General features: G+C 70.8%; 39 protein-coding genes and 2 pseudogenes (1 of these 41 running past the window's edge). 24 read left to right on the plus strand and 17 right to left on the minus strand.

Annotated features, from left to right (window positions below; translation table 11 throughout):
- From ACFYWI_RS32625 to ACFYWI_RS32640, 4 genes are all read right to left on the minus strand, one after another.
- Positions 1 to 492, minus strand: the 5' portion of a protein-coding gene (locus ACFYWI_RS32625) for a B3/4 domain-containing protein (protein WP_389239376.1). The gene continues 201 nt to the left of window position 1, outside the view; the window shows 492 of its 693 coding nt (coding positions 1-492); it begins with the start codon at positions 490 to 492; the stop codon falls past the left edge of the window.
- Positions 493 to 731: 239 nt separating this feature from the next.
- Complete coding sequence (locus tag ACFYWI_RS32630) at positions 732 to 1,811, minus strand: threonine aldolase family protein (RefSeq protein WP_389239377.1); 1,080 nt, start codon at positions 1,809 to 1,811, stop codon at positions 732 to 734.
- On the minus strand, positions 1,790 to 2,545 hold the full coding sequence (locus ACFYWI_RS32635; protein ID WP_389239410.1) for an SDR family NAD(P)-dependent oxidoreductase: 756 nt from the start codon (positions 2,543 to 2,545) through the stop codon (positions 1,790 to 1,792). The genes ACFYWI_RS32630 and ACFYWI_RS32635 overlap by 22 nt, the downstream gene beginning before the upstream one ends.
- A 26-nt stretch (positions 2,546 to 2,571) precedes the next feature.
- The gene (locus ACFYWI_RS32640; protein ID WP_389239378.1) at positions 2,572 to 3,969 is read right to left on the minus strand and encodes a DUF6421 family protein; all 1,398 of its coding nucleotides are present in this window, start codon (positions 3,967 to 3,969) and stop codon (positions 2,572 to 2,574) included.
- A 358-nt stretch (positions 3,970 to 4,327) separates the two neighbouring features.
- Here ACFYWI_RS32640 and ACFYWI_RS32645 point away from each other — a divergent pair, with 358 nt between their 5' ends.
- Positions 4,328 to 5,011, plus strand: a complete 684-nt coding sequence (locus tag ACFYWI_RS32645; RefSeq protein ID WP_389239379.1) for a glycerophosphodiester phosphodiesterase — start codon at positions 4,328 to 4,330, stop codon at positions 5,009 to 5,011.
- A 64-nt stretch (positions 5,012 to 5,075) separates the two neighbouring features.
- Here the strand turns inward: ACFYWI_RS32645 and ACFYWI_RS32650 are convergent, their stop codons facing one another.
- Positions 5,076 to 5,624, minus strand: coding sequence for a GNAT family N-acetyltransferase (locus tag ACFYWI_RS32650; protein ID WP_389239380.1), 549 nt, complete (start codon positions 5,622 to 5,624; stop codon positions 5,076 to 5,078).
- A 196-nt stretch (positions 5,625 to 5,820) separates the two neighbouring features.
- Between ACFYWI_RS32650 and ACFYWI_RS32655 the strand changes: the two genes are divergently transcribed.
- The 5 genes from ACFYWI_RS32655 (at position 5,821) to ACFYWI_RS32675 (ending at position 9,698) form a co-directional block, all read left to right on the plus strand.
- The gene (locus tag ACFYWI_RS32655) at positions 5,821 to 6,381 is read left to right on the plus strand and encodes a DUF5134 domain-containing protein (protein WP_389239381.1); all 561 of its coding nucleotides are present in this window, start codon (positions 5,821 to 5,823) and stop codon (positions 6,379 to 6,381) included.
- A gap of 106 nt (positions 6,382 to 6,487) precedes the next feature.
- On the plus strand, positions 6,488 to 7,423 hold the full coding sequence (locus tag ACFYWI_RS32660; RefSeq protein ID WP_389239382.1) for a M56 family metallopeptidase: 936 nt from the start codon (positions 6,488 to 6,490) through the stop codon (positions 7,421 to 7,423).
- Positions 7,424 to 7,456: 33 nt separating this feature from the next.
- On the plus strand, positions 7,457 to 8,155 hold the full coding sequence (locus ACFYWI_RS32665; protein WP_389239383.1) for a phosphatase PAP2 family protein: 699 nt from the start codon (positions 7,457 to 7,459) through the stop codon (positions 8,153 to 8,155).
- Positions 8,156 to 8,174: 19 nt separating this feature from the next.
- On the plus strand, positions 8,175 to 8,912 hold the full coding sequence (locus ACFYWI_RS32670; protein WP_389239384.1) for an HAD family hydrolase: 738 nt from the start codon (positions 8,175 to 8,177) through the stop codon (positions 8,910 to 8,912).
- A 141-nt stretch (positions 8,913 to 9,053) separates the two neighbouring features.
- Positions 9,054 to 9,698, plus strand: a complete 645-nt coding sequence (locus ACFYWI_RS32675; protein WP_389239385.1) for a TetR/AcrR family transcriptional regulator — start codon at positions 9,054 to 9,056, stop codon at positions 9,696 to 9,698.
- Here ACFYWI_RS32675 and ACFYWI_RS32680 read toward each other — a convergent pair.
- A complete protein-coding gene (locus tag ACFYWI_RS32680; protein ID WP_389239411.1) occupies positions 9,683 to 11,185 on the minus strand; it encodes an LVIVD repeat-containing protein in 1,503 nt (500 codons plus the stop codon). The genes ACFYWI_RS32675 and ACFYWI_RS32680 overlap by 16 nt on opposite strands.
- 185 nt (positions 11,186 to 11,370) lie before the next feature.
- Between ACFYWI_RS32680 and ACFYWI_RS32685 the strand changes: the two genes are divergently transcribed.
- The 3 genes from ACFYWI_RS32685 to ACFYWI_RS32695 all read left to right on the plus strand — a co-directional run bounded on the left by ACFYWI_RS32685 (position 11,371) and on the right by ACFYWI_RS32695 (position 15,007).
- Positions 11,371 to 12,027 carry a DUF305 domain-containing protein gene (locus ACFYWI_RS32685; protein WP_389239412.1) on the plus strand — a complete coding sequence of 219 codons (657 nt, stop codon included), beginning with the start codon at positions 11,371 to 11,373 and terminating at the stop codon, positions 12,025 to 12,027.
- A gap of 185 nt (positions 12,028 to 12,212) precedes the next feature.
- Complete coding sequence (locus ACFYWI_RS32690; protein WP_389239386.1) at positions 12,213 to 13,589, plus strand: FAD-dependent oxidoreductase; 1,377 nt, start codon at positions 12,213 to 12,215, stop codon at positions 13,587 to 13,589.
- A 332-nt stretch (positions 13,590 to 13,921) separates the two neighbouring features.
- Positions 13,922 to 15,007, plus strand: coding sequence for a WD40/YVTN/BNR-like repeat-containing protein (locus ACFYWI_RS32695; protein ID WP_389239387.1), 1,086 nt, complete (start codon positions 13,922 to 13,924; stop codon positions 15,005 to 15,007).
- Positions 15,008 to 15,123: 116 nt separating this feature from the next.
- Here ACFYWI_RS32695 and ACFYWI_RS32700 read toward each other — a convergent pair whose 3' ends face one another.
- The 3 genes from ACFYWI_RS32700 to ACFYWI_RS32710 all read right to left on the minus strand — a co-directional run bounded on the left by ACFYWI_RS32700 (position 15,124) and on the right by ACFYWI_RS32710 (position 16,923).
- Complete coding sequence (locus ACFYWI_RS32700) at positions 15,124 to 15,336, minus strand: hypothetical protein (protein WP_389239388.1); 213 nt, start codon at positions 15,334 to 15,336, stop codon at positions 15,124 to 15,126.
- A gap of 26 nt (positions 15,337 to 15,362) precedes the next feature.
- Entirely contained in the window at positions 15,363 to 15,593 is a 231-nt protein-coding gene (locus ACFYWI_RS32705; RefSeq protein ID WP_389239413.1) for a hypothetical protein, read from the minus strand.
- 94 nt (positions 15,594 to 15,687) lie between these two features.
- Positions 15,688 to 16,923: a helix-turn-helix domain-containing protein gene (locus ACFYWI_RS32710; RefSeq protein WP_389239389.1), complete on the minus strand. Its 1,236-nt coding sequence runs from the start codon at positions 16,921 to 16,923 to the stop codon at positions 15,688 to 15,690.
- Between the two features lie 131 nt (positions 16,924 to 17,054).
- On the opposite strand from ACFYWI_RS32710, the pseudogene ACFYWI_RS32715 reads away from it, so the two are divergent.
- From ACFYWI_RS32715 to ACFYWI_RS32730, 4 genes and pseudogenes are all read left to right on the plus strand, one after another.
- Positions 17,055 to 17,238: pseudogene (locus ACFYWI_RS32715) on the plus strand (exo-alpha-sialidase); the annotation flags it as partial.
- Positions 17,239 to 17,271: 33 nt separating this feature from the next.
- The gene (locus ACFYWI_RS32720; RefSeq protein WP_389239390.1) at positions 17,272 to 17,949 is read left to right on the plus strand and encodes a uracil-DNA glycosylase; all 678 of its coding nucleotides are present in this window, start codon (positions 17,272 to 17,274) and stop codon (positions 17,947 to 17,949) included.
- Positions 17,946 to 18,929, plus strand: a complete 984-nt coding sequence (locus ACFYWI_RS32725) for an N-acetylglucosamine kinase (protein WP_389239391.1) — start codon at positions 17,946 to 17,948, stop codon at positions 18,927 to 18,929. Before ACFYWI_RS32720 ends, ACFYWI_RS32725 begins: the two co-directional genes overlap by 4 nt.
- Before the next feature lie 95 nt (positions 18,930 to 19,024).
- Complete coding sequence (locus tag ACFYWI_RS32730) at positions 19,025 to 19,945, plus strand: sirohydrochlorin chelatase (protein ID WP_389239392.1); 921 nt, start codon at positions 19,025 to 19,027, stop codon at positions 19,943 to 19,945.
- Positions 19,946 to 20,068: 123 nt separating this feature from the next.
- Here ACFYWI_RS32730 and ACFYWI_RS32735 read toward each other — a convergent pair whose 3' ends face one another.
- The 3 genes from ACFYWI_RS32735 to ACFYWI_RS32745 all read right to left on the minus strand — a co-directional run bounded on the left by ACFYWI_RS32735 (position 20,069) and on the right by ACFYWI_RS32745 (position 24,093).
- Positions 20,069 to 21,118: a lactonase family protein gene (locus ACFYWI_RS32735; protein WP_389239393.1), complete on the minus strand. Its 1,050-nt coding sequence runs from the start codon at positions 21,116 to 21,118 to the stop codon at positions 20,069 to 20,071.
- A gap of 81 nt (positions 21,119 to 21,199) precedes the next feature.
- Positions 21,200 to 22,462 (minus strand): nitric oxide synthase oxygenase, encoded by a 1,263-nt coding sequence (locus ACFYWI_RS32740; protein WP_389239394.1) that lies wholly within the window; start codon positions 22,460 to 22,462, stop codon positions 21,200 to 21,202.
- A gap of 128 nt (positions 22,463 to 22,590) precedes the next feature.
- Positions 22,591 to 24,093 (minus strand): FUSC family protein, encoded by a 1,503-nt coding sequence (locus ACFYWI_RS32745; protein WP_389239414.1) that lies wholly within the window; start codon positions 24,091 to 24,093, stop codon positions 22,591 to 22,593.
- Positions 24,094 to 24,598: 505 nt separating this feature from the next.
- Between ACFYWI_RS32745 and ACFYWI_RS32750 the strand changes: the two genes are divergently transcribed.
- Positions 24,599 to 25,081 carry an Lrp/AsnC family transcriptional regulator gene (locus ACFYWI_RS32750; protein ID WP_389239395.1) on the plus strand — a complete coding sequence of 161 codons (483 nt, stop codon included), beginning with the start codon at positions 24,599 to 24,601 and terminating at the stop codon, positions 25,079 to 25,081.
- A gap of 25 nt (positions 25,082 to 25,106) precedes the next feature.
- Positions 25,107 to 25,802: an HAD family hydrolase gene (locus ACFYWI_RS32755; protein WP_389239396.1), complete on the plus strand. Its 696-nt coding sequence runs from the start codon at positions 25,107 to 25,109 to the stop codon at positions 25,800 to 25,802.
- Between the two features lie 55 nt (positions 25,803 to 25,857).
- Here ACFYWI_RS32755 and ACFYWI_RS32760 read toward each other — a convergent pair whose 3' ends face one another.
- The 4 genes from ACFYWI_RS32760 to ACFYWI_RS32775 form a co-directional block, all read right to left on the minus strand.
- Positions 25,858 to 26,556 (minus strand): class F sortase, encoded by a 699-nt coding sequence (locus tag ACFYWI_RS32760; RefSeq protein WP_389239397.1) that lies wholly within the window; start codon positions 26,554 to 26,556, stop codon positions 25,858 to 25,860.
- Positions 26,557 to 26,683: 127 nt separating this feature from the next.
- The gene (locus tag ACFYWI_RS32765) at positions 26,684 to 27,781 is read right to left on the minus strand and encodes a hypothetical protein (protein WP_389239398.1); all 1,098 of its coding nucleotides are present in this window, start codon (positions 27,779 to 27,781) and stop codon (positions 26,684 to 26,686) included.
- Positions 27,782 to 28,077: 296 nt separating this feature from the next.
- A complete protein-coding gene (locus ACFYWI_RS32770) occupies positions 28,078 to 29,301 on the minus strand; it encodes a helix-turn-helix domain-containing protein (RefSeq protein WP_389239399.1) in 1,224 nt (407 codons plus the stop codon).
- Positions 29,298 to 29,450, minus strand: coding sequence for a hypothetical protein (locus ACFYWI_RS32775; RefSeq protein ID WP_389239400.1), 153 nt, complete (start codon positions 29,448 to 29,450; stop codon positions 29,298 to 29,300). The genes ACFYWI_RS32770 and ACFYWI_RS32775 overlap by 4 nt, the downstream gene beginning before the upstream one ends.
- Before the next feature lie 184 nt (positions 29,451 to 29,634).
- Here ACFYWI_RS32775 and ACFYWI_RS32780 point away from each other — a divergent pair, with 184 nt between their 5' ends.
- The 9 genes from ACFYWI_RS32780 (at position 29,635) to ACFYWI_RS32820 (ending at position 40,941) form a co-directional block, all read left to right on the plus strand.
- Positions 29,635 to 30,618: a DUF3068 domain-containing protein gene (locus ACFYWI_RS32780; protein WP_389239401.1), complete on the plus strand. Its 984-nt coding sequence runs from the start codon at positions 29,635 to 29,637 to the stop codon at positions 30,616 to 30,618.
- A 168-nt stretch (positions 30,619 to 30,786) separates the two neighbouring features.
- On the plus strand, positions 30,787 to 31,953 hold the full coding sequence (locus tag ACFYWI_RS32785) for a glycosyltransferase family 4 protein (protein ID WP_389239402.1): 1,167 nt from the start codon (positions 30,787 to 30,789) through the stop codon (positions 31,951 to 31,953).
- A complete protein-coding gene (locus tag ACFYWI_RS32790; protein WP_389239403.1) occupies positions 31,950 to 32,669 on the plus strand; it encodes a class I SAM-dependent methyltransferase in 720 nt (239 codons plus the stop codon). Before ACFYWI_RS32785 ends, ACFYWI_RS32790 begins: the two co-directional genes overlap by 4 nt.
- Complete coding sequence (locus tag ACFYWI_RS32795; RefSeq protein ID WP_389239404.1) at positions 32,666 to 37,021, plus strand: alpha-(1->3)-arabinofuranosyltransferase; 4,356 nt, start codon at positions 32,666 to 32,668, stop codon at positions 37,019 to 37,021. The genes ACFYWI_RS32790 and ACFYWI_RS32795 overlap by 4 nt, the downstream gene beginning before the upstream one ends.
- Positions 37,018 to 38,328 (plus strand): condensation protein, encoded by a 1,311-nt coding sequence (locus ACFYWI_RS32800; RefSeq protein ID WP_389239405.1) that lies wholly within the window; start codon positions 37,018 to 37,020, stop codon positions 38,326 to 38,328. Before ACFYWI_RS32795 ends, ACFYWI_RS32800 begins: the two co-directional genes overlap by 4 nt.
- Positions 38,325 to 39,044, plus strand: coding sequence for a class I SAM-dependent methyltransferase (locus ACFYWI_RS32805; protein ID WP_389239406.1), 720 nt, complete (start codon positions 38,325 to 38,327; stop codon positions 39,042 to 39,044). Before ACFYWI_RS32800 ends, ACFYWI_RS32805 begins: the two co-directional genes overlap by 4 nt.
- 4 nt (positions 39,045 to 39,048) lie before the next feature.
- A complete protein-coding gene (locus ACFYWI_RS32810; protein WP_389239407.1) occupies positions 39,049 to 39,930 on the plus strand; it encodes a hypothetical protein in 882 nt (293 codons plus the stop codon).
- A 31-nt stretch (positions 39,931 to 39,961) separates the two neighbouring features.
- The gene (locus ACFYWI_RS32815) at positions 39,962 to 40,171 is read left to right on the plus strand and encodes a Trm112 family protein (RefSeq protein WP_389239408.1); all 210 of its coding nucleotides are present in this window, start codon (positions 39,962 to 39,964) and stop codon (positions 40,169 to 40,171) included.
- The gene (locus ACFYWI_RS32820) at positions 40,168 to 40,941 is read left to right on the plus strand and encodes an FkbM family methyltransferase (RefSeq protein WP_389239409.1); all 774 of its coding nucleotides are present in this window, start codon (positions 40,168 to 40,170) and stop codon (positions 40,939 to 40,941) included. The genes ACFYWI_RS32815 and ACFYWI_RS32820 overlap by 4 nt, the downstream gene beginning before the upstream one ends.
- 13 nt (positions 40,942 to 40,954) lie before the next feature.
- Here ACFYWI_RS32820 and ACFYWI_RS32825 read toward each other — a convergent pair.
- A pseudogene (locus ACFYWI_RS32825) lies at positions 40,955 to 41,227 on the minus strand (RNA helicase); the annotation flags it as partial.

Consider the following 41,227-nt stretch of genomic DNA (forward strand, 5'->3'; position numbering starts at 1 on the left):
GTCGTCGCACCAGACGACTTCGCCGGCCTCGGGGTGGTCGATGCCCTGCTCGCCGCCGGCCACGGTGGCGAAGGGCTCCTGACCTGTTGCCCGTACCAGCCGCATGCCGCCCACGATGTGGTCGGTGTCCTCGCCGCCGACCGGGATCAGATGGGCGACGCTGATCGAGTTGTAGAGGTCGACCAGCACATTGATGCGCGGCAGCCCGCCGTCGGCGAGTGCGCGCCTGGCCAGCGCCTCCGCGGAATTGCGGGTACGGGACGGCTTGGCGCCGAAGGCCGCGTACGCCGCCCGCCAGGCCGCCATGTGCGGGTCCTCGTGCGGGGCGCGCCCGGCGAGACGCTCGGCGAGCCGGCGTGCGGCGTCGTCCAGGAGCGCCGAACTGTCGTCGTTGCTGGGCCCGTTGACCAGTCCGCGTGCCTCGACGGCACAGTGGACGAAGCCTGGCGCGATGGCCTTGACCTGGTCGGAGACGGTGAGCGAGAGCGTCATGGACAGGGATACCTCACAGTTCGGGGGGAAGGCGGAGCCGTAGCCGCTCCTGGTCCGGAGCACGCCGAGGCGCCGGCGGCACCACAGAGTGCGGTACACCAAAGACTACCGGACAGTCCATCCTGTTGGACTCCTCCGGATCGGACTCACACCGTCCCGCTCCGCGCCCGCCGATCCCGAGAAAGCGGCCGGTCGGAAGTCACTCACCTTCCGCCGGCCGCATACATGCGCACATCGCCCTATCGGGCCGTCTCTTCCTTCAGCGCCTGGACGAAGGCGTCGACATCGTCCTCGGTGGTGTCGAACGAGCACATCCAGCGCACGTCGCCGGCCGCTTCGTCCCAGAAGTAGAACCGGAACCGCTTCTGCAGGCGCTCGCTCACCTCGTGCGGAAGACGCGCGAAGACGGCGTTGGCCTGGACCGGGTAGAGGATCTCCACGCCGTCGACCGTACGCACCCCGTCGGCCAGACGCTGGGCCATGGTGTTGGCGTGCCGGGCATTGCGCAGCCACAGATCCTTGGCCAGCAGTGCCTCCAACTGCACTGATACGAAGCGCATCTTGGAGGCGAGCTGCATCGACAGCTTGCGCAGGTGCTTCATATGGCTGACCGCGTCCGGGTTGAGAACCACGACGGCCTCGCCGAAGAGCATGCCGTTCTTGGTGCCGCCGAAGGTCAGGACATCCACGCCTACGGCGTTGGTGAAGGTCCGCATCGGGACGTTCAGCGATGCCGCGGCGTTGGATATCCGTGCTCCGTCGAGGTGGACCTTCATCCCGTGGCCATGTGCGTGGTCGACGATCGCGCGGATCTCGTCGGCGGTGTAGACGGTGCCCAGCTCGGAGTTCTGGGCGATCGACACGACCTGCGGCATCGCCCGGTGCTCGTCCTCCCAGCCCCACGCCTGCCGGTCGATGAGCTCGGGGGTGAGCTTGCCGTCCGGGGTCGGTACGGTGAGCAGCTTCAGCCCGCCCATCCGCTCAGGGGCCCCGCCCTCATCGACGTTGATGTGCGCGGACTCGGCGCAGATCACCGCGCCCCAGCGGTCGGTGAGCGCCTGGAGAGCGGTGACATTGGCGCCCGTGCCGTTGAAGACCGGGAAGGCCTCCGCGCCGGCCCCGAAGTGGCTGTGCATGATCCGCTGCAGGTGATCGGTGTACTCGTCCCCGCCGTAGGCGACCTGGTGGCCGCCGTTGGCCAGGGCGAGGGCGGCGAGCACCTCGGGGTGGGCACCGGCGTAGTTGTCGCTGGCGAAGCCGCGTACCTGGGGGTCGTGGTGGCGTCGGGCGTCGGTCTTCACGGTTTGGGGGTCAGCCACAGACGCTGTCCGTTCACTTCCGGGGCGGGCCGCTCCCAGACTCCCGCAATGGCCTCGGCCAGTTCCTTGACGTCCGTGAAGCCCGCGAACTTCGCATGGGGGCGCTCGGCGCGCATGGCGTCGTGCACCAGTGCCTTGACCATCAGGATGGCAGCCGCGGCACGCGGGCCCTCCTCGCCCCCGGCCTTGCGGAAGGCGTCGGCGAGGGCCAGCGTCCATGCCTCGGCGGCCGCCTTGGCCGCGGCGTAGGCGGCGTTGCCCTCGGTGGGCTTGGCGGATCCCGACTGGCTGACCAGGACGAAGCGGCCCCTGTCGCTGCGCCTCAGCGCCTCGTGGAAGGCGAGGGACGTGTGCTGGACCGTGCGGATCAGCAGCTTCTCCAGCAGATTCCAGTCGGCCAGCTCCGTCTCGGCGAAGGTGGCGCTGCCGCGCCAGCCGCCCACGAGATGGACCAGTCCGTCGATTCGGCCGAACTCCTTCTCGGTCTGCTTCGCCCAGTCACGGGTGGCGTTCAGATCGAGCAGATCAACCGTGTCCCCGGTGACACTGGCGCCGCCGTGCGCGTAGCGGGCGGCGTCGACCGCCTCCGCGAGCCGCTCGGTGTCGGCGTCGGCGCCCACGACGACCGCCCCGGCCTCGGCGAGCCGCAGCAGGCAGGCACGGCCGGCGGGGCCGGCCGCCCCCGCCACCGCGATCACGGCACCGTCCAGCACTCCGTTGCCGTTCGATTTCATGGTGATGGTCTCCTCGGTACGAGAGTTCACGCGGCAGCTCGCTCGGCGTTCTCCGCTGTGATCCCCTTGGTGGAGGCGATCACGCCCTTCAGCTTCTTGGAGAGCGCCTCATAGAACATGCTGAGCGGAAACTCGTCCGGAAGCACATCGTCGACGAGCTTGCGCGGCGGCTGGGTGAGGTCCAGGGCGTCCGGGCCCTTGGCCCAGCGGGAGCCGGGGTGGGGCGCGAGATAGGTGGAGACCAGGTCGTAGGCGGCGAACCAGTGGACCAGCTTGGGGCGGTCGATGCCGTCGCGGTAGAGCTTCTCGATCTCGGCGCAGAGCTGGTTGGTGACCTGCGGTGCCCGCTCCCAGTCGATCTTCAGCTGGTTGTCCGTCCAGCGCACCACGTCGTGCTTGTGAAGGTACGCGAAGAGCAGCTGACCGCCGAGGCCGTCGTAGTTGCGCACCCGGTCTCCGGAAACCGGGAAGCGGAACATCCGGTCGAAGAGCACCGCGTACTGCACGTCGCGCCCGTGCTGGTTGCCCTCGGCCTCCAGCTTCACGGCCTCCTTGAAGGCGGTGAGGTCACAGCGCAGCTCCTCGAGGCCGTACATCCAGAACGGCTGGCGCTGCTTGATCATGAACGGGTCGAACGGCAGGTCGCCGTGGCTGTGGGTGCGGTCGTGCACCATGTCCCACAGCACGAACGCCTTCTCGCAGCGCTCCTGGTCGGCGACCATCTCACGGATGTCGTCGGGCAGTTCGAGACCGAGGACGTGTACGGCTTCGTCGGTGACGGCGCGGAAGCGGGCGGCCTCACGGTCGCAGAAGATGCCGCCCCAGGTGAAGCGCTCGGGGGCCTCGCGTACGGCGATCGTCTCCGGGAAGAGCACCGCGGAGTTGGTGTCGTACCCGGCGGTGAAGTCCTCGAAGGTGATGCCGCAGAACAGCGGGTTGTCGTAACGGGTGCGCTCCAGTTCGGAGAGCCACTCGGGCCAGACCATCCGCAGCACGACCGCTTCCAGATTGCGGTCCGGGTTGCCGTTCTGGGTGTACATCGGGAAGAGGACGAGATGCTGCAGTCCGTCCACGCGGTCGGCGGCCGGGTGGAAGGCGAGCAGCGAGTCGAGGAAATCGGGGACGTCGAACGCGCTGTCCGCCCACTTCTTCAGATCGGCGACCAGCGCGCGGTGGTAGGCGAGGTCGTGCGGGAGCAGAGGGGAAAGCTCTTGCACCGCGTTCACCACACGGTCCACGGCGGCCTCGGCCGCGGCGCGGGACGGGGCGCTCTCGGCGTCGAAGTCGATCGAGCCGTCCGCGGACTGCCAGGGGCGGATCTCCTCGACAGCGTGCTTGAGCACCGGCCAGCTCGGGTGGTCGACCACCCGCTCGGCGCGGGATATGCCTCCCGCGGCCACGTCCTGCACAAGCATTTCCGTCATGTCACTTCCTCCACAGGAGAACCTCGCGTCAAGACACCGTATCTATCGAGGGTTCTTTCATACAAGTAGGTCCTTGGGAAATTATTCTGCCTGACCCCCTGATCGCCGCAGTTTTTTCGGTGTGGAGCTGTAGAGGCGGTTGCGTTCATGATCGAACCAGCACGTCAAGCCGCAAGGTGACGCGCCCACGGGCGAGTGACACCCACGGTGCGGATGGGCCAGGACGGGCCTGTGCGAGGGCCTCTGTCCCCCGCGCACGCACCCTTCCATCGCCGGTGCGGACCATTAGGCTGCGTCCTTGCCGCGTGGGCGCGAGGCGCGCCGCGCGGGAGCCGCCGTCGACGGAAGCGAGAGAATCTTGACTTTCCTCACCATCGGTCATCGCGGGGTCATGGGCGTCGAGCCGGAGAACACCCTGCGATCCTTCGTCCGCGCCGAGCAGTGCGGCATGGACGCCATCGAACTGGATCTGCACCTCAGCAAGGACGGCGCACTCGCCGTCATGCACGACGCGGACGTGGACCGTACGACCGACGGACGCGGCCCCATCGCCGAGAAGACCCTCGCCGAGCTGAGGGAGCTGGACGCCGGCCAGGGTGAGCGGGTGCCGGTCTTCGAGGAGGTCCTCGATGCCGTGCGGGCGCCGATCCAGGCGGAGATCAAGGATGTGGCTGCGGCCAGGGCGCTGGCCGATGTGATGCATCGCCGCGATCTTGTGCACCGGGTCGAGGTGTCGTCGTTCCACGACGACGCGGTAGCCGAGATCGCGTCCTTGGTCCCCGGCGTGCGCACGGCGCTGATCGCCAGCCGCTGGGGCTCGAACATCGTGGACCGGGCGAAGGCGGTGGGTGCGCACTCGCTCGCGCTGAACATCCGCAGGCTCACCCTGGAGGCCGTGGAGCACGCGCACGCCGAACGGCTCAAGGTGATCGGCTGGGTGGTGAACACCCAGGAGCATCTGCGTCTGGTGCGCGCCCTGGAACTCGACGGCGCGACCACCGACTTCCCCGAGATCCGGCGCACGGGCCGTTTCACCGCCTGAGGCCCCGGCCGTCCGCGGGGACGGGCCTCGTCGCCCTGCCCTGGCGCCGGCCGGTCCCAGGTCCCTAGACCAGGTCCTTCACCAGCAGCTCGAAGGCGAGATCGTCGCGCCGCGGGATACCGAAGCGCTCGTCGCCGTACGGGAACGGGCTCAGCTCCCCCGTACGGCGGTAGCCGCGCCGCTCGTACCAGGCGATCAGTTCGTCCCTGACCGAGATCACGGTCATCTGCATCTGCCGCACGCCCCAGTGCTCGCGCGCGCTGCGCTCCGCCTCGGCGATGATGCTGCGGCCGAGGCCCGCGCCCTGGAGCTCGGGGCGCACCGCGAACATCCCGAAGTAGGCCGCGTCACCGCGGTGCTCGAGCTGGCAGCACGCGATCGGCGCGCTGTCGCGCTCGACGATCATCAGCCGGCTGCCGGGCCTGGTGATGACCGCCCGTACGCCCTCGGGGTCGGTGCGCTGCCCGCCGAGGATGTCCGCCTCCGTGGTCCAGCCGGTCCGGCTCGCGTCGCCGCGGTACGCCGACTCGATGAGCGGGACGAGCACCCGCACATCCGCCTCGACGGCATCGCGGTAGGTGAGCTCGGAGTCCCGGGGCGGTGCGGTGTCCATACGCTGCTTCTCCGTTCCACTGGGTGCGGGTGCGTCGAGGGTAACGCGGACCCGCCAGGCGCTCCCCGGGCCCCGTCACCACGCTCACCGGCCCGCTCGCGCCCCGGCTGCGCTCCCCAAGTACACCTGTGCGCTCGCGTACGACGCGTGGCGCGGGGCATCGACACCTCGACACCGGTGAAGGGGGAGGTGCGCCGTGCACGAACCGGCGATGTCCGGCTGGCTGCTCATGTCGCTGTGCACCGCGAGCGGGGCGTACTGCCTGGTGCGGATGCGCAGTTGCTCGGGCACGGCACGCGAGGCCGCGGGGGGCGAGGCGCTGATGGGCTTCGGCATGGCCGCCATGGCGCTGTCCGCGGCCGTGCCGGCGCCGCCGTCATGGGGCTGGGTGGTGTTCGCCGTGGTCTTCGGCTGCGCGGCGGCGCACAGCGCGTGGCCCGCCCGGCGAAGCGCTCACCATCTGCATCATCTCGTCGGCTGCCTGGCCATGGTCTACATGGCGGTGGCCATGCTGCCCGGCGGCCGTGGGCCTGCCGCCCCGGAGCACTCCGGGGCGGGTGTGCCGCTGCTCACCGGCGTGCTGCTCGTGTACTTCGCCGGGTACGTGCTGCGCTCCGGCGTGCGGCTGATACCGCTCCCCTCCCCCGCGGGCGGCCCGCTGGGGGCGGCCGTGACCTGGGGTGCGCGCCCCGAACTGGCGCTGGCCTGCAGACTCTCCATGGGCATGGCCATGCTGGCCATGCTGCTCGCCCTCTGAGCCGCGCAACACCCGCACTGCGCCGAGCACCGCCAAACCGTGGCGTGCATCACTTGACGCGCGCGGCCATACCCGCAGGTAGCGTCGCGCTCATAGGCTGCTTGTCATGGTGGTCTCCCTGGCACTGCTGCTGCTCGGCGCACTTGTCGCCGTGGCGGCCCCGCGTCTGGTGTCACGCGGTGACTGGCGGGAGCGCGAACCGGTGGTGGCGCTGTGGGTATGGCAGTGCATGGTGGCCACGGTGCTGCTCTCGTTCGCCCTCTCGATGACCTTCAGCGCGGCAGCCGCCTGGCAGCTGGTGCGCGGCCGTGTCTTCGCGCCCGCGCCGCGGGGCGTGGTGGAGGCCTACGCACTGGGCGCGATCGGGCCCTGGTCCGCGGTGCTCGCGGTGGCGCTCGCGTGCGGCGGCCTGTGGACCGTTGCCATGCTCACCCAGGAGATCCGCCGTGCGCAGGTACGGCGCAGGGAGCGTCGCGCGCAGCTGCGCGTACGTGCCCCGCGGCTGCCGGGCGAGGAACGGGGCGGCGGGCCCCTGGTGGTGCTGGAGGGTGAGCGCCCCGGTGCATGGTGGCTGCCCGGAGCCGCGCCCCAACTGGTCGTCACCACGTCCGCGTTGCGCCGCTTGAAAGGCCGTCAGCTGGATGCGGTGCTGGCCCACGAGCAGGGGCATGCGCGGGCCCGCCATGACTGGCTGCTGCACTGTTCCGCCGCGCTGGCCAAGGGATTTCCACAGATTCCCGTGTTCGCGGCGTTCCGCGACGAGATGCACCGGCTGGTCGAGCTGGCGGCCGACGACGTGGCCTCGCGGCGGTTCGGACGGCTGACCATCGCGCTCGCGCTGGTCGAGCTCAACGAGGACCGTGGGGTGTTCGGACCGTGCCCGACGCCGGACGCCCAGCTACCGCAGCGGGTCAACCGGCTGCTGACCCCGGTGCCCCGGCTCAGCACGGGCCGCCGGCTGCGCCTGACCGCCGCCGCCGCGCTGGTGCCGTTGGTTCCGCTGCTGGTGGCCTTCGTGCCCGGCCTGCGCGCGCTGGGATAGCTGAACGGCGCCGGCCGGGGCAAAGATCTGTCCATGCACTCCGCACGCCCGGCCGCCCCGGCCCCCACTCCGCCCCGGCCGCCGCACTCCCCGGTCACCGCTCCGGCCCTGATGGGCATGGTGTGCGCCGCCCTGTCCGTGGTCCTGCTGGTGCTGGTCGCCGCCGCCTGGTCTCCGCTGGTCTCCGTGGATCTCGTGGTGGCGACTTCCCTGCACCGCTCGGCCGTCGCCGAGCCCGGTTTCACCCACGCCAACCGGGTGCTGACCGACTGGGTGTGGGACCCGTGGACGATGCGCGCCCTGGCCGCGTCGGCCGCCCTGTGGCTGTGGCTGCGCCACGAGCGGCCGCTCGCGGTGTGCGTCGTGTTGACGAGCGCGCTGGGAACCGCCGTACAGCAGGGCGTGAAGGCCGCTGTGGGGCGTGAGCGGCCCTACTGGCCGGATCCGGTGGACTCGGCGCACTTCACCGCGTACCCCTCCGGTCATGCGATGACCGCGGTCGTCACCCTCGGGCTGCTGCTGTGGCTGCTGAGGCGGCACGGCGTGGCCGGAGTTCTGTGGGGCTGGTGCGTCGCGGTCGCGGCCGTCTCGGTGGCCGGGGTCGGCTTCACGAGGGCGTATCTCGGTGTCCACTGGCTCACCGACGTGCTGGGCGGGTGGCTGCTCGGTGCATGCCTCGTGGCCTGCGCCATGGCCACGTACGAGCGGGTGGCCTTGTCCCGGGGACACTGACCCCGCAAGGATCGAGCGCATGGCGCTCAAGGCTGTTCTCTTCGACTTCTCCGGCACGCTGCTGCGTATCGAATCGGCCCAGGCCTGGGTGCGGGCGACTCTGGACGCCCGGGGCAAGTCCTGGCCACAGGACGAGCTGGCCCGCTGCGCAGCGGAGTTGGAAGCGGCCGGCGCGCTGCCGGGCGGGGCGTCCCCGCGCCGGGTGCCGCGACGTCTGGCCGCCTTGTGGGCCACGCGCGACGAGAGCGCCGAGCGGCACCGGGCCGCGTACACGGGGCTTGCCCGTGAGGTGCCACTGCCGGACGAGGATCTCTACGACGCGCTCTACGACCGCCATATGACGCCCGCCGCCTGGCGCCCCTATCCCGATACCGCGCAGGTGCTGAGCGGCCTGCGGGAGCGCGGGGTGGGCGTCCACGTGGTGAGCAACATCGGCTGGGATCTGCGGCCGGTCTTCCGTGCCCACGGTCTGGACCCGCTGGTCGACGGCTACACACTGTCGTACGAGCACGGGGTGCAGAAGCCGGACGTACGGCTGTTCCGCGCGGCCTGCCGACAGCTGGCCCGCGATCCTGCCGAGGTGCTGATGGTCGGCGACAGCCGACGCGCGGACGGCGGAGCGGCGGCCCTGGGGTGCGCCGTGCACTTTGTGGACCACCTTCCGGTCCACGAGCGGCCGGCGGGACTGCTCCCGGTGCTGGAGCTCGTCGACCGGGCCGGGCCCACGGGGTCCGCCGACGGGACGAGCGCACACTGAAGGCATGGGAGAACCGCCCGAACCGGACGATCCCCCGCGTCGCCCGGTTCGGGCAGCAGCCCGCCTGACCAGGCCCTGACGGGCCCCGGGCGGGACGCTCTGAGTATATTGGCTCGCAGCCAGTCAACGCAGGAGTCCAGCATGTCCCCGCGGAGCGCCTCGGTCAATGAAGAGCTTCGTCGGCGTTCCCGCGAGCGGCTGCTGCAGGCGACGGTGGAGCTCGTCGACCAGTGCGGATACGAGGCCACGACCCTGGGGGACATCGCCGACCGGGCGGGCTGCGCACGCGGACTGATCTCGTACTACTTTCCGGGGAAGCGGCAGCTGCTGCAGTCGGCCGTACACCGCCTGATGCACCGCACGCTGGAAGCGGCGCTGGAACGTGAACCCCGCACGGAGGACGGGCGCGAGCGGCTGGCGCGCGCCATCGACGCCGTCCTGGGGCTTGCGGTCGACCACCCGGTGCTGATGCGCACGCACATGGCGGGGATCCTGCAGGCGGAGGGGTTCGTCCAGGGGCCGGAGCAGCAGCGGCTGGCCTCTCTGTTTCGCGACACGCTGCGGCGCTACGGGTCACGGGACGTCGACACCGACTATCCGCTGCTGCGGGCCCTGCTGATGGGCGCGGTCTTCGCCGTGCTGCTGCCCGGTGCGCCGATGCCCCGCACACGGCTGCGTGCGGAGCTGTTCCAGCGGTACGGGCTGGACTGGGAGCTCGGCGTTCCGCCGGCCGGGCTGCCACCCGACGGAACGCCTCACCGGCGCCGGGATCAGTCGTTGAAGTAGTCCGGCTGGGTCTGCACATTGAGTTCGTGCACCTGTACCCGCCTTCCGGGATCGGTGCGCCGGTCACTGATCTTGAGTACGTCGAAGCCCTTGGCGATGTCGTTGGAGTAGATGTAGCCGTTGTAGTAGTACGCCGACCAGGCACCACCGGTGGTGATGGTGGTCTCGCTCAGCGGCCCGCGCTCGAAGTACGCGATCTCCTTCGGCTTGGACGAGTTCGTGAAGTCCCACACCGAGACGCCGCCCTGGTACCAGGCCTGGACCATGATGTCGCGGCCCTTGACCGGGATCAGCGAGCCGTTGTGCGCCACGCAGTTCTCGGTGTCCGCCTGATGCCGGTCGATCTTGTAGTAGCTGCGGAAGACCAGCTTGCGCCGGTCGCCCTTGCCGACGATGTCGTAGATGCCGTCCGCGCCGCGGTTCGGGCCGATGCCGGCGTTGCAGGTGGCCGCGCCGCCGCCACCGAGCTCGTCGGTGAACACGACCTTGTCGGCCCGCTGGTTGAACGTCGCCGAGTGCCAGAACGCGAAGTTGACGTTGTCCTGTACCTGGTCGATGACCCTCGGGTGCTCAGGGTCCTCGATGTCGAACAGGATGCCGTCACCCATGCAGGCGCCGGCGGCCAGGTCCCTGGAGGGCAGCACCGTGATGTCGTGGCAGCCGGTGGTCTTGGAGACGCCGGGGTTGGTCGGCGAGCCGGGGTTGCCACCGCCGTCGGGTCCCTCGCCCGGGAAGAGGACCGGGAAGTTCACGATGGCGGCCTTCTCCGGGGCCTTGCGCGGCACCTTGATGACGGAGATTCCGTCGTGCGGCGGCCGGCAGTCCGGGAACGCCGCGTTCGGCGCGTACGAGGAGACGTAGATGTACACGTTCCTGCGCTCGGGCACGAGGGTGTGGGTGTGCGAGCCGCAGGCGGTCTCGACAGCGGCGACGTACTTCGGGCTGCGCTTGTCGCTGATGTCGAAGATCTTCATGCCCTCCCAGGACGACTTTTCGGTCGCCGGCTGGGAGACGCTGTTGCAGGAGTTGTCGCTGCGCGAGGAGTCGGTGGAGAGAAAGAGCAGGTTTCCGGAGACGCTGATGTCGTTCTGCGATCCGGGGCACAGCACCTGCGCCACGGTCTTCGGGTCCCTCGGGTCGGAGATGTCGAAGATCCGGAAACCGTCGTAGTTGCCGGCGAAGGCGTACTTGCCCTGGAAGGCAAGATCCGAGTTGGTGCCCGCAAGAGCGTCCTTGGGGATGTTGGTCAGATGCTCGATGTTGTCACTGTGCACGACCTCGTCCACGCCGGGTATCTCGCCGCTCGCGATCGCCGAGCGGGTGTCGGCAGCCTGGCTCGAGGACACCTTGCCCCCGGTCGCGACGTCGCCGGGGTCGGGGGTTGCGACCGCGGGTCCCGCAGCCAGCAGCGTGGCGAGCAGCCCGGCCGCGGCTACCGCAACGCCCAGAGGTCTGCGTCGTACTCGGGTGGTGTGCAACAGGGTCACTGTCACTGCGTCCTCCCTTGTATCCGTTCGCAGTTGAACGGTTCATGGACCCCGGCAGTATGTTGCCTTGCATGGACATCTCAACAGATGGAAACACAGACGTAGTCAGGGAATCTGATCAAATCCCCTCCCACGCTGGCTAGTTCATCGACGCAGCGTCCCGAATTCCGCAGGAGGTCTCCGTGTTGAACCGCAGAAAGGTCCCTGCTGTCCGACTGTCGGCGATCGCTTCGGCGGTCGCCGTCGCCGTACTCGGTCTGGGAGCGTGCGAACCGGACTCCGATGCTCCAGCCAAGGCCAAGGGGGGTACGGGCCCTTTCGTGGTGGCTCCCGGGAAGCCGGGCGAACCCGCCAGGACACTCTCCGCCGAGGAGGCCGCCGAGGCCGCTCCCGACGACCGGCCCAACTCGGCCGACTTCACCTACGCCCGGATGATGATCACCCACCATCGCCAGGCACTGGAGATGACCGGGCTGGTGGCGGACCGTTCCGGTTCCCCGCAGGTCAAGCGACTGGCGGCACGTATGGACGCCGCCCAGCGGCCCGAGGTGGAGGCGATGAAGGGTTGGCTGAAAACCAACGGTGGGGACGAGGTCGGAGGGGCGCATGACCACGGCGTGATGCCCGGAATGGCGACGAAGGACCAGCTGGACCAGCTGCGGGCCGCCCGGGGCAATGCCTTCGACGAGCTCTTCCTGACGTTGATGATCACGCATCACCAAGGGGCCGTCACGATGGCGGCGGAAGTCCTCTCGGAGGGGAACAACGTGCTCGTCGAGGAAATGGCGAACGATGTGATCGCGCAGCAGACCAGCGAGATCGGCCGAATGCGGACGATGTGACACTGCGCCGCGGCAGGGCGGGTCAGGGCGCGGCCGACGCGGGCGCCGGAGGGTTACGGCCCGTCCCCGCGCATCCGACCCGGAACGGCAGTTCCTGCGACGTTGGGGGGCGTGTCCGGCAAGGCATCTCCCCAGCGCCGTACAGCGGTGCGATGCTGGAATCCCCTGCGGGAAGGAGCGCAGTCGTGCTTCGTGTCGCCGTCGTCGGATCGGGACCCAGTGGGGTCTACGCCGCGCAGGCCCTCATCCAGCAGTTGCGGGTCCCTGATGTGCGCGTGCACATTCTGGACCGGCTTCCGTGCCCGTACGGACTGGTGCGCTACGGAGTCGCGCCCGACCACGAGAAGATCAAGTCCCTGCAGAACAATCTGCGCTCCGTGCTGGAGGACGAGCGCATCGACTTCATCGGCAATGTCGAGGTGGGCGCGCACGGCGTCGGCCCCCGGCAACTGCTGGAGCTCTATCACGCGGTCGTGTACTGCGTGGGGGCCGCCAAGGACCGCAGGCTCGGCATTCCCGGAGAGGATCTGCCCGGCAGCCGTTCGGCGACCGACTTCGTCTCCTGGTACAGCGCCCACCCCGATGCGGTCGCGGACGACTTCGTGCTGGGGGCACGGTCGGCGGTCGTTATCGGCGTCGGCAATGTGGCCGTGGACGTGGCCCGGATCCTGGCGCGCGGCGCGGACGAGCTGCGACCGACCGACGTCCCCCAGGCCGCGCTCGGCGCGCTGGAGGCCAGCCGGGTGCGCGAGGTGCACATGGTGGGCAGGCGCGGCCCGGCGCAGGCCAAGTTCACCACCAAGGAACTGCGCGAGCTCGGCGCACTGCCGTCCGCCGACGTGCTGGTGGAACAGTCGGACCTGGCCCTGGAGCCGGCGTACGCCGAGGGTGCCGCCCCACCGGCGGGTCTGTCCGCGGCCAGTCGGCGCAATCTCGACGTCGTACGGGACTGGGCGGCGCGCCCGCCTCAGGGACGGCCGCGGCAGATCAGGGTGCGGTTCTTCCTGCGGCCGGCGGAACTGCTGGAGCGGGACGGCCGGGTGTCGGGGGTGCGCTTCGAACGGACCGTGCCCGACGGGGAAGGCGGAGTGAGGGGCACCGGCGCCTACGAGGACATCGAGGCGCAGCTGGTGCTGCGGGCTGTGGGGTACCGGGGCGTACCGATGCCCGGGCTGCCCTTCGACGACAGGCGCGGCACGGTCCCCAACGACAGGGGCCGAGTGCTGCGGGACGGTGCGCCCTCGCCGGGCGAGTACGTGGCGGGCTGGATCAAGCGCGGCCCGACCGGCGTGATCGGCACCAACCGGCCGTGCGCCAAGGAGACGGTGACGGCACTGCTCGACGACGCAACTGAGCTCACGCTGCGCCCGGTGGCGGACGATCCGCTGGACCGGCTGCGGGAGGCGGGGCACCGTCCGGTGCAGTGGCCGGGCTGGCTCGCGATCGAACAGGCGGAGTCGGAACTGGGGCGCACGCTGGGCCGGGGCTCCGTCAAGATCGACGACTGGCCGGGCCTGCTGCATGCGGCGAACGAGGGGCAGCGGCGGCCACTGCCACGCTGAGCGGCGTGACCCCGGCGGGTGCCGCCTGGACCGGGGTGGCCGGGCCGGACGGGCCGCCCGAGGCCGGAAGGGTGCCGCCGCCCATGAGGGCTCGAGGTCTCCAGGGACCGCAACGCGCGGCCCGCGTGCGGATCCCGGACACCCCGGCCCACCCCGGCCTGTCGGCCACCGGCAGGGACAGGTTTCCCGGCGGCCGATGAGTTTCCGCCGCCCGGCCGGTCTCCACTGCCGGGCCGCGTTCCTGCGCGTCGACCCTGCCCACGGGCCGCTGTCAGTGGTCGGGTGCAGACTGGCCCGTAGCCAGACAACGGAGTCCTGGAAGGCACAACGCCATGACCGATGCACTTCTGACCGTAGGCACTCGTAAAGGGCTCTTCATCGGCCGCAGGCGCGGCGGCGCATGGGAGTTCGACGGACCGCACTTCAATGCGCAGGCGGTCTATTCGATCGGTATCGACACCCGCAGGACCGTGCCGCGACTGCTGGTGGGCGGCGACAGCTCGCACTGGGGTCCGTCGGTGTTCCACTCCGACGACCTCGGCAGGACCTGGGTCGAGCCGGAGAAGCCCGCGGTCAAGTTCCCCAAGGACACCGGGGCCTCCCTGGAGCGGGTCTGGCAGCTGCACCCCGGCCCCCCTTCCACCCCGGACGTGGTCTGGGCGGGCACCGAGCCGGCCGCGCTGTTCCGCTCCGCGGACGGCGGCGAGAGCTTCGAGCTCGTACGGCCCCTGTGGGAGCACCCGACCCGGTCGAAGTGGGAGCCGGGCGGCGGCGGCGAGGCGGTGCACACCGTGGTGACCGACCGCAGGGACTCCGATCACGTGACGGTCGCCGTGTCGACGGCCGGGGTCTTCCGCTCACGCGACGGCGGGGCCAGCTGGGCACCGTCCAACCGGGGGGTGTCGGCGGTCTTCCTGCCCGACCCCGACCCGGAGTTCGGCCAGTGCGTCCACAAGATCGCCCAGGATGCCGCCGATCTGGACCGGTTGTATCTGCAGAACCACTGGGGGGTCTACCGCAGTGACGACGCGGGCGGGCGGTGGACCGACATCGGCGCGGGCCTGCCGTCCGATTTCGGTTTCGCGGTGGCTGCCCATCCGCACCGGCCCAACACGGCGTACGTCTTCCCGATCACTGCGGACGCCGACCGCGTGCCCGCCGGCCGCCGCTGTCGCGTCTACCGCACCGGGGATGCGGGTGAGAGCTGGGAGGCTCTGTCCGCGGGGCTGCCCGAGGGCGATCACTTCGGCACGGTGCTGCGTGACGGCATGTGCACGGACGACGCCGACCCTGCGGGCGTGTACTTCGGCAATCGCAACGGCGAGGTCTACGCGAGCGCGGACGACGGGGACACCTGGCAGCTGCTCGCCTCCCACTTGCCGGACGTGCTGTGTGTGCGGGCAGCGCTCTTGCGGTGAGGGGGTGTCCGTCCAACGACGAAGCCCCCGGCCTGATGGCTGGGGGGCTTCTCGTCGTGGGGGCCCCGCCCGAGCGCCACGGGGGAAGCAGCTTGGACGGGGCCGGTCTCAAGGGTTCACGGCGAGGCCATCCACGTTCGCCAGGGCCTGGTGACGATCTCTCTGTAGGTCAGGTGCGACGGGTTGCGCCCGCAGTGCCCGAGCACCCACTTCTGCGGGTCCTCCCAGTCCTGGTCGGCTCCGGAGTTCTCTCCGCAGACGACGCACATCATGGCGAAGCTCGTTGGCTCGGCGTCGGGCTCCTCATCAGGCTGGAGATGCCAGGTCACATGCCGGATTACAGCTCGGGGCCGGCTCACAGGCCCGACCTCGTCATCCCGTTACGCACGGCGAGACGCGCGCTCAACTCCTCGCGCGCCGAGGGGCGCCGGACGTTCTCCGGCATCGCGTCCCACTCCAGGCCGCCGTCCACGGGCCGCATCTGCACCCGCCCGCCGACCTTGCCCATCACCAAACCGACTCGGTCCTTCGCGGCGTCCTTGGCCAGGTCGCCGATCCCCGGCTCGATCTCCTCGTCACTGCCCATGACGACGAAACTACGAGCAGCGACCAGACCGAACCAGGCACGGCGCATGGTAGTTACCCGGCAGAACGTCAAAAAGTGCTACGACCCGTGGTAGTTATCCGGCAAGGTCCAGGTGAACGGCCATCTCGCGCATGTCCTCGGTCAGCGTGCGCTTCCTGCGGCTGAGGATGTCTCCCATGATGTACCGGGCCATCTGCTGGTGCCGCAGCCACTCCGGAGACGTCCGCTTGATCGCGTTCAGCTCGTCCATCGCGTCCTGGTGCGAGCCGAGCATCGCGTGCGCCCGCGCGACGTCCAGACGGTGCCGATCCCAGTTGTTCGCGCTGGGCCGGCCGAACTTCTTCAGCGCCTTGCGGCCCACGGCCCCGTCATCGGCCCGGCTGAGCACTCCGCGCGCATCCCCGATCAGGGACAGATCCTCGATCGCCTTCGCCTCGGCCGTCACCGGCCCGAACGTAGTCCAGTGCTCCCTGAAGTCGACGTGCTCGACGTTCAGCGCGCTTGCGGCCGTCACCGTCATGCGCCGGGCCTCCCGAGCAACGTCGGGGCGGTTGTTCCGCATCGCAGCGGAGGCCACGCGCTGAAGCAGCTCGCCCCACACGGCCAGTTGACCCGGCGTAGCGCTGGACAGGCGCGGCTCGATCTCCTCGGCCGTCACGGTGGCCAGCCGCTCGGCCTCGTCGAAGCGGTCCTGCCGCAGGAGCAGCCAGCCCATGCCGACGACGCCCGTGGCGGCAATGAGCGCGTGACCGGTCTCGCGGGCGTCCTTAATGCCCTGCGAGAGGGCGTGATAGGCCATGTCGTAGCGCCTGACCTGCGTCAGGTACTTGCCGGCCAGCAGGAAGGCAGCCGCGCGCACCACGAGAGCCTGTTGGCCTGCTTCGTCGCCTTCGCTGATCAGGGCCGCTGCCTCTGCGGCACGCAGGATGCCCGGTAGCTTCTTGGCCACCGAGTCGTAGCGGTCCGCCTGATACAGGGCATGGGAGTCGTCGATATCCCGCTGAATAGTGGCCAGAGGGACTGCCTGCTCGGGCTCCACGAGGGTTTCGGCCAGTCCGACCGGCGGCATGAGCGCCCGGCGCAGCTCCATCAGCTTCGGGCCGTCGCCCACGTTCGCGTGCACCGGTTCAGGCGCCTCGGTGGCGAACAAGCTGGACGTCGTAGTGCCCAGCGCTCGCGCGAGCATGTGAAGAGTCTCGACCTGGACGTTCCCCCCCTGCTCGACCTTGCGCACGACGCCCACGGACAGGCCGGCGGCCTCAGCGAGTTGCTCCTGGCTCATCCCCGTCCGGCGACGATGATTCCGGACGTTCTCTTGCAGCGACGACATCGAATCACCTCTCGCCCACGGTATGCCCTTGGGGCACAGCCCGAAGCCCCCTTCAGGTCAACGCCGAAGGGGCTGCGGCCAACGGCCTCGGGCTCATCCGCGGCGGAAGCTTCCTGCTGCGGCATCTCGGGGGCGATCACTTCGGCACGGTGCTGCGTGACGGCATGTGCACGGACGACGCCGACCCTGCGGGCGTGTACTTCGGCAATCGCAACGGCGAGGTCTACGCGAGCGCGGACGACGGGGACACCTGGCAGCTGCTCGCCTCCCACTTGCCGGGACGTGCTGTGTGTGCGGGCAGCGCTCTTGCGGTGAGGGGGTGTCCCCCGCACCAGTAGAGTGCCGCCCGTGGCAGCACGACCTTTGAAAGAAATCGTTGAGTCCGGGTGGGCCGAAGCTCTCGCTCCGGTGGCCGAACGCATCGCCGCGATGGGCGACTTCCTGCGCGCGGAGATCGCCGCGGGTCGCACCTACCTGCCGGCCGGACCCCATGTGCTGCGTGCGTTCCAGCAGCCGTTCGACCAGGTGCGGGTCCTGATCGTGGGCCAGGACCCCTATCCCACTCCGGGACATGCGATCGGATTGAGCTTCGCGGTCGCGCCCGAGGTACGGCCGTGGCCCGGGAGCCTGGACAACATCTTCCGGGAGATGCACGCGGACCTGGGGCACCCCCGTCCTGCCAACGGGGACCTCACCCCGTGGGCCCGGCAGGGAGTGCTGCTCCTCAACCGTGCGCTCACCACCGCGCCCCGCAAGCCGGCCGCGCACCGCGGCAAGGGCTGGGAGGAGGTCACGGAGCAGGCGATCCGGGCGCTCGCCGCGCGCGGCAAGCCTCTGGTGTCCGTGCTGTGGGGGCGAGATGCCCGCAATCTGCGGCCGCTGCTCGGCGATCTCCCGGCGATCGAGTCCGCGCATCCGTCCCCCATGTCCGCGGACCGCGGGTTCTTCGGCTCCCGCCCCTTCAGCCGCGCCAATGAACTGCTGGTGCGCCAGGGTGCCGAGCCGGTCGACTGGCGGCTGCCATGAGCCGGGTGCTCGGCGTCGACTCCGGTGGTTCCGGACTCCGCGTGGCGCTGGCCGACGTCAAGGATCCCGAGCGCGTCGAGACCACGGTGTCGAGCAGGCCGGTACGTACGGGCAACTCCGGTATCGACGCCGGGCACATGCTCGAGCAGCTGCTGCCGATGGCACGGGGCCTGCTGGAGCGCGCCGGGGGCGGCGAGCTGTCCGCGGTGGTGATCGGCGCCGCGGGGATGGCGACGCTGGGCGACCGGCTGCGCGCCGAACTGCCGGCAGCGCTGGCCAGTTCGCTCGGGGTACACCGCATGGGGCTGGCCACCGATGCGGTGACCGCGTACGCGGGTGCGCTCGGCCAGCGCCCTGGTGTCGTGGTCGCCGCGGGCACCGGCCTGGTCGCCCTGGGCACGGACCTGGCCGCCTGGCGCCGCGCCGACGGCTGGGGCCATCTGCTGGGCGACTGCGGCGGCGGCGCCTGGATCGGCCGGGCGGGCCTCGAGGCCGCGCTGCGCGCCCACGACGGGCGGCGCGGCGGATCAGCCGCGCTGCTCGCGCGCGTCGAGTCGGTGTTCGGTCCCGCGGCCGAGCTGCCGGTGCTGCTGTACCCGCGCACCGATCGGTCGGCGGTACTCGCCTCGTTCGCCCCGGAAGTCGCCCGATCGGCGGACCAGGACCCGGTGTCCGCCGGAATCCTCGCACTCGCCGCCCGGCATATCGCGGAGGCGGCCGCAGCCGCCTGCCCGTCGCCCGGTGACATGCCCACGGGTTGCGAAGTCGCCCTCACCGGTGGGCTGTTGAAACTGGGCGAACCGCTGCTCGCACCGCTGCGGGAAGAGCTTGCCGGCCAACTGCCGCATGCGCGACGGGTGTCCGCGGCCGGCGATCCCCTCTCCGGGGCCGTGCTGCTCGCCGCCGCGCTCGCCTCTGACGAGCTACGGCTTCCCCCGCATCAGACGTTGCTGTACGTACCGGCAGAACAGACGGACTGAGATGTACGCCACCGATCGGATAAATATGGACAGATGACACGTGACCGCCCCCTCCCCGAGCAGTCCGGCCGGCAAAACCAGTAGCATGCGGCGCCATGAGCTCCCCCACTGGGCCGGCACCCGGCCTGCCTGTACGAATGCCGCGACCCCGCCAGTCCGGGCGGCACCGCCGACCGGAACCCGTGGCGGCCCCTGAGGGCGCGCCCGTGCTCGTGCTCGCCGTGCCCGGCGCTCCCGCGCCCAGCACCCGCGGCCTGGCCGAAGAGGTCATCAGCATCGCGCGGTCCGAGCTGCCCGGCCTCGAGGTCGGCATCGGTTACCTCGACGGCGACGATGCCGAGTACCCCACGCTTCAGTACGTGCTCGCGCACACGGCCGCCCGGCGCACCGAGCGGTACGAGATCGCCAAGGCGGCCGGGCGGGAGATGAGCGAGCCCGAGGGTCCCGCCGCCGTCGTGGTGCCGTTGCTGGCCGGCCCGGACAACGCGCTGATGCGCCGTATCCGCCAGGCCGTCATGGAAAGCCGTGCCGCCGCCGAGCTGACCGATGTCCTCGGTCCGCATCCCCTGCTCGCCGAGGCACTGCACGTGCGCCTCTCCGAGGCCGGTCTGGCCCGCGCCGACCGCGCCCGCCTGTTCACCGTGGCCACCGCGGCCGACGGCATCATCCTCGCCACCGTCGGCGGGGAGGAGGCCGTACAGGCCGCCGGGATCACCGGCATGCTGCTGGCCGCCCGTCTGGCCGTGCCGGTGATGGCCGCCGCGCTCGACGAGGAAGGCGCGGTCGGCGCGATCGCCGCGCAGCTGCGGGGCTCGGGCTCGGTCCAGCTCGCGCTGGCGCCGTACCTGGTAGGCCCCGAGCTGCCCGAGGGACTGCTCGACGCAGCCGCGAAGGAGGCGGGCTGCGCGTCCGCCGAGGCGCTCGGTGCGTACCCCGCGATCGGCAAGCTGGTGCTTTCGCAGTACACGACCGCGCTCGGCCTCGCCCCGCAGCCGCAGGGCGCCCACCCGAGCTGACGCCGCTGCCAAGGGTGCGCGAAGGGCCCGTGCCGGTCGACCTGTGTCGATCGGCACGGGCCCTTCGCGCTCCGGTCGCGACGTGACGTCCGAGTCGGCACGCACCGGCCCCGGGCGGCCGCGTCAGATCAGGAGCACGCAGGACGGGGCCGGGACCCGCAGCGAGCCGGCTCGCTGCGGGATACCCGTGCGGGGGTCGATGTCGAACCAGGTGACGTCACCGGAGCGCTCATTGGCCGCGTACAGCCGGATGCCCGCCGGATCGATCGCCAGGTCGCGTGGCCAGTGGCCGCCGCACGGCACGAAGGCGAGCACCTCTGCCTTCTCGCCGGTCTCCTCGAGTGCGAGTACGGCGATGGTGTCGGTGCCGCGCAAGGCCACCCACAGGTGCCGCCCGTCGCGGGAGACGACCAGCTCCGACGGGTAGGCCGGACCGCTGACACCCTCCGGGAACAGGGGGACCTCACCCAGCGGCTCGAGCACACCTCCCGTCTCGTCCCAGCGGCACACGGTGACGACCGGTTCGAGTTCGCCCAGCACGTACGCGTGGCCGCCGGCCGGGTGGAAGGCGAGGTGCCGCGGTCCCGTGCCGGGTCGCATCGCGGTCACACGGTGCAGTGTCAGCTCGCCCTTCGCGGTATCGAGGGAGTAGCTCCGCACGGCGTCCGTACCCAGGTCGACGCCGAGGACCCAGCGCCCCGAAGGGTCGGGCAGCACCTGGTGGGCGTGCGGTCCGAGCTGCCGGTCCCCGTCGGGGCCCGTTCCCTCGTGCCGCAGGACGGCACTGGCGGGCAGCACAGTGCCGTCATCGGCGACCGGCAGCACGGTGATGCTGCCGCAGCCGTAGTTGGCGGTCACCAGGTGCCCGTGGGTGAGTGCGAGATGCGTCGGTGCGTCGCCGCACACCGCCACCGGGGTGCCGATCGGCCGCGGCGCCGGCCCCGCGATGTCGAACGCGGCAACCGCCCCTTCGGCCGACTCGGAGACCGCGTAGAGGACCGGGCCGCCCGCCGTGTGGGTGGCGACCAGGTACGTCGGGTCGGCGACGGCGTCGCTGGTCCCGGTCTCGGTCAGCGCCCCGGTCCGGACGTCCACGGCGGTGGCGACGATCCCGCGCCCGCCTGCCGAGGTGAACGACCCGATGAAGGCCCGCCCCACGCTCCTGTCACTCACAGCGTCTTCCCCTCTCCGCCCCGCCCCGGCCGCTCGCGCGCCGGGGGACCGACGGTAGCAGGCGGTCTAGACCAACTTGGATCACATGTCGAAATCACCCCGGGCGCGGGCCGCCGCCTCCGGATGGTGGACGTAGGTCGGATGCGACTGGGCCGGGTCGTACGTCCGGTGGAAGACGGGCGTCGCCGAGCCGGAGATCGGCGGCACGATCCACGACCAGTCGGCACCCACCCGGCGGCCGTGACCGCGCTCCCGGTCCATGTGCGTCAGGAAGCGGCGCGATTCCGTGTGGTGGTCGGCGATCGTGACGCCGGCGCGGTCGAAGGAGTGCAGCACGGCCCGGTTCAGCTCCACCAGCGCGCGGTCCTTCCACAGCGAGCGGTCGTCTGACGTGTCCAGGCCGAGGCCCTCGGCGATGCGCGGGAGCAGGTCGTAGCGGTCGGTGTCGGCGAGATTGCGGGCACCGATCTCGGTGCCCATGTACCAGCCGTTGAAGGGGGCGGCCGGGTAGCAGATGCCCCCGATCTCCAGGCACATGTTCGCGATGGCGGGTACGGCGTGCCAGCGCAGCCCAAGACCGGCACACCAGCTCTGCTCCGGGTGGTCGAGCTCCACCTCCAGGACGGCATCGTCCGGGAGCTCGAACAGCCGCGGCTTGCCGTCGCTGTCCTCGATCACCAGGGGCAGCACGTCGAAGGACGTGCCGGGCCCTCCCGGCCAGCCGAGCCGCAGCGCGAGTTCGGTGAGCCCGGTGTTGCGCGGGTCGCCTGTGACGGCACCGGAGCGGCCGGTGTAACCGGCGTAGCGGACCAGCTGCTCGTTCCAGATGCGGGGGCCCGGGCGGCCGGGGGCGTCCGGCGCGAAGACGGTGATCAGGGGGCGGATCCGGCCGCCGTTGGTGGCGCGGCGCAGATGTGTGACGGCTTCGGCAGCCACCCCGTCCGCGTCGGATATGTGGCGCAGGTCGCGTATCCGGAGCGAGCGCCAGTACAGGCGTCCGATGCAGCGGTTGCTGTTGCGCCAGGCGACACGGGCGCCGTGGACGAGCTCGGCGGGGGTGTGGCGGTAGGTGCCGGTCGCCTCGATCTCGGCCCGTACGGCGGCGATCCGCGCGTCCGGGTCCCCGGCCGTGGGGTCCTCGCTGTGGTGCAGCCGGATGAAGTCCTCGGCCTCCTCCAGCAGACCGGCGGGGCCGGGAACCGAGGCATGCACGGGCGTCGGCGCCACGGCCGTCAGGGCGTCGACCGGGCACCGCGCCGCGGGCACCGCGGCGTCCGCGGCCCCTTCGGGCACCGCGGCCCGGGTGACGGTCCGGCGAAGGGATCGAAGCAGGGACTTCCGCATGATGCCGCACCTCTGAGGTCCTGGGGGACAAACAGGATGCCGCTGTGGCTACCCTTCGCGCAGGCAGATCCACCCTCTGTATGCACGGTAAAACCACCTCATACGTCATGTTCCGCGCATGTTGCTGGTCACGCGGGTACGAGAGGGGCGCGCGGAGGGGTACGCAGGGGCGCGTCCAGTTCTGCGAGCGCCCTCTCCAGCTCGTACAGATGCCCCAGCGCGGCTTCGGCCCCCGGGTGATGCGGCGGCACCGCTACGACCTCGGCCACGGCCCCGGCCGCCGCCGGGGACGGGGGGACCAAGGCGTGAACGGCCGCCTCCACGCGTGCGCACGCCGCGGCGAGCCGGGCGTCGTGGGACGCCTGCGGGTCCGCCGCGACCCTGGCCAGCCCGCGCACCTCGCGCGCGCAGTCGTCGAGCAGCGCGATGACCTGGCGGGCACGCGCCTTGCGGGCCCGCAACGGGCTGAGCGGGTGCACGAGCGGCGCGAGCGAGAGCCGTACCCGGCCGAGCAGCAGCTCCAGTTCGGCGGCGAGCGGCGCGGGGTCGGCGCTCTCGTCACCGGCGAGCCGCCGGGCAGCAGCTGTGGTGCAGCCGTGAACGCAGCTCACCGCGCGCCGGATCCACGCGTCGGTCGCGGCATGCGTGGTCACGGGCAGGATCAGCGCGACGGCGAGGGCAGCGCCCAGTGCGCCGACCGCGGTCTCCTGGAAGCGCAGCAGGAGCAACCCGGGGTGCAGCACGCCCAGCAACCCGTAGAGGAGCCCGGCCATGACCGTCACGAAGAACATCATCCAGCTGTACGAGGGGGCTGCCGTGTAGAAGATCCCGAAGACGCACACGGCGACGAGGGCCGCGGTGGCCCCGGGCTCGCCGGCGATCGGGATCGCGATCAGCAGTCCTGCGGCGATACCGGTGACCGTGCCGAGGACGCGCCGGAAGCCGCGCACCAGGGTCTCGCCGCGCGATGCGGTGTTGACGAAGATCCACCACGCGGTGCCGACGGCCCAGTACCAGCGCTCGTGGGAGATCAGCTGGCCGGCAGCGAGTGCCACCGCGCAGGCCGTCGTCGCCTGGAAGGCCTGCCGTGTGGTGAGGCGGGCGAGGCCGCTTCCGGGCAACGGAGGCGGCGTGGCGGGCGGCGGCGTACGGCGTTCGATGCACCACAGCCCGAAGCGGACGGCCGACGAGGCGGCAACGGCGAGCGCCACCGAGCCGTACAGCTCAGGCAGTTGGGCCGGCAGCGCGTGCAGGAACTGGGTGACGAAGAACATCATGAACGCGAAGATCCCCAGAGCATGCCCGCGCGGGCCCCAGCGGCGGGCGTAGACGCCGCAGAAGATCACGCCCAGCCAGGAGGCGGCGCGCAGGAGCGGCTGTCCGTGCAGCACGGTCGCGAGGGCGAGCACGGGAAAGCCTGCGGCGGGCAGCAACGCGGTGGTGACGGCCTGACGGCGCACGGTGGGGTCGCCGACGGTGAACAGCGCGAGGAGCGCGGCGAGCCCTCCGGTGATGGAGGCGATGAGCGAGAGTCCGGCCAGTTCGGCGGCGGCCACGGCAAGGCCCACGCCGAGGACGGCACGTGCGGAGACCCGCAGGCGCACAAGGCCCGGGTCGGGCGCGCTGAACATTCGCTTCACGCCGGTCACGCTCCCCACGACGGTCGTCCCGCCTCCTTGCTGATCGACGCGCCGTGCGGCGGTCTACGACATGGCAAAGGCGCCGCGGGTCCGGCCCGGCTCCATCGCCGGTCCGGCGCTGCGCGGCGCCTGTCTCTTCAGAGGAAACCATCCCTCACGGCATTGGCTCAACCGAGCCGGTTTCAGCTGTGCCATTGGTACAGCGTTGGAATGCATGCGAGGGCCACGGGAAGGCCAACGGACCACATCGGCCCGTATCGTCCGGGACGGCCGGCGCTCCGGTCGCACCGTCTCCTTCGGGGTGGGCCGGTGGACATAGCCTTCCCGTTTACCGAACGGGCCCGAGACGTGCGCGCGGTGACGCCGACAAGGATCTCGAGCGGCAGAGCATACGCCGAGCGGGGAGCCCGCGCGAGGGCCTCGAGATGGAGGCGCAGGGTGTGCCATTGGTACAGTCGCATTCCACGGGACGGGACCAGCGGAAGGCCGGCGGACCATGACGGTGGACGCGCTCGACACCCGCATCCTGCGGCTGCTGATCGAGGAGCCGCGCACCAGCGTGCGCGAGTACGCCCGGATCCTCGGTATCGCCCGCGGCACCCTGCAGGCCAGGATCGACCGCATGGAGCGCGACGGGGTGATCACGGGCACCGGCCCGTATCTCTCCCCCGCCGCGCTCGGGCATCCCGTGCTCGCGTTCGTCCATATCGAGGTCACTCAAGGACAACTGGACGAGGTGGGCGATGCTCTGGCGGCCGTACCCGAGATCATCGAGGCGTTCTCGATCACTGGTGGCGGGGATCTGCTGACACGCGTCGCCGCGCGGGACAACGGACATCTCGAGGACGTCATCCAGCAGCTGATCAATCTTCCGGGGGTGGTGCGTACGCGCACGGAGATGGCGCTGCGCGAGCGGGTGCCGCACCGGTTGCTTCCCCTCGTGGAGTCGGTCGGCCGGGCGGCCGGTTCCTCGCGCTGAACCTGCACTTGGCATGCTGGACGACATGAGCTCCGCGCGCACCGCTTCGGTCATCTTCGATCTCGACGGCACACTCGTGGACAGCGAGCCGAACTACTACGAAGCGGGTCGCAGGCTCCTGGCCGCCCACGGAGTAACGGACTTCAGCTGGGAGGAGCACGCCGGCTTCATCGGTATCGGCACCCGCGAGACGCTGGAGACCCTGCGCGCGCGGTATGCGATCGACGTGCCGGTCGACGAGTTGCTGACGGCGAAGAACCGGCACTATCTGGAGCTGGCGCGTGCAGCGACGGACGTCTTCCCTCAGATGCGGAGGTTCGTGGAACGTCTGCACCGGGACGGGGTGCCGATGGCCGTGGCCTCCGGGTCGTCCCGGGCCGCCATCGAGGCCGTGCTCGCCGTCACCGGCCTGGACGCGTTGCTTCCCACCGTCGTCTCCGCAGAGGAGGTCGAGCACGGCAAGCCCGCGCCCGACGTGTTCCTCGAGGCCGCCCGGCGTCTGCGGACCGAGCCCGCCGACTGCGTGGTGGTCGAGGATGCCGCGCCTGGCGCGGCCGCGGCACACGCGGCGGGCATGCGCTGCATCGCTGTCCCCTACGTCCCCGGGACGGCCGGCGAGCCTGCCTTCCGGGCGGCGGAACTGCTGTTCGCGGGCGGACAGCGGGAGTTCACGGCACAGGCCGCGTACGACTGGCTCGCCGGCGCACCCCGGATCGCGTGAGCTGCAGCCCCCGCTCCCAAGTACTTACTGTTGCTCAGGCGCCGGGTGGATCCCGTCAGGCGCGTTTGACGGAGTCGAGGTGGGCGAACGCCACCACGTTGTCCGTGTAGTCCTTCGCCTTCTTGTCGTAGTCGCCACCACAGGTGATCAGACGCAGCTGCGGTGAGGGGGTGTCGGAGTAGACCCGTTCGCTGGGGAACTGCGCCTTGCTGAAGGTTTCGACCGAGTCGACCTTGAACGTGGCGACTGATCCGTCCTCCCGCGAGATATCGACCTTGCTTCCGGGCCTGAGGGTGCTGAGCAGCAGGAACACGGCCGGCCCGGTCTTCGTGTCGACATGGCCCGCGAGGATCGCGGTGCCTCGCTCGCCGGGCGTGACACCCCCCTTGAACCAGCCGACCAGATTCTTGTCGTCCTGGGGCGGTGCTTCCAGCTGTCCGGACGGGCCGATGGACAACGGCGTGAACGGCGCGTCGACGTCGATTTCCTTGATCACAATCCGCTTCGGTGCGGAACGGGGCAGCGGCGCGAGGTCGGCGGCAGGCGAGGATGCGGCCGGAACGGGCCCGGTGGATGCGGGGCCGGTGGATGCGGAAGCCGCAGCGCCGGGAGCCGGACGCTTGATACCTGCCGAGCCGCCGAAGGAGTTGAAGACGAGTAGAAATCCCAGCACGACCGCCACAGCGGGCCAGAGCAGGGCGCGGCCGAGGGGACGGGGTGCGGGCGTTGTACCGATCGGCAGCTGAACGGCCATACGAGCGTGCCTTTCACATACGAGGGCGGGCGAAGGAACGGGTGGGGCGCACATGGCAATTGCCGCGACCACCGTCCGTCAGGACGGCGGCCGCGACAGCAAGCGGACTGCTAGTGGGTCGGCCCCATCAGACCGCCGCACCGCCCGACGCATTGCGGCGGCGCATGCGGTACGCCCCTACGCCGAGACCGCCGAGGAGCAGCACCGAGCCGGCAGCCAGACCGCTGCCGGACAGGGCGGCCATGCCGCCGCCGCCGGTGTGGACACCGCCGTTCGGCTTCTCCTCCTTCTTCCACGACTTGTCGTGGTCCTTCTCGCCCTTGTCGTAGTCCTTCTCGGACTTGTCGTAGTCCTTCTCGGACTTGTCGTAGTCCTTGTCCTTGTCCTTGTCCTTGTCCTTGTCCCAGTCATCGCCCAGGATCCGGGCCAGGGCACCGCCACCGGTGTGGACACCGCCGTGCGGCTTGTCCTCGTCGTCCTTCTTGTCGCCCTTGTCGTAGTCCTTCTCGGACTTGTCGTAGTCCTCGTGGTCCTTCTTGTCGCCCTTGTCGTAGTCCTTCTCGGACTTGTCGTAGTCCTCGTGGTCCTTCTTGTAGCCCTTGTCGTAGTCCTCGTGGTCCTTCTTGTAGCCCTTGTCGTATTCCTTGTCGGACTTCTCCTCGGACTTCTCCTCGCCCTTGTCGTAGCCCTTCTCGGACTTCTCCTCGGACTTCTCCTCGCCCTTGTCGTAGCCCTTCTCGGACTTCTCCTCGGACTTCTCCTCGCCCTTGTCGTAGCCCTCTTCGGACTTCTCCTCGGACTTCTCCTCGGACTTCTCCCAGTCATCGGCCAGGATCCCGGCAAGGGCTCCACCACCGGTGTGGACGCCACCGTGCGGCTTGTCCTCGTCGTCCTTCTTGTCGCCCTTGTCGTATTCCTTGTCGGACTTGTCGTAGTCCTTGTGACCCTTGTCGTGGTCCTTCTCGGACTTGCCGTAGTCCTCGTGGTCCTTCTTGTCGCCCTTGTCGTATTCCTTGTCGGACTTGTCGTAGCCCTTCTCGGACTTCTCCTCGTCCTTCTTGTCGCCCTTGTCGTAGTCCTTCTCGGACTTCTCGTAACTGTCGCTGGAGGAAGAGCTGTCCTTCTCCCAGTCATCGGCCGAGACGATGGCGTACGCGGCGGGAGTGGTGATCGCGAGGACCGCGGTGACCGCGGCCGATGCGAAGAGGGTGCGGGCAGAGCGCATGGATGCACATTCCTTTCGCCGCGACTGCGGAGACCGAAACTTCATCGGCTCATCGGATCGCAGGAGCGACGTGATTCACCGTCAGTCGAATCCCGGCTCCCCACCACTCGAGAGCGCCGCACGTGAGACTTGTTTTGGGCTTATGGAGTGACAACCGGCGGGTAGTCACCCATTGGGGCGCACGCCACGCCGAGGCGAGGTTTCAAACACCACCCGCCGCGTTCAGTCGTTGGCGCGCGCATCGCCTTTTACGCGGCGCCCGGAGTCGCCCCGGCCACCGGCCGATCCGGGCCTGATTACAGCGCCTCTGCCCGGTCCACACGGTCCGCGCGTTCACCCCGCAGCCGCTGGGCGCGGAGCACGAGCAGCATCTCGAAGCGCCGGTCGGGGTCCTCGATGACATCCCCCCACAGCTCCCGGATCTGCCGAAGCCGATAGCGCGCCGTCTGCGGGTGTATGCCGAGACGGTGCGCCACCTCGGGAGCACCGCCCGCGGTCTCGATCCAGGCGAGCAGGGTCTCGGCCAGACGCCGGGACTGCACAGCGCTGGTGCCGTCCAGCGGAGCCAGACAACGGCGCGCCACCGCGTCGATCAACTCCTCCGACGGCAGCAGCACCAGTTCCTCCGTGCGTTCGGTGCATCGCAGGACCTCACCCCCGGGCAACAGCTCGCTCTCGATCAGCCGGACCGCCGTCTCCGCCCAGCGCAGCGACTTCGCCGCCGCCGCCAGCGGCACCGGCGGACCTATCGCCCCGGACCAGCCGGTGGTGGCGCGGTGCAGCATCTCCGAACGGCCCGCGGTGTCCGGTTCCGGGATGACGACGCGCGGGTGCTCGCTCTCCATGTCGAGCAGGATGCCCTGCCCCACGGCCGGGGCCATCGCCTCCCTGGCAGGGCGCAGGAGCACCCCCACGGCGATGCTCTGGGGCAGCTGCCAGCCGATACGGGCCGCCCGTTCCGCGAGTGTGCCGACCGGGTCGCCGTGGTGTTCCACCAGCAGGAGATCGATCAACTGGCGCTGAAGGCGGAGGCGTTCGCTCGCCTGGCGGGCCGCTGCCTCGGCGTAGCCGCGGACCGACTGTTCCACGAGCCCGTCCAGATATTCGAATCCGGATTCGGCGAGTTCGTACATGGCGGGCGCGGCGATGTCGACCTGCTGGCCGATCTCGGCGAACCGCCGCCAGGCGAGTCGCACGCCGAGCCGATAGATGGCCTGAAGTGAGTCGAGGCTCCTCCCGTGCATACCTTCGCCCCGGCCGAACTCCTGGAAGACCTCCGGTGGCACCCGGGGCTTGCCGGACCCCGATGCGAGATTGTGCACGAAGCCTTCGATCGCGCGGCGGATTCCGACGAGTGCCATCGGTTCGCCGGACTCGTCCTCCACGAGCTTCACGTGCGGGTACTCGTGGCGTATCGCGCCGAGGATCGCCTGCGCCAGCTCGCCCGCCTCGGCCAGAGCGATGGCGGCGAAGCGGTCGACCTGCGCCTGCGGCACCTCGCGCCAGGCGGGGTGCGTCATCGGCCGGGCTGGGCGGTGTCGTAACTGATCAATGGGACGTTGGGCTGGTCGGGAGTGGCGTTCAGCATCGCCACGATCCCCAAGGCCGTGCCCACGGCGAGCGCCGCGGCGATCGCTGCGGTGACGGCAGCGGCAAGCAGTCTGCTCATAGTCGGGTCAGCTCCTTGCTGGAGACAATCCCCACCCCGGCAGCCGGCCCCACCGGCTGAACGCACAGTGTTGACAGTGCATTGACATTTCGTCAAGAGCGCGCCTACCGTCTTGGCCCTTGAGGGCTGACCGGCCCGGGCGCGTGCATCTCCAGGCGACGTTCTTCGATTCAGGAGTGCCCGGATGCGCCGTACTGCTTCACCATCGTCCCTTGTCCTGCTGGGAGCAGGGGTCTTCCTGCTCGTCCTGGCTCCCCTTCTGGCCTGGTACGTCCAGCCGCATGCCAAGCGCACCCCGATCGATGTCGACACCACCACGGTGTTCACCGGCACCGGGAGCTACTTCGACACCTCGAAGGTGAAGACCGTGCACGGCAAGAGGATCACGGTGACCCGTCAGGTACGGGGCGACGTGGCCGACAGCGAGAAGAGCGGAAACGCCGTGTGGGACGTGTCCACCTCTGTCGACACCGACAGCACGCTGCCCGCATCCGACACGCGGGACTCCTTGCAGTGGACGCTGGAGCGCTGGGTGACCGACCGCGCGGACAACCAACCGGTGCACTGCTGCCGGGAGACGCCGGTTTTCGACGGAGAGGCCTACCTGAAGTTCCCCTTCGATGTCGAACAGCGCTCCTACCGCTGGTGGGACAGCACGCTGGGCGGCGTTGTGCAGCTCCGCTTCGCCGGCAGGAAGAAGGTGCAGGGGTACGAGGGCCATCGGTTCACCGGCACCGTCCCGCCGAGCAGGACGGGTGTACGCCAGGTACCGGGCCGACTGGTCGGAAGGCCCGGCACCTCTCAGGTGCTCGCCGAGGAGTGGTACTCCAACAGCGCGATCGAGCTGATCGTGGACCAGCGAACCGGCCGCATCATCCACGCGGCCATCGGACCGCGCAAGACGCTGCGCGCACCGGGGGCGGACAAGGACGCCGTCGTACTCCTGGCGAGCGAGAGGATCGCGTTCACACCCGCGACACAGCGCCGCCAGGTCGAGCTGGCCTCGGCGGACAGCAGGAAACTCGCACTGCTCGGCACGACCGCCCCGATCGGTGGGGCGACGCTGGGAGCGGTGCTCGTCCTGGTCGGCGGTGCGCTGGTGGCGAGGGGCCGTCGTCCGGACCCGGCCCGTCCGGATACTCACCTGATGACGAATCAGCCCGTCTGAGGGCCGCAGAACTTGTCATACCTGTGAGTAGCCGCGTGCCGAACGCGTGCCGAAAACTGTCTATCCCCACCAGAGCACGGCCCCCGGTCGCCCTTTTCCCCGCTTTCTCCCCCACCGCTCCCTCCCCCCACCCTTCCCCTCCGCACCCTGAAACGAGTTGGAGCACCCATGCCCCAGCACGTACCTCCCCCACTGCTCGAAACAGAGCAGCACCCCCACAAGCACCACCAGGGCCGGACCCCGGCCTCTGTGCGCGCCCTGCCGGAGCCCCCTCGGCGCATCGTCTTCCTCGCCCACCGCGACCTCGGCAACCCGGCCGCCGGGGGGTCCGAGCTCCTGGTCGACCAGCTCGCCCAGGGCCTCACCGCCGCGGGTCATCAGGTCACCCTGCTGTGCGGCGGTCCCGCTGTGCACCGGCCCTACCGTGTCGTGTCCGCGGGCAGTCAATGGGGTCACTACATCAGCGCACGTTCCGCCTTCGCCCGTCAGGTCGGCGCGTGCGACCTGCTGGTCGAGGTCTGCAACGGGATGCCGTATCTGGCTCCCCTGTGGCACCGCGGTCCCACTCTGTGCCTGGTCAATCATGTGCACACCGAGCTCTGGGACATGCGCTTTCCCGCGCCCGTCGCCCGGGCCGGGCGACGGCTCGAGCACTGGGCCCTGGCGCGCGCCCACCGGGGCAATCTCCTGGTAGCCGTGTCCCCGTCCACGGCCGGCGCGCTGCGTGCGATCGGTGTGCCGGACCGGCATATCCGGGTGGTGCACAACGGAGTTCACGAACCGGGCTTACAGAGCCCCCGGTCCAGGGCCCCGCTGTTCCTGGCCCTGGGCCGGCTGGTCGACTACAAGCGCATCGATCTGCTGCTGCAGCTGTGGGAGCGGGTCCGGCCCGTCACCGGGGGCAGACTCGTCATCGTCGGGGACGGCCCCGAGCGAGCGAGGCTTGAGCAACTGGCGGGCACCGGCGTCGAGTTCGCAGGACACGTGTCCGAGTCGGAGAAGCACCGTCTGCTGTGCGAGTCCTGGATGCTGCTGCATCCCGCGGCCGTCGAGGGATGGGGCCTCGTCGTGACCGAGGCGGGCGCCCGTGGCACACCGACCCTGGGTTTCGACGTACCGGGCCTGCGCGATTCGGTCGATGACGGCGTCACCGGCATCCTGGTCCGCGGAGAGTCGTCCTTCGCCGCGGCGTGGTGTGCACTGGCGCTGGACGACGACCGACGTGAGGTCATGGGCAAAGCCGCCGCCGAGCGGGCCGGTGGCTATCGCTGGAGCAGTACCGTACGGCAGTTCAGAGCGGTGGCCGCCGAAGCGGCGAACGGCGCGGGCACGTGAAGGACCCCTCCTTCCGCCGTTCCCTGAGCCTGTTCAGGGCGTTCCTGCGCGAACAGAGCGACCCCGCGTCCGCCTATCGCCTGCTGGCCGCCGACGCCGCCGATCAAGTGGAGCGCTACGTCGAGCTGAACGGCCGCGTCGTCGTCGACATCGGCGGTGGCAGCGGGTACTTCACGCGTGAATTCCGGCGACGCGGAGCACACAGCTATCTGTTCGAACCGGACCTCGCGGAGCTCGCCGAGGAGCCGGCCGAAGGAACGGTCGTCGCCGACGGCTATCTGCTGCCGCTCGCCGAGGGCGCGGCCGATGTCTGTTTCTCCTCCAACGTGCTGGAGCATGTGGCGGATCCGCGGACGTTCCTCAGCGAGATGGTCCGGGTCACCCGGCCCGGAGGCCTGATCTACGTCTCGTTCACCAACTGGCTCTCTCCGTGGGGCGGCCACGAGTGGGCTCCGTGGCACTACCTGGGCGCCGAATGGGCCCGCACCCGCTTCGAGCGCCGTACGGGCCGTCCCGCCAAGCACCGCCTCGGGGAGAACCTCTTCGACATCGGCGTCGGATCGACTCTGCGCCACATCAGGGGCCGCAATGACGTGGACATCGTCTCCGCGCGCTCGCGGTACTGGCCCTTCCTCCCGGAGATCGTGCCGCTCGTGCCCGGGCTGCGCGAGTTCGCCACCTGGAATCTCCTCCTCATCCTCCGGCGGTGTTCATGACCAGCGCTGTCCACCCACCACCGCACGCCGCACCCGCCGCAGAGGGCGGCCCGCCCGACCGGTCGCCGGGTCCCCGTTCGCGTCGCTGGCTGCTCGGGTTCTGGGCAGCGGTGTTCCTGGCCTTCCTGGCAGTGTCCCCGGGGCGCACGACGTTCGAGACGAAACTGGGCGTTGTCGCCGATCCGTGGCTGTTCATCAGCGATCTGGGCGGACTGTGGCACGACCGGTCCGGCTTCGGGGGGATCGCCGACCAGTACATCGGCTACGCCGTCCCGATGCTCCCGTTCCATGCCCTGGCCGACCTGCTGCAGGTGCCCGACTGGCTCGCGGAGCGACTGTGGCTCTCGCTGGTGGTGAGCACGGCGTTCTGGGGCGCGCTGCGACTGGCCGAGCGGCTGGGCACGGGATCCCCCACCAGCAGGCTGCTGGGCGCGACCGCCTACGCCCTGTGGCCCACGTACACGATCGTCATCGGCTCGACGTCGGCGGCCGCCCTCCCGGGGGCTCTGCTGCCGTGGGTGCTGCTCCCCCTGACGGATCCAGGCGCCCGTCCCAGGATCGCCGCGGCGCGCTCCGCCCTGTGCGTCACTCTCATGGGCGGGGTGAACGCGGCGTCGACCCTTGCCTCGTTGCTGCCCGTCGCCCTGTATCTGCTGTGCCGGCCGGGCGGATCCCGCAAACGTGCGCTCATCGCGTGGTGGGTGCCGGGTGTGATTCTCGCGACCGCATGGTGGATCGTGCCGCTTCTGCTGCTCGGGACGTACGGCGAGAACTTCATGCCGTACGTGGAATCCGCGCACACCACCACCGCCACCATGTCGGCGGCCGAGGTGCTGCGCGGTGCGGGGAACTGGGTCGGCTATCTGAACTTCGGCGAGGCGTGGCTGCCCGCCGGATGGACCGTCGCCACCTCCGGCGTCGTCATCGTGTGCTCGGCGCTCGCCGCCGCCTTCGGGCTCGCCGGTCTCGCCCGGCGTGACCTCCCCGAGCGCCGTTGGCTGGTGCTGACCGTGCTGTCGGTCGCTCTCATCACTCTCGCCGGGTACGGCGGAGCGCTGGGCGCGCCGTTCCACACGACCGTCCAGGACCTGCTCGACGGTCCCGTGGTGCCGTTCCGCAACATCTACAAGTTCCAGACGGGTCTGGCGCTGGCCCTTGCGCTGGGATTCATGCACATCACGGCCCTCGCGACACGTCTTCCCTCGGGTTCGCCTGCCCGTGGGCGTCGCTCGGCTCCGGCGCTGGCCGCCGCGCTCGTGCTGCCGGGGCTGTGCTGGCCCTACGTCAACGGATCCATCCTGCAACCCGGTTCGTTCCAGGAACTCCCCGCGTACTGGCGGACGACCGCGCGCTGGCTGGAGAAGAACGCGGCCGGCGACCGGGCACTCGTCGTGCCCGCGACCGCGCACGGCATCTACACCTGGGGCTCCCCCATCGACCAGCCCCTGGACGTCCTGGCACGGTCCCCATGGGCACAGCGTGACTATGTGCCCTTCGGCACGCCCGGAAACCGCAGAGCGATGGACGCCGTCGAACAGGCCCTGACCTCAGGGGGTGAGGTCCCAGGGCTGAGTGAGTTTCTGCACCGCGCCGGGCTGCACCACGTCGTCGTCCGCAACGACCTCGACCCCGACCAGCTGGGCCACATCCCCACCACCACGGTGAAGCGCAGTCTCGAAGCCTCCGGGTACCGGCGCGTCACCGGCTTCGGTCCGGTGATGACCGGCGGACGGATAGCGAACGACACACCGGTCCAGGTCGAGGGCCTGTTCCCGCGCCGGCGTGCCGTGGAGATCTACGAGCCGCCCGCCGGCACCACTCGCCCCGGCAGGGCCCGGCTCACGCCGGTGTCGTCCACGGCCGTCGTCAGCGGCGGACCCGAGGCCCTGTTGCCCCTGTCCGCCGACGGCGCGCTGGCCGGACGGCCCGCCGTCCTGGCCGGCGACGCTCACCCGGGGGTGGACCGGCCGTCGCTGTACGCTGCGGGGGACGGGCTGCGCCGTGCCGACACCCGGTTCGGCCTGGTCAACTCCAACACGTCCCACACGTACACCCGCGACGAGCACAACGCCCCGCGGTCGGTGCAGGATCCGGGAGCGCCGCCGCGGCAGATCCTTCCCGTGTCCGGTGCGCGACACCAGACGACGGCCGTGCTGCGGGGCGCCGCGTCTGTCACCGCGTCCTCCGTCGGGAACTGGCTCTTCCACCTCCCCCAGTACGACCCCGTCAACGCGTTCGACGGCAACCCGGACACCGGGTGGGCGGAGGGATCCCCGGGGGCACCGCAGGGGGAATGGCTCCGCATCGGCTTCACCGGCCCGACGCACATTCCCGGGACGCTGCGGCTGACGCCGCTGCCGAGCGGCAACGTGCGGGCGGCTCCCACCGTCGTCCGTGTCGAGACCGACCGCGGCAGTCGTGTCAGCCCCCTGCAGCCGAACGGGAGCCCGCAGCAGGTGGCCGCCCCCGAGGGATCCGCGAACTGGCTGAAGGTGACGATCCTGGACTCGCAGCAGGGCCGTCCCGGGCTCACCGGTGCCGGGTTCACCGACATCGTCGTCCCGGGGGTGCAGGTCACCCGGCTGCTGGAACTCCCCTCCGACGCGCCGCGCGAGCCCTCCGACTCCGTCGTCTACTCACTGCGCAGGGGGTCCGACCCCGGCGGTCTGTCCGCGGTACCCGCCGAGGTGGGACTGCACAGGCAGTTCACCGCGGCCCGCTCCGGCGACTACACGGTCAAGGCCACCGCCCTGCCCGTGCCCGGCGACGCCCTCGACCGTCTGCTGTTCGACATCACAGGCAAGCGCGACAAGATCCTTGTGAGTGCCGACTCCACCGCGCGCCTGGGCACGAACCTGAGCCCGCGCAACCTGACGGACGGCGATCTCACCACGGCCTGGATCGCCGGTGAGCGTCCCGTCCTGCACCTGGCCTGGCCGAAGAAGACATCGGTCGGCGAGATCGTCTTCGCGGCCGCAGGGGGACTGTCCACCCGGCCCGAACAGGTACAGATCAGCTCGCCCGACGGCACCGCGGTGGCCCAGGTGGACGAGAACGGCATGGCGCGCTTCTCCCCCGTCACCACCGATCGCATGGACATCACCATCTCCCGCTCGGCGCCGCTGACCCTGCACAATCCGGTCGCCGACGATCAGCTGCAGCTGCCCGTCGGACTGAGCGAGGTCTACATTCCGGCGCTCCAGCGGTTCCGCACGCCGCAGCCCGACCCGGACAGGACATTCTCGCTGCCGTGCGGCAAGGGGCCGGTCCTGTCCGTCGACGGCCAGTTCCTCGAAACCCGCGCCGAGGGGCGGGTCCGGGACCTGACCGAGCGACGGCCGGTCGAGGTCGCGCTCTGCACGGACCGCAGCCGGGTGACCCTGGACGAGCGGACCCACACCGTCGAGGCGGGAGACGCCGGCCCGCTCGCCGTCACCGACATCACGCTCGGGACCGGTACCGCGCAGGCCGCCGGCGCCACCCCGCGCCTGCTCCAGACCGTGGACGCCGGGGGCGACGAGCGGTCGCTGCGGGTCGGGCCCGGGCAGGCCGCCTATCTGCAGATCCACGAGAACCACAACGCGGGCTGGAAGGCCACGCTGGACGGCCGCGAACTGACTCCGCTGCGGATCGACGGCTGGCAGCAGGCCTGGCTCGTCCCGGCGGGTCAAGGCGGCACCGTCGCCCTGCACTTCGTTCCATCGCGGGTGTACGACGCCGGGCTGATCGGCGCCGGGGCGCTGCTTGTCCTCCTCGTGGGCCTCGCCCTCGTCCGGCGCCGTCACGGCGGCCCGCTCCCGGCCGCGCAGGAGCAGGCGCCCGCTCCCGGCCCGCTGCTGGGCGCCGTGGCGCTGACGCTGGTGGCCGTCGCGGTCGCCGGTCCCATCGCCGCGCTGGTCCCCGTACTCGCCGTGGTGGCCCGGCTGCGTCCGTCGTTCCTCGGACCGATCGCCTTCACGGCGATGGCCGGTGCGGGTGCCGCAGCGGCCCTGGACAGTGGCGGCGCCGTGTCACTCGGCAAGGGGGCGTACGGTCCCGTGGCACAACTCCTCGCCCTGATTGCCCTGTTCGCGGCGCTGGTCACGGTGGGGCGGGAGCGCGGCTGCACGACCGGGGCCGGGCCGGCGGCGGGCACCGCCGGTCCTTCGTCCGAAGCCGGGCCCGGCCCGGGGCACGTTGGGGCCCCGGACGGGACCGGGCGGTCGGCCGGGCAAGCTCCCGGCGGGAGTACGCCGTCGGCTCATGGACCTCCCCGTCCCCCGGCCGGGGCATGGGAGCCGGCCGGCGGCGATCCCGGCCGCGGCGCCCCGCCGTCGGACCCGTCGGCCCGCCCCCAGGGAAGTGTCCGATGACGGCAACACAGCAACCGCCTTCTCGCGGCGCCGGAGCGTCGCCGCACCTGCCGCGGGTGCCGTTCCCCGTCGTCGACGAGGTGGCACGGCACTGTACGCACCGGGCCGAACCCAACACGGTCCACATCGAGATCCATCTGCCCGGCCGCGTCGATCCGGCCCGGCTGCGCAGCGCCTTCGCCCGGGCGTTGGGGCACTATCCCCGCGCGCTGATGCGGGAGAGGAGCCGTGGCTGGTTCGCACGCCACTACGAGTGGGAGCTGACGGCCGAGCCGGACGTCGAGGTGGTCACCGTTCCGCCGGGCTCGGCCGGAGCTCTCGGCCGTGCACGCGAACGCGCCCTCACACTCGCGCCGCCGCTGACGTCCTCCCCGCCCCTGCGGCTGGAGGTGGTCGAAGATCCCGACATCCGCGGGTGCGTGCTCCTGTTCACCATCAACCACACCGCGCTCGACGGCCCGGCGTGCCTGCGGCTGGCGGCGACGGCCGCGGAGATCTACAGCGGGCGCCGCACCCCGATCGTGCCGCCACCGGCACGCCCGGCATCCGCACCGCCGCACCGTGCGGCCCGGGCACCTGTGCCGGCCCGACCGGCACGGGTCGCGGCGGGCACACCCGGTCCGGTGCCCGGCAATGCCATGCTCGTCGCCGAACTGCCCGTACCCGGGAGGCACTCCGGGGCCCCTTACACGGTCAACGACCAGCTGCTGGTCGCCACGGCCCTGACCGTCGCCGACTGGAACCGGTCCCACGGCGCACCGGATCGCCCACTGCGCATCACCATGCCCGTGGACGACCGCAGCAGGGGGCCCGAGATGCCGATCGGCAACGGCACACGACTGGTCGACGTCGGCTTCACCACCACCGACGTGGACGCCGGTACGGACATCGCCCCGCTGCTGCGCCGTACCGCCGAGCAGACACGCGCGCTCAAGGCACAGCCGCGCCCGCAGTTGGGCCGTGCCGCGTCGCTCCTGACCACTCCCTGGCTGCCCGTCGCCGTCCGGGCGGGAGTCACCCGGGGCCTGCGGTTGCTCGCCGCTCCGTGGGTTTCGACCACGCTGCTCAGCAATATCGGCCGCATCCCCTATCCGCTGGACTTCGGCGGTGCGGGCCGGGCGACGGCGGTGTGGTTCTCGGCGCCTGCCCGGATGCCGCGCGGGCTGACCGTCACCACGGCATCGACGGGGGGCCGGCTCCACCTTGTGCTCCGCTGGTCCCGCAGCCTGCTCGGCGACGACGACGGTGTCCGTCTGCACGACCTCTTCGCCCACCACCTGGCAGCGACGTCCTCGGAGGCCCTGTGAGCAGCGACAGTTCACCGGGCCTCCGGGATTTCTACGAGGACCCCGCCGTACCCGTCGCATCGGGTGACGCCCGCAGCAGGCGCCAGGCCCAACTGCTGGCTGCAGCGCTCGGTGCGCCGGGACAGCTCGTCGTCGATGTCGGATGCGGCGACGGGAGCGCCGCCGCGACGGCCGCGCCGATACTCGCGGGACACCGGCTCATCGGCATCGACTGGTCGCAGGACGCGCTGCGCCGCGCCCGGCCCAGGGTGGGTCATGTGGTGCGCGGGGAGCTCGATCACGGCGGGCTCCCCCTCGCCGACGGCTGCGCGGACGCCGTGCTGTTCAGCGAGGTCATCGAGCATCTCGTCGACCCGGACCACGCCCTGGACGAGCTGCGGCGGATACTCAGGCCCGGCGGCCATCTGATGCTGTCCACGCCGAACCTCGCCGCCTGGTACAACCGCGGCCTGCTGCTCGCCGGGTGGCAGCCGGTGTTCTCCGAGGTGAGCCTGCGCGGCATCCACGGCCGGCCCGGCTCGCAGGTCGTCGGCCATCTGCGGCTGTACACCGCCCGTGCACTGCGCTCCTTCCTGGCCACGGCCGGATTCGAGGAGGTACGGATCACGGGGGCCCCCTTCCACGGGGTGCCGCGTGGGCTGCGGCTGCTGGACCGGGCGGCATGCGCCGTGCCCGCAGTGGCGTCCATCCTGCTCGCCCACGCCCGGCGGGGGTAGCGCAATGTGGTGGGGCGTGGGCGCCGCTTTGCTGGCCAATGTGCTCTACAGCGTGGGCTTCGTGCTGGAGAAGAGGGCATTGCGGAATCTGCCGGCGCTGTCCACGCGCAGGCCCCTGCGCATCCTCGTGGTCCTCCTGACCAGTCCCCTGTGGATCGCCGGGTCGCTGGCGCTGGCCGCCGGTTTCGCGGCCCAGCTGGTCGTCTACCGTGCGCTGCCGATCGCGGCGGCGCAGGGCATCTTCGTGTCCGGTCTGGTCCTGCTTCTGCTGCTGTCGTCGGCCGTCCTGGGCGAACAGGCGTCGGGGCGCGAGCGCTATGCCCTCGGCGGCGTGCTGGTCGCCCTGCTGATGGTGGTCGCCTCCGTCCGGGAGGGCGACGACGTCGTGAGCAGCGGGGCGCCGTGGCCGCTGGTACTCGTCGTGTGCGTTCCCACGCTGACGGCGGGAGTGTGGCTGTACGGGCGTGTCGAGCAACGGGCCAGGAAGCGGCATCGGGTGCCGACCAGCGGAATCGGGTACGGCGTGGCGGTGGGGCTGCTCTACGGCGTCAGCTCACTGGCGATCAAGGGTGCGTCCAGCCGCCTGACCACGGCCGACCTCGGTGACGCGGCCCGGTCCCTGTTCGCCTCCCCCTATCCGTACCTGCTGCTGTTCACCGCGGTGGCCGGCCTGGTGATGTCCCAGGCGGCGCTCCAGCGGTGCCGCGCCTCCCTCATCGTGCCCGTCTGCACCACCGTGACCTGCCTGTTCACGGCGGTTCTCGGGACGCTCACGTTCGGGGAGACGCTCCCCGACGATCCGCTCCTGCTGACGCTGCGAGTGGCCGGTACGGCGCTGGCGCTCTCCGTTCTCCTCGCCATGCCGCGTCACGATCCCCAGCCCTGATCCCCGCCCTTCGATCCCCAAGGGAGGCCCCATGGACCCCGACGATCCGCTGCTCCGGATCCTGGCATGCCCGCTCGACAAGGGCCCGCTGACCCTGCTCCCCCAGGAAGAGGTGCTGTACAACCCCCGGCTGCGCCTGAGCTACGCCATCGTGGACGGCATCCCGCAGCTGCTCCCCTCGTCGGGGAACAAGGTCCGCGAGGACATCCACGAGAAGTACCTACGGACGGCTGCCGAGTGACCACCCTCGCCGCGGCGGTGGCTACCCGCCTTCCCGCCCGCTGGGTCGGCTCCGCCGCCTGCGCCCTCTACCCGCGCTTCGAGCCCGAACTGGGCCGGCTCGCCGACTTCTGCCCCCGCGGCGGCACAGCGGTCGACGTCGGCGGCTGGTACGGGCCCTGCTCACGACGGCTCGCCGCCCGATGCGACCGGGTCGTCACCCTTGAGCCGGTGCCGCACCTGGCCGGGCACCTGAAACAGACGCTCCCCAGGCATGCCCAGGTGCTTCAGGCGGCCGCGACCGACCGCGACGGCACGGCACAGCTGTGGCTGCCGGAAGGCGACCGGGGCGACCGCGGGCTCTCGTCCCTGGCGCGCCGGGACATCCACTCCCACAGCGTGGACGTCCGCACCCTCACACTCGACAGCCTCGACCTGCACGACGTCGGCTTCGTGAAGGTGGACGTCGACGGTTCGGAACTGCCCGCGCTTCAGGGCGCGGCCGCGCTCCTTGAGCGGGAGCGCCCGGCCCTGCTGATCGAGCTGGAGACCCGTATCCGCCCCATCGCCCCCACCGTCGGCCTGCTGACCGGCCAGGGCTACCGCGGCTGGGTTCTTCGGACCCGTACGTGGGTGCCGCTGACCCGCTTCGATCTGGCCGGCCATCAGTCCAGGACCGAGCACCTCGTGCACCAGGGGCTGTTCCGCAGGGCACTCGTGCCCCGCGGCCGCCGCTACATCAACTCGGTGCTCTTCCTTCCCGACGGGCGGGCGCCCGCAGCTGCGGGCTGAGCGTCACCTCGGGCTATGCGCCACGACGGACCCGTGCGGCCTTGCGGGCCTCGGCGGTCTGGCGAGCCTCGGTGGCCCGGCGGGACTCACCACCGGAGCGGCCCGGCTGACCCGGGCGGGTGCCCCGGCCGCGGAACGGGGCGCCGCCGCGCTGGGGGCGCTCCGTGACCGGCACCCCGACGCTGACGGGGACGCCGGAGGGGGTTTGTGCTCCGGTGATGCGGCTCAGTTCGGCCTGGCCGGAGCGGACCTGGGCGATCTGCGGGGTGATGCCGGCGTCTGCCAT

The organism is Streptomyces sp. NPDC002889, from assembly GCF_042888425.1.
GTDB lineage: Bacteria > Actinomycetota > Actinomycetes > Streptomycetales > Streptomycetaceae > Streptomyces.

Excerpts from the sequence above, each read along its gene's own strand:
- ACFYWI_RS32635 (WP_389239410.1), bottom strand. The coding sequence starts at position 2,545 with ATGAAATCGAACGGCAACGGAGTGCTGGACGGTGCCGTGATCGCGGTG.
- ACFYWI_RS32640 (WP_389239378.1), bottom strand. The coding sequence starts at position 3,969 with ATGACGGAAATGCTTGTGCAGGACGTGGCCGCGGGAGGCATATCCCGC.
- ACFYWI_RS32650 (WP_389239380.1), bottom strand. The coding sequence starts at position 5,624 with ATGGACACCGCACCGCCCCGGGACTCCGAGCTCACCTACCGCGATGCC.
- ACFYWI_RS32660 (WP_389239382.1), top strand. The coding sequence starts at position 6,488 with ATGGTGGTCTCCCTGGCACTGCTGCTGCTCGGCGCACTTGTCGCCGTG.
- ACFYWI_RS32665 (WP_389239383.1), top strand. The coding sequence starts at position 7,457 with ATGCACTCCGCACGCCCGGCCGCCCCGGCCCCCACTCCGCCCCGGCCG.
- ACFYWI_RS32670 (WP_389239384.1), top strand. The coding sequence starts at position 8,175 with ATGGCGCTCAAGGCTGTTCTCTTCGACTTCTCCGGCACGCTGCTGCGT.
- ACFYWI_RS32675 (WP_389239385.1), top strand. The coding sequence starts at position 9,054 with ATGTCCCCGCGGAGCGCCTCGGTCAATGAAGAGCTTCGTCGGCGTTCC.
- ACFYWI_RS32695 (WP_389239387.1), top strand. The coding sequence starts at position 13,922 with ATGACCGATGCACTTCTGACCGTAGGCACTCGTAAAGGGCTCTTCATC.
- ACFYWI_RS32705 (WP_389239413.1), bottom strand. The coding sequence starts at position 15,593 with ATGGGCAGTGACGAGGAGATCGAGCCGGGGATCGGCGACCTGGCCAAG.
- ACFYWI_RS32710 (WP_389239389.1), bottom strand. The coding sequence starts at position 16,923 with ATGTCGTCGCTGCAAGAGAACGTCCGGAATCATCGTCGCCGGACGGGG.
- ACFYWI_RS32725 (WP_389239391.1), top strand. The coding sequence starts at position 17,946 with ATGAGCCGGGTGCTCGGCGTCGACTCCGGTGGTTCCGGACTCCGCGTG.
- ACFYWI_RS32730 (WP_389239392.1), top strand. The coding sequence starts at position 19,025 with ATGAGCTCCCCCACTGGGCCGGCACCCGGCCTGCCTGTACGAATGCCG.
- ACFYWI_RS32740 (WP_389239394.1), bottom strand. The coding sequence starts at position 22,462 with ATGCGGAAGTCCCTGCTTCGATCCCTTCGCCGGACCGTCACCCGGGCC.
- ACFYWI_RS32745 (WP_389239414.1), bottom strand. The coding sequence starts at position 24,093 with ATGTTCAGCGCGCCCGACCCGGGCCTTGTGCGCCTGCGGGTCTCCGCA.
- ACFYWI_RS32750 (WP_389239395.1), top strand. The coding sequence starts at position 24,599 with ATGACGGTGGACGCGCTCGACACCCGCATCCTGCGGCTGCTGATCGAG.
- ACFYWI_RS32755 (WP_389239396.1), top strand. The coding sequence starts at position 25,107 with ATGAGCTCCGCGCGCACCGCTTCGGTCATCTTCGATCTCGACGGCACA.
- ACFYWI_RS32760 (WP_389239397.1), bottom strand. The coding sequence starts at position 26,556 with ATGGCCGTTCAGCTGCCGATCGGTACAACGCCCGCACCCCGTCCCCTC.
- ACFYWI_RS32765 (WP_389239398.1), bottom strand. The coding sequence starts at position 27,781 with ATGCGCTCTGCCCGCACCCTCTTCGCATCGGCCGCGGTCACCGCGGTC.
- ACFYWI_RS32770 (WP_389239399.1), bottom strand. The coding sequence starts at position 29,301 with ATGACGCACCCCGCCTGGCGCGAGGTGCCGCAGGCGCAGGTCGACCGC.
- ACFYWI_RS32775 (WP_389239400.1), bottom strand. The coding sequence starts at position 29,450 with ATGAGCAGACTGCTTGCCGCTGCCGTCACCGCAGCGATCGCCGCGGCG.
- ACFYWI_RS32780 (WP_389239401.1), top strand. The coding sequence starts at position 29,635 with ATGCGCCGTACTGCTTCACCATCGTCCCTTGTCCTGCTGGGAGCAGGG.
- ACFYWI_RS32785 (WP_389239402.1), top strand. The coding sequence starts at position 30,787 with ATGCCCCAGCACGTACCTCCCCCACTGCTCGAAACAGAGCAGCACCCC.
- ACFYWI_RS32795 (WP_389239404.1), top strand. The coding sequence starts at position 32,666 with ATGACCAGCGCTGTCCACCCACCACCGCACGCCGCACCCGCCGCAGAG.
- ACFYWI_RS32800 (WP_389239405.1), top strand. The coding sequence starts at position 37,018 with ATGACGGCAACACAGCAACCGCCTTCTCGCGGCGCCGGAGCGTCGCCG.
- ACFYWI_RS32810 (WP_389239407.1), top strand. The coding sequence starts at position 39,049 with ATGTGGTGGGGCGTGGGCGCCGCTTTGCTGGCCAATGTGCTCTACAGC.
- ACFYWI_RS32815 (WP_389239408.1), top strand. The coding sequence starts at position 39,962 with ATGGACCCCGACGATCCGCTGCTCCGGATCCTGGCATGCCCGCTCGAC.